Genomic DNA, 56851 nt, shown 5'->3' on the forward strand with positions numbered 1-56851 from the left:
AGGACACGACCTCTGCCAAAAAAATCGAACTGGAAGAATGGAAAAAGCGTGGCCTACTGGAGAGAATCAAACAATTGTCAGCGAGAATGTTTGAAGGCTTTTTATAATTAGCCTATCAATAAAAAACGCCTCTAACTGAGGCGTTTTTTATTGTTGGCGGTTAGGCCTTTTTCACAAACTCTGATTTGAGTTTCATCGCGCCAAAACCATCAATTTTGCAATCGATATCATGGTCACCATCGACCAGGCGGATGTTTTTCACTTTGGTGCCGACTTTCACCACGGATGAAGAGCCTTTCACTTTCAGGTCTTTAATCACAGTAATCGTATCGCCATCTTGCAGCACGTTGCCGTTGGCATCACGCACGACTTTCACTTCTTCTGAATCTGACGCTGCGACCTTGCTCCATTCATTTGCGCATTCAGGGCAAACGTAATTGTCACCGTCTTCATAGGTGTATTCGGATTGGCATTGTGGGCAGGCTGGTAATGTAGACATACGGACTTTCTTGGTGCAAACAATAAAACCATATATTTTACAGGGTTATTATTGAATACCCTAGTTCGCTTGTCGCGCAAAGAGATTTCGCAATATCAGATATAAAAAAAACCGCCTCATTGGGTGGCATTTAAACCTGATCGTAAATGCTTGAACGGTGCCCGACTTTAATCACCAACACCACCAACCTATCGTCGTGAATCTCATAGACAATGCGGTAGAGCCCTTGCCTGACACGGTAGCAATCATGCCCCGTGAGTTTGATGCAGCCATCTGCACGAGGATCTTCTGCCAAGGTATTAATACGGCTGAGTATACGTGCCACATCCGGCTTGGGGATGGCACGCAGGTCTTTGGCAACCGAGGCTTTAAAACTAATACTATATTTTGCCATCTTGCTTTAAAGCATTGAGCATCGCTTCGTAGCTTATCTCTGGCTCGTTCGCGCGCTGATTGATGGCATCCAGATCCTCTTGGTCTTCACGCATTAACAGTCTCACAGCTTCATCTACCAGTTCAGAAAGTGAGCTGTGATTGGTGGCTGCTTTTAAGCGCAAAGCTTGATGAATAGCTGGGTCAAAATAGACGGTTGAACGCTTGGACAATTCGGCCATTTGAGTTCTCCTCTGAATGAGTTTTCAGACATTATAGCATCATAACGTTATAACGCCATTTAGGCGTGAACGTAAAAAAACCGCTTCACTAGGAAGCGGTTTTTTATAGCGACTGTTCTAAATTACAGAACAGATTTCACTGTGTTCACAACATTTTAGCTCCGGCATAACCTAAAGGTTAGCCTTCACTGAAACTTCGTCAACAATTACAGTACGGACTTAACTGTGTTGACTACGTTTTCAACTGTGAAGCCGAAGTGTTTGAACAGTGCGCCGCCTGGTGCGGATTCGCCGAAGGTATCGATACCAACAACTGCACCTTCAATACCTACATACTTACGCCAGAAGTCTGGGTGAGCAGCTTCAACAGCCACGCGTTTAACGCCTGGAGTCAATACGCTGTCTTTGTAAGCTTGGTCTTGACGGTCGAATACGTTAGTGGATGGCATGGAAACCACACGCACTTTAGTACCAGCAGCGTTCAATTCAGCAGCCGCTTGAATGGCCAGATCCAACTCGGAACCGTTAGCGATGATGATGACATCAGCTTTACCAGCGACGTCAGAGAATACATAGCCACCTTTACGGATCAGGTCGAAATCTTTAGCGTCGTGCTTGATGCCTGGCACAGCTTGACGGCTCAATACCAAGCTGGTTGGGCCTTCAGTGCGCTCTACTGCAGCAACCCATGCAACGGTTGTTTCTGTAGAGTCAGCTGGGCGCCATACATCCATACGAGGAATCATACGCAGACCAGAAGTGTTTTCTACTGGTTGGTGTGTAGGACCATCTTCACCTTGACCGATAGAGTCATGGGTCAATACGTAAACCACACGTTGATGCATCAACGCAGACATACGCATGCCGTTTTTCATGTAGTCAGAGAACATGTGGAAAGTACCGCCGTATGGCAACAAGCCACCGTGCAATGCCATACCGTTCATGATGGCAGACATACCGAACTCACGTACACCGTAAGAGATGTAGTTGCCTGGCTCTTTACCACTCACGTGTTTGAAGTCTTTAGATGCTGTCAGGTTAGAACCTGTCAAGTCAGCTGAACCGCCCAGGAATTCTGGCAAGATTGGAGCCAAAGCAGTAATTGCTTTTTGTGAAGCTTGACGAGTAGCCAATTTCTCAGCTTTTTCGTTAGTTTCAGCAATGATTGCGTCAGTCAATGCTTTCCAGTTAGCTGGCAATTCACCTGCCATACGGCGTTTGAATTCAGCAGCTTCAGCTGGGAATGCAGCTGCGTAAGCAGCAAATTTAGCGTCCCAAGCAGATTCGCGCTCAGCACCTTTAGCTTTTTGATCCCAGCCAGCGTATACGTCAGCAGGAATAACAAACGGCTCATGTGGCCAGCCGATTTCAGCACGTGTTGCAGCAACTTCTGCGTCGCCCAGTGCGGAACCGTGGCAGTCGTGTGAACCGGATTTGTTTGGTGAACCTTTACCGATGATTGTTTTACAGCAGATCAGTGATGGTTTGTCAGTCACTGATTTAGCTTCGTCGATTGCTTTTTGAATCGCAGCCTGGTCGTGACCATCTACTGAAACAACGTGCCAGCCGTATGCTTTGAAGCGGCCTACGGTGTCGTCTGTGTACCAGCCTTCGATGTGGCCGTCGATAGAAATACCGTTGTCATCCCAGAAAGCAACCAGTTTGCCCAGGCCCCAAGTACCAGCCAGTGCACATGCTTCGTGAGAAACGCCTTCCATCATACAACCGTCGCCCAGGAACACGTATGTGTAGTGGTCAACGATGTTGTGGCCTGGCTTGTTGAATTGGTCAGCCAGCAGTTTTTCTGCCATCGCGAAACCAACGCCGTTAGCAATACCTTGGCCCAATGGACCTGTAGTGGTTTCAATGCCTGGTGCGTAGCCGTACTCAGGGTGGCCAGCACAGCGGGAGTGCAATTGACGGAAAGTCTTGATATCTTCAATACCTAAATCGTAACCGGTCAGGTGCAGCAAGGAGTAGATCAACATTGAGCCATGGCCGTTGGACAATACGAAACGGTCACGGTTAGCCCATTGTGGGTTGTTTGGGTTGTGGCTCAGATTGTGGTTCCACAATACTTCAGCAATTTCAGCCATGCCCATAGGTGCGCCTGGGTGGCCGGAGTTTGCTTTTTGTACAGCGTCCATGCTCAGAGCACGGATGGCGTTGCACAAGTCGACACGAGTTGCCATTGTTTTCTCCCTAGAGTGAAAGTGAGCGGTCTTACACAAAAAGCTGCAAAACCTTGATTGAATTCTTTAAAAAGCCCGGAAAACCTGCCTTTTACGGAAAGGCTAGATTATTCACTAGAACCCGTTTTTCTTCAAGCGTTAATCACCTTTTTCTCATGATGGTTTTGCTATGGCTGACCTATGAAAAAGGTCATTCTGCTGCTTGCAAGGGTAGCTTTCAGCGAGGCTTTCCCCTACCATGACAAAACATTGATAGCAAAGGAAGTAATGATGTCTGACGAACGAATTATCATGCGTGTAGGTGAAGCACTGGTCGCTGGCGGCCCACCCGGCACAGCTGCCGAACCTGAAGTCGCGATTGGCGAAATGAATGGCCCTATGGGCACGGCATTTGCCAACCTGCTGGGTGACCAGGTCAAAGGTCACACCCGTGTGCTGGCGATTATGAATACCGACATTATGGTGCGCCCGGCGACCTTAATGGTGAGCAAGGTGACGGTGAAAGACCCACGTTATACCAATATCTTGATGGGCACCGTGCAAGGTGCAATTGCCAACGGTGTGCTGGATGCGGTGCGTAGCGGCGATATCTCGAAAGAGAAAGCCAACGACCTGGGCATTATCGTCTCCGTGTGGCTAAGCCCGGCGATTCTGGAACAAGAGAAAATCGACCACAAAGCCCTATTTGATATTCACCGTGAAGCGACTTTCAAGGCGATCCAGAAAGCCCTGCGTAATGAGCCTAGCATTGATTGGTTACTGGAAAACCAGGAAAAAATCGTGCATAAGTATTACCAGATGGGCTTAGATGGAAAGATCTAAAAGCACGGCAATTTAAATAATAAAAAAGGATGCCCAGGCATCCTTTTTTATTGAGCTCACTTTAGCGCTTTAACGCGGTGATCACCGCTTCAATCGCTTTGCAATTGCCACGCGCATCATCAAACGTCAGCAAAGGCGCTTTGCCATAAAGCACGCAGTCACTAAAGTGCTCAATCTCTAAATTAAAGTGATTGGCTTTAGGCAACACGATGGTTTCTGATTTGCCACCGGCCTCCCAGCTAATCACCGGGTCATCACCTGGGTACGCCCACATATTGTGGCACTTGATCCAACCTTTATCGCCGATGAGCTCATACTCGGCTTTGCGACCACGCTCGAAGCTGACGTCAAAGTTGCCAAAACGCGCGCGACCTTGCGCATCCGGCCCGAAATCGAGCACACCGCTGGCCACCACATCAGCACCATGTTCATTCAGTTTGCCATACGCCACCACATGTTGCGGTTCGGCAGGCACATTGTCTTTGCCAAAACACCAGCGCAAAGCGTGTATCGCATAAGGCCCAATATCCCACATCGCTCCGCCACCGTTTGCCATATCACGGTTGATACGGTACATGCGCGACGGCGCCATCAGGAATGAAAAACTGGCGCGGCAGGACAATACATCACCGATCAGGCCGGAGGCCACCAGCTCGGCCACTTTGGCATGCTGCGGATGAAAGCGGTACATAAAGCCTTCCATCACCGTCAGGCCTTTGGCTTTGGCCGCAGATTCAATGGTATCGATATCGGCCAGATTGGTGGTCATCGGCTTTTCAATCAGCACATGTTTACCCGCCTGAATCGCCTTCAGCGCCCATTCGGCATGCTCCTCATTGGCCATCGGGCAATACACGGCCTCCACATTGCTGTCCGCCAGCAGGCTATCCATGTCGTCATAGCAAGTGACGCCACCCAGGTTGGGTGCATATTTATCCAGCGTTGCCTTGGCTGCCCCGGCACGGCGGCTGGCAATGGCCACCAATTGCGAGTTACTGGCCTCTACGATGGCGGGTAACAAACGTTCATTGACCCGCGCAGCACCGAGAATGCCCCACTTGAGTTGTTTTTGCATGCGAACTACCTTTCCTGCGTGACGCTAAAGAACGTCATTCTAACGCCAGTTGGTGAATGATGCTGCCTTTACATACTAGGCAGCCTGACTCAGGCTTTCCGGGCCGAACACTTCGCGGTGGATGTATTGCGGTGGAATCCCTAATGCCAGCAAGGCTTGCCACTGCTCTATCATGAATGGCAGCGGGCCACACAGGTAATATTGTGCATTCAGGTCAGCATTGAATGCCCACTCGTTCACACGCATGCGGCCCTCATGCACCAGGCGCTCTGTTGCGAAACCGGGTTTCTCTTCAATATATAAACCCAAGTGCAGTGATGACATTTGCTCGGAACTGGCAATCAGTTCATCCAGGTGTGGCACATGCTGCATGGTGCGCGCTGCATGCAAAAACCACACCTCGCGCTTAGCCTGCGCTTGCTGTAGTGTTTTCAACATGGACAACATAGGCGTTATGCCCACGCCTGCTGAGACCAGCACCAGTGGTGTGCTGGCTTGCAAAGCTGGCGTAAATTCGCCATAAGGATGGCTGATCAGTAACTGCCCGCCAACCTTGGCGTATTGATGCAACCAGTTGGACACCGTGCCTTGCGGTGTTGGCATATCCCCAGCCTCGCGTTTCACACTGATGCGGTAAGTCTCTTTTTGCTCGGCATCTGACAGGCTGTATTGACGGATCTGGCGCGCACCATCCGGCAGGGTGACGGCGATACTAACATATTGCCCGGCCTTGAACGCAGGCAATGCATGATCTTCTGCCGCCAGCACAATCGACAGGATACCTTCTGCGGCGGGCGTCAACGCTGTGATACGCGCCTCTATCCATTGGTCTGCGGCATAACCGGTGCTTTGATATAAGCGGGCTTCTGCGGCGATAAACTCCCCTGCCAGCAACCAGTAGGCCTCATCCCAGGCGGCAATCAGTGGGGGCGTGGCCGCGTCACCCAACACTTCAGCAATCGCGCCCAGCAAATGGCGGCCCACAATCGGGTAATGCGCTGGCTTGATACCTACCGCAGCATGCTTATGCACGATACGCTCAATCACCGGTTGCAGTGCCGCTGCATTATCAATATTGGCAGCATAGGCAAACACGGCAGCGGCCAGCGATTGCTGCTGGCTGCCATTGGCCTGGTTGCCCATATTAAACAGGTTTTTCAACTCAGGATGCGCGTTAAACATATTGCTGTAAAACGTGGTGGTAATGGCCACGCCATGCGCCTGCAATACGGGGACACTGGCCTGGATATACGGACGGGCACTACTGGATAACATAAACACTCCTTTTTAAATAGCATCTTAAATGCAACTTTTAACATCAAAAAATAGCCTGCTTTCACAGGCCGCACCCCACTTAGGCCGCGTGGGTTTTATGCATGGAAATAATTTTTTCCCTGGTGTTATGATTGACGATATCGAACAACCGGTGCTGGTTCATATGCGCATAAAACGACTCCAGCCCGGTTTGCAAAGCCCCTTTGAGCAGGCAGTCTCCATGAAATCGGCACATCGGTTTTTCGCAATTAATCAGCTCAGTCGTATTCTCAAGCTCGCGCAAAATATCACCTATACGCAACTGCAGTGACTCCGGATTCAACTCCAAGCCACCATTGCGGCCACGCGTTGCCTTGATCCAACCCAGTTTGTTCAGGCGCGTAATCACTTTAATCAAATGGTTGCGCGGCAGATCAAACGTGCTGGCGATCTCGTCTATGGTCACTTGCTGGTCAAAGCGCGACTGTGACAAATACATCAAGACGCGCAAACCAATATCGGTAAATTTGTTTAGCTGCATGATGTGCATTCTAATATATGTTTCATTTACAATGCAACTTTAAATTGCTATGCTGAGATCTATTATCAGATTGACAGGAGTTTCCCTATGCAGCCGCTGATTCAAATCTCTCCGCCCAGCCGCAAACTACCCACGCAAGGCTTTGCTTTATTCAATCTCGGTTTCCGGCCTTTCTTCCTGCTGGCGGCCACCTTTGCGACACTGTCTATGGCGGTTTGGATGGCGCGTTATTTTCAATATAACGCACAATCTTTCACAACTATTTCAGCCTCACAATGGCATGCCCATGAAATGCTGTATGGCTTTGCTTTTGCCGTGATTGCGGGATTTCTGCTCACCGCAGTGAAAAACTGGACTGGCATACAAACACTGCATGGCCGCCCGCTAATGGGCCTGGTGGCATGCTGGGCCATCGCCCGCGGTGTAATGTTGATTGCCCCAGACTATGTATTATTGGCCGCGATCTTCGACCTGCTATTTAATGGCTGGTTGATTGCCGCTGTCGCGCAGCCGATCATCAAAGTCAAACAGTGGCGACAACTCGGCGTACTGTCAAAAGTGGTATTTCTCACCATGGGCAATGTGGCGTTTTACACCCAGGCGCTGGGCTGGACAAGCCATGGCGCAGACGCGGCACTATGGATAGGCCTGCTGCTGAATGTGAGCCTGATTATGGTGATCAGCCGCCGCATCTTGCCGATGTTTATTGAGCGTGGTGTGAAAGAGGAAGTGGCCCTAAAAAACAGCGCCTGGATAGACCGCTTGCTGATGGTGTGCCTGGCAGCCTTGCTGATCAACATCCTGACCGTTAATGCCGGAATACTGAATGCAGTGTTAGGGCTCACTATCACTTTGAGTGCTGGATTCAGGTTATGGCGCTGGCACACGCCAGGTATCTGGCAAGTACCTTTATTATGGAGCTTCTACTGCGGACTGTGGCTGATTAACCTCGGTTTTCTACTCTATGCGCTGAGTTTCCTCGCAGGCAGTGTCTCCGTCATTTTAGCGATTCACTGCTGGGCCATTGGCGGCATCGGCGTGATTACATTAGCCATGATGGCACGCGTCTCATTAGGTCACACCGGCCACAATATCCACACCCCACCGCGCAGCGTGGCCTGGATATTTGGCCTGGTCATTTTCGCCACTCTGAGCCGGGTGTTCTTGCCTATCGTACTACCGGAGTTTTACCGCCTATCGGTGATGCTGGCCGCCGGCGGCTGGATCGCCGCATTTACGCTATTTGCTATCGTCTATTGGCAGATACTTAGTCAACCACGCATTGATGGCACACCCGGTTAAGACTTATTCTTTCCACTTAATCGAACAACCGATACTTGCGATCTGTTCCTGTGGCCCTCTCCCTGTTTCTGCCACCAGCCTCATGGCATTAAACAGGTCGCGCGTACTTTCAGGCGCGGTTTCCTTGCGGCTTTCATCAAAACGGCCACGGTATTGCAACTCGAAGTTTTTATTAAAGCCGAAGAAGTCAGGCGTACAGACCGCACCATAAGCTTGCGCCACAGTTTGCCGCTCATCCCACAAATAAGGGAAAGGAAACTGCATCTCGGTGGCAATTTTTTGCATGTTTTCAAAGCTATCTTCAGGATATTCGAAGTCATCGTTACTCGAAATAGCCACGGTATTGATGCCCAAGGCTTGCAGCTCGCGCACATCAGCAATCAGCCGCGGCAATATGGCTTTGACATACGGGCAATGATTGCAGATAAACATCACCAACAAGCCGTTTGAACCCATGCTATCGCTGATGCTGACCGCTTTTTTATCGGTGCTAAACAGATTAAACAGAGGGGCTTTCCAGCCAAAATCACATACGGGTGGGCTAATACTTGCCATCAGAATACTCCTGCCATTAAATTCAAAGCAATATGGTACGTGATTAAGGCGCCAAGGTGAATCTTGTGAACAGCGCGCCCGCATCGCCATGCGTACCACGCTAGCGCCATAAATAGTGGCATTTTGGTTACAATGCCAGTCATGAGTAATTTACGATTTCATAGCCCGATCGCATTAACTGTCGGCCAGCAAGCCCCATTGAGTGAAAACGCCATGGCGCATGCAGTGAGGGTGATGCGGCTCAAGGTGGGCGATACACTTAACCTGTTTTGTGGCGATGGCTTTGACTACCAGTGCGCACTCACTAGCATAGAGAAAAAGTCCGCACAGGTTGAGGTGTTGAGCAGAAGCGAAGTGAATAACGAATCACCACTCAATATTCGTTTGCTACAAGGCGTCTCCAGCGGTGACCGCATGGATTACACCATCCAGAAAGCTGTCGAACTCGGCGTGACCGAGATTTATCCTCTCAGCACCGAGCGTTGCGTGACCAAACTCAGCGGCGACCGTGCCGAGAAACGCACTGAACATTGGCAAGGCGTCGCCATCGCCGCCTGTGAACAAAGCGGCCGCGCGGTGGTGCCCACCGTGCATGCGCCACTCACGCTGGCGCAATGGCTCAGCCAGCACGCCACGCCAGACACATTAAACTTATTGCTGAACCCAGTTGGCGCCAAACGGCTAGCCGCTTTGAGCAGACCAGCGAGTGCCATTCAACTGCTGATAGGCCCTGAAGGCGGCCTAAGCCCGGCTGAAATCGAACTCGCCACACAACACCACTTCCAATCCATCGTCCTCGGCCCCAGAATTTTACGTACCGAAACCGCCGCGCTCACCGCCATCGCCAGCATGCAGTCACTGTGGGGCGATTTTTAACTTCGCTAGCCAACTAAAGGAGTTACCAGATGGAAACCCGTCCACCATTACCGCCATTCACACTGGAAACCGCGATACAGAAAGTGCGCCTGGCGGAAGACGCTTGGAACAGCCGCGACCCGGACCGCGTGATCCAGGTGTATACCGAAGACACCATTTGGCGTAACCGCGCCGAGTTTCCAGTTGGCCGCCAAGCAGTGCATGGATTTCTATCACGCAAATGGGCGCGCGAGCTGGATTACCGACTGATCAAGGAAATCTGGGCTTTTTTGGATAATAAAATTGCCGTGCGTTTTGCCTACGAATGGCACGATGACTCTGGCCAGTGGTATCGCAGTTATGGCAATGAAAACTGGCTGTTTAATGAGGCCGGACTCATGATGCAACGCCACGCCAGCATCAATGACTTGCCCATCAAGGCAGAAGACCGGAAATTTTTCTGGCCGCTGGGCAGGCGTCCGGATGACCATGCCGGGCTGACCGAGTTGGGGTTGTAACCACACATGCTAGCAGTGATGTTACAAATGGCGCTGATGATCGCCGCCGGCATGCTGTGGCAGCGATTGGCGCCTGACCATATGTCTGCACTTGCGCACCGCCGCGCGCTGACGGACTTGGTGTTTTACATATTGCTGCCTGCATTGGTACTGGATATCTTATGGCAGGCGCCGTTTGACGCCAGCACGCTCAGCATTGCGCTCACCGCGCTCAGCCGCCTCATAGTGGCGGCCTTGTGCATGTGGCTGACGCTGCAATTGTTGCAACGCGTCATGACTGTTTCGCGCGCGCAACAAGGTGCATTAATGCTGGCTGCCACGTTTCCCAATGCCACTTATTTAGGCCTCCCCGTGACCAGCGAAGTCCTCGGTGACTGGACGCATGAAATTGTGCTGAAATTTGACCTGTTTGCCTGTACGCCGGTATTGCTGACGCTAGGCATGCTGATGGCGCAAACCTATGGCCAGTCCGAACACAAGTCACACCCGGTCAGGGAGTTGATGCGCGTGCCGCCGCTATGGGCATTGCTGCTGGCAACTGTGTTGAACGTTGGCCATATACCGCAACCTGTCATGATCAACCATGCGCTGCACACGCTGGCAGGCGGCGTGGTGCCCTTGATGCTGATTGCCCTCGGCATGAGCATCCGCTGGGACACCTTTAAACTCAAACTGATTCCCTTATTGCTGCCTGTGTGCGTGATCGGTTTGCTGATTGCACCATTGGCGGCGCAACATGTCGCCATCGCGTTAGGCCTGCATGGCGACCAGCTCACTGCTTGTATACTGCTCGCCGCCATGCCTACCATGGTGTTTGGCATTGTCATTTGCGAACGCTACCGGCTGGACGGTGCCTTGTACGCCGCAGCCGTGTTCATGAGCACCCTGCTCAGCATCGGCAGCCTGTCACTCTGGTTTGTCATCTTACAGCCATAAATTCAATATTATTTCGCGTATTAACACGTGAAATCACGCATTTCGTGTGAATTTTTATGATGCATGCTGTCATACGTCATATGACGAGTTGTCAGCGGCGACGTCTGTTTTTAAGATGCTGCTAAACCGTCACTCTTTCGCTTTGTGTTATTTGGGATTATCAGAAGATCATGCCGAAAACCACGACCAATCAATATATACCTCCACAACCCACGCCTCCCGAGACGCTAGTCAGCTTGCTCGCGGAAACCGGCGTCACCATCAATGGCAATGCGCCTTGGGATATCCAGGTGTATGAAGAAAGCGTTTACCGCGACGTGTTGACCAAGGGTACGCTGGGGCTCGGCCAGGCATTTATTGAAGGCCGCTGGGACTGCAAACGGCTGGATGAGTTTTTTCACCGTGTGATGCGCGCCGACATTGATGAAACAATGGGCGGCTTGGCCAAGCTGAAACTGCTGGGCGAAGTCATCCGCCACACGCTGTTTAACCTGCAGGCGCCGCATCGCGCCTACCAGGTGGCACAACAACATTACGACATTGGTAACGACGTGTTTGAAGCCATGCTGGACAGCAGCATGAGCTACTCCTGCGCCTACTGGCAACATGCCAACACGCTGGAAGAAGCACAATTCAACAAGCTGGACATGATATGCCGCAAGCTGGATTTACAGCCAGGTGACAACGTCCTGGAAATCGGCTGCGGCTGGGGCGGCCTGGCCAAACATATGGCACAACACTATGGTGCACAGGTGGTCGGCATTACCGTCTCGGTCGAACAACAAGCCTTCGCCCGGGCGCGCTGTGCGGGGTTGCCTGTCGATATCCAGCTCAAAGACTATCGTGAATTGCATGGCCAGTTCGACAAAATCGTGTCTGTGGGCATGTTTGAACATGTCGGCCCCAAAAACTACGAGACTTATTTTGCCACCGCACACCGCCTGCTCAAAGATAACGGCTTGTTTTTACTGCACACCATAGGCAACCACAAAACTGCGCTACACACCGATGCCTGGATTGATCGCTACATATTCCCGAATGGCAAGCTGCCTTCAGTCAGCGAAATCAGCAAAGGCATTGAACAAAAGTTTTTAATTGAAGACTGGCACAACTTTGGCCATGATTACGACCGCACCCTGATGGCATGGTGGGATAAATTCAATCGCGCCTGGCCCGAATTACAGTTTAAGTATGATGAAAGTTTTTACCGGATGTGGAAATACTACCTGATGTGTTGTGCAGGCTATTTCCGCTCCCGGCAAGGACAACTCTGGCAACTGGTATTGAGCAAACGGGAGAGCACCCGTATTTACCGCTCAATGCGCCCGGCGCCAGCAAGTTGATGTAAACGTAGTCCTCTCTGTCCTTCCTTATTGACGGCGCAAGCCGTCATTTTTTTATGATCAAACATCTCGCTCCTTGCAGATAAATTTGCAATAAAAACCATATTTAATTATTATTTTGCAAAATAAATGCGAAAAATCATATTATGATCGGTTCAAATATTAGAGATTTGCGCAAATCGCAAAATCTAACTTTACAGCAATTAGCTTCTCGCATGGGGACTGACGCCAGTAACTTGTCGCGCATTGAGCGCGGAGAAGTGGGCATTTCCGAGACCCTGCTGCGCGCCGCCGCCCAAGCATTGAGCACCACACCAGGACGCTTATATGATGCCAACCTGACACCGATCTCGCTCACTAATACACCACCAGCGATCCTCTCCAGCGCCAACAGCAAAGACTTTGTGCACTGGTTCCGCTCCGCAGCGCCGTATATCCATGCCTTTGGTGGCAGCACGTTTGTCATTGCGTTTGGCGGCGAAGTTGTGAGCGAGCAACAATTTGTCGCACTTTCGCACGACCTCAACCTGCTCGCCAGCCTGGAAGTAAGGCTGGTGCTGGTCCACGGCGCCCGTCCGCAAATTGAACAGCGCCTCAAACGCGACAACCTGACGCCCAAATTGCACAATGGCCTGCGGATTACCGACGATGCCGCCATGGAGGCCGTAAAAGAGGCCAATGGCGCCATCCGTGTTGAAATTGAATCCCTGCTCTCGATGGGGATTGCCAACTCGCCCATGGCAGGCAGCGATATCCGCGTCGCTAGCGGCAACTTTGTTACCGCCAAACCACTAGGCGTGCGCGATGGCGTCGACCTGCAACATACGGGAGAAGTACGCAAGATTGACGCTATTGGCATACAGAAGCGGTTAGATGACGGCGAATTAGTGCTTTTATCCCCAATGGGCTACTCCCCCACTGGCGAAACCTTCAACTTAACCCTGGAAGACGTAGCAGTGAGTGCGGCAAGTGCGCTGGACGCCGAAAAACTGATCTTCCTCATGGACTCAGAAGGCGTACACAACCTGCGCGGCGAGCTGTTACGTGAAATGACCTCGGCCAAAGCGCGCAACCTGCTGCGCAATGTGCAGGAGAGTGACGTGCCCATTCATTACTCCGAGGACGTCAATTACTACCTGCCCGCCGCCGTGCGCGCCTGCGAGCATGGCGTGACGCGGACGCACCTGATCTCGCGCCATATTGACGGCGCAATTATCCAGGAGCTGTTTACCCGGCAGGGCATAGGTACCATGATTACCGAACTGCCACTGGAAACCATGCGTCAGGCCAACATTGACGATGTTGGCGGCATTTTGATGCTGATTGAACCGCTGGAAAACGAAGGTATTCTGGTGCGGCGCGGACGCGAGCGCATAGAGATGGAAATCAATTATTTCTATGTCATGGAGCACGACAACCGCGTGATTGGCTGCGCTGCGCTGTATCCGTTTGCCCAAGAAAAAATGGTGGAGTTTGCCTGCCTGGCGATAGACCCGACCTACCGCGGCGGCGGCCGGGGCGATAAATTGTTTAACTACTGCCAGGAACAAGCCAGCCAAAAAGGCTATCAACAGCTGTTCTGCCTGACTACGCGCACCGAGCACTGGTTCCTCGAACGTGGATTTACCGAGCAGAATGTCGACCAATTGCCTGACGAAAAGCAAAAACTCTACAATTTTCAGAGAAAATCCAAAGTTTTCATCAAACCGTTATGAGTTTTTGGCTAAAATTCAGCCTGTACCCGATTGACTGCAATCGCCCGATGATTGAATGAAAGTTTGACCTATGCAAACCTCTACCGCCAGCCAAAAAGCGCAAACCCTGTCTGAAGCGCTTCCTTATATCAAACGCTTCTTTGATAAAACTATCGTCATTAAATATGGCGGCAACGCCATGACTGACGAGCGCCTTAAAGAATGCTTTGCCCAGGATGTAGTATTGCTCAAACTGGTGGGCATGAACCCGGTGGTTGTGCACGGCGGCGGCCCGCAAATCAATGAAATGCTGGATAAGCTGGGCAAAAAAGGCGAGTTCATCCAGGGCATGCGCGTGACTGACGAAGAAACCATGGACGTGGTGGAAATGGTGCTGGGTGGCCAGGTGAACAAAGAGATTGTGAACCTGATTAACCGTCATGGCGGCAAAGCCGTGGGCCTGACCGGGCAGGACGGTAACTTTATCCACGCACACAAACTGCTGATGGAAGACCTCAAAGACCCGAGCAAGATGATTGATGTTGGCCAGGTGGGTGAGATTACCGCGATTGATCCGAGCATCATCAACTTTCTGGACAGCGGCGATTTTATTCCGGTCGTGGCGCCCATTGGCGTCGGCCGCGACGGCGAAACGTATAACATCAATGCCGACGTGGTGGCCGGCAAACTGGCAGAAATCCTCAATGCCGAAAAACTGATTCTGCTCACCAACACGCCTGGCGTGCTGGATAAAAGCGGCCAACTTTTAACCGGCCTGACACCCAAGCAAATTGACGACCTGGTGGAAGATGGCACTTTAAGTGGTGGCATGTTGCCAAAAATCAGCTCGGCTTTAGATGCTGCGCGTAGTGGCGTGAAGTCTGTGCATATTATTGATGGCCGCGTTGAGCACGCCTTGCTGCTGGAAGTGCTCACCGACGAAGGCGTAGGTACTTTAATCAAAGCCAAATAAGTAAGCAGTTACTTTCTTTTATTATCATGTCGCGCAGGGTGTGGATTTTCGATCTTGATGACACCCTGCACAATGCCTCCGCACATATCTTCCCGGTCATGAATCAAGCCATGACGCGTTACATCATGCAGTCGCTGGATATGGAAGAAGCGGCAGCGCACCAGCTACGCCAGCATTACTGGCGCATTTATGGCGCAACACTGAAAGGCCTGATGCGGCACCACGGTGTGGACCCGCATCATTTTCTGGCCGAGACCCATGCCTTTTTGACAGATGACATGGTGCAAACCACTAAGCAATTACGGCAACTGCTGCAGCGCCTGCCCGGGCGAAAATGTATTTTCACCAACGCCCCGCGTGCCTACGCCATGCGCGTACTCAACGTGCTAGGCATCGCCGATTGTTTTTCACTGGTTTTTAGCGTCGAATCCAGCCGCTTTCATGCCAAACCCAGCGTGCGCGGTTTTCAATTGCTGTTGCGGCAACTGCAATGCCGGGCAGCCGATTGCACGATGTTTGAGGACAGCCTGCCCGCCCTGATGACCGCTAAACGCTTAGGCATGCGCACCGTGTGGATCAGCCGCCGCCTGCACAGGCCAAACTTTGTGCAGTATAGGTTATCGCATGTGTTGGCACTCACTCACAGTCCGTTAAAAAAAGCAGCGCATGCATTTCCGTGCTGAACGAATGCGGTTAAAATAGCCGTCAAAATAACAACACTCACTTGGGTTCGGTTCTGGAAATCACAATGGCAACCATCAATAAAGAAGCACGCGCAAACCGCAAACAACAAATTTTGGAAACCCTGGCAGGCATGCTGCAAACACCGCGTGGTGAAAAAATCACCACCGCTGCGCTGGCAGCCAAACTGGATGTGTCAGAAGCAGCCTTATACCGTCACTTTGCCAACAAGGCCAAAATGTTTGAAGGCCTGATTGAGTTTATTGAAGGCGCGCTGTTTGGCGTCATGAATAAAATCACCACCGACGAAACTGACGGCCTCAAACAGGTACAACTGATGCTGCAAACTATGCTCAAGTTTGCCGAGCGCAACCCGGGCATGTCACGCGTGCTGATAGGTGATGCACTGGTCAACGAAGACGAAGCCCTGCAAGCACGCATCAACCAGTTACTGGACCGCCTGGAAGCCAGCCTGAAACAATCATTGCGTATTGCCGAAGCACAAGGCAATAAAATCACCGACGCGGGCATCGCCGCCAACACAATGATCAGCTTCGTGCTTGGTCGCTGGCATGCATTTGCCAAAAGCGGCTTTAAACGCAAACCTAGCGACAACCTTGAACAGCATGTCACACAACTGATTACCGGCTGTTTGCAATAAAAAAGATGTAGAAAGTTTTAATCGATGGAAACCACCGTTTTTGGCATGAATGAAGCCCAGCTCACCGAGTTTGGCATGAGCTGGGGCCTTGCCGGGCTGATCCTGTTCATTGTATTTATTGTCGGCAACCTGGCCTGGAAATCAAAAGCAGGCAAAACCGGGACATTCGCGCTGTTTCTCGCCCTCACCTTAGGCATGGTGGGTTTTCTGGCCAAACTCGCCATTCAGCATTACCTGAATATCCACTAATTCCAGCCCGCACGGCCAGCGCTACAAATAGCCGTGCCACCCAAAATATCCCGTATGTGCATACCCATGTTGCACATACGGTTAACGCTTTATTACGTTTATGACACCCATGGGCTATTGCGGTGCCTGCCGCAGTCCGCTACCCTAAGTCATACATAGTGATAAATACTTGCCTGATATGGATAATTCCCCTCCCAACGACAGTGATGTCTACAAAACCTTGCTGGAGTCGACCAAGGCCATCCCGTGGAAGATTGACTGGGCGTCCAAGCAATTTGCCTACATCGGCCCGCAAATCGAACCCCTTCTAGGCTGGTCGCCAGAAAGCTGGCACTCGGTGGAAGACTGGGTTAACCGCATCCATGAAGAAGACCGTGAACGCGTGTTCAATTTTTGCGTACAACAATCGCTACAAGGGCTGGACCATGAGGCGGACTATCGTGCACTGGCGGCAGATGGCAGCTTTGTCTGGATCCGCGACGTCGTGCATGTGATGCGCACAGCGACTGGTGAACCTGAAGCATTGATAGGCTTTATGTTCGACATCAGCGAACGCAAAAAAACCGAAGAGCAATTACTGATCATGCAAAAGCAACTGGAAGAGCTTTCTTACAAAGATGGTTTGACCGGCGTGGCCAACCGCCGCATGTTCGACACCGTGCTGGAACGGGAGTGGCTGGAAGCCAGGCAACATCAGCACCCGCTATCACTGATCATGATTGATATCGACTATTTCAAGCAATTTAATGACTTTTACGGGCATTTGCAGGGCGATGAAATACTCAAGCAAGTGGCGAAGATACTGGCGCAGGCCGGGGTGCGTACCAAAGACTTTTTTGCCCGTTTTGGCGGTGAAGAGTTTGCGCTGATCCTGCCAGAGACCAATGACGTGTCGGCCAGCAAAATTGCCGAGCGTTGCCGCAACCTGGTGTTTAAAGAGCAAATCCCGCATGCCAAGTCTGAAGTCAGCCAGATACTGACTATCAGTGTCGGCGCTGGCAGCATTACCCCCAGCCAGGCGGACGACCTCAAAACCTTTGTTGAATCGGTAGATGCGCTGATGTATCAGGCCAAACGCAATGGCCGCAACCGTATCGTGGTGAACGGCGCCTGAAACTAGTGCGATTAACGCAGTATCGCCTGTATGGCGTGGATACGTGCCTCAGCCACGGCCTGTTTGATGTGCGCCGGTGAGCTGCATTGTTTGGCAATGGCCCCGGCATCCACCGTGAGTGCCGCCTGCAATGCCATGGCTAAATGTTCCGCATCGGCCAACGGGCAATCCTCCAGCCCTAAACGGCCGCGGCTGTCACATTCACAAGCCAGTAAAAAATCTTCGAAGCGCATACGCTGACGGAATGCATCCAGTTCTTCCAAAAACTGCAATAAGGTGCTGGCCTTCATCTGCCGGGCCGCGTGCAATTTTCCATGATATTTGGCCACCACCAGCGCCAGGTCCTTGCAATCATTGGGCACACGTAGGCGGGCCACCACTTCACGAATCAAATCCACGCTGCGCAATTCATGGCCGATATGTCGCGGCAAGACATCAGCAGGCGTTGTGCCCTTGCCTAAATCATGGGTCAAGGCAGCGAACCTGACCGGCAAGCTGTAGCCTTGTTTGGCCGAGTAATCAATCACCATCATAACGTGAATACCGGTATCGACTTCAGGGTGGTAAGTGGCAGTTTGCGGCACGCCCCACAGGCGATCCAGCTCAGGCAAGATGACTTTTAATGCGCCACACTCGCGTAGCATTTCAAACATGCGACTGGGTTGCTTTTCCATCAGGCCCTTGGCAATTTCTTGCCAAACACGCTCAGCCACCAGTGCGTCGACCTCTCCGGCAGCCACCATCTCCCGCATCAGCAACATCGTTTCCGGTGCCACGGTAAACTCGGTAAAACGCGCCAGAAAGCGTGCAGCGCGCAGTATACGCACCGGATCTTCACTAAAAGCATCCGTCACATGTCTAAGCAGTTTTTTCTGGATATCTAACTGGCCGTGAAAAGGATCGATCAGGCTGCCATCATCGGCTTCTGCAATAGCATTGATGGTGAAATCACGGCGGGCAAGATCTTCTTGCAGGGTCACTTCTGGCGCCGCATAAACACTAAAGCCTTTGTAGCCTTTGCCTGTTTTGCGCTCGGTGCGCGCCAGCGCATGCTCTTGCTGCGTGTCTGGATGCAGGAATACCGGAAAGTCTTTGCCAACCGCACGGTAGCCCGCCGCCAGCATCTGCTCGGGCGTGGCGCCAACCACGACATAATCCCTATCCTTGACCGGCAGGCCAAGCAGGCGATCGCGGACCGCACCTCCTACCTGATAGATCTGCATGGCGGAATACTCACAGCCAGGCATTAACGCCTGGCGTTGATGACGCGACCTGCGGCAGCACGAAACTGGTCGTAAGCACCACGTGGATTGTTTTTGACCAGATAGCCAGAAATGACGGCAAACATATCGGTCGGCACCACACCCAGCTCATTGGCCATGGGTTGCTGACAGACATTATCGACCTGCATGGATTTAACATTGTCACGCGAGAGGAGCTTGATCGGCAACAACTGCATAAAGCTGCCTTGCAACAAGGACATATTGAGGCTGAGACCCATGATAGGACGTTGCACATGGATGGTTTTCATCACTGCTTCCATGATTTGCTGCAAGGTCATGATGGCCGGGCCGCCTAGCTCATAGGTCCTGCCATAGGTAGCAGGCTCATTCACGGCATTGACCATGGCTGCGGCAACATCCTCTACCCAGATGGGCTGGAATTTGGCTTGCGGCATCGCCAGCGCCAAGACTGGGATCCATTGAATCAGTTTGGCAAACAGGTTAATAAAGCGGTCGCGCGTACCAAAAATGACCGATGGCCTGAAAATGGTAACATGCAGTTTTTTACTGAACTCCAGTACGGCCTGATCACCCGCCGCTTTTGTGCGCAGATATTCGCTAGGGGCATTGGCCGAGGCTTGCAAGGCACTCATATGCAACAGGCGCGGAATAGCCAACTGTTCGCATAACTGTGCAACCTGGCGCGGAAACTGATGATGCATTTGTTCAAAGGTGTTGGTGCGTGTCTGATGCAAAATGCCCACCAGGTTAATCACGGCATCACTCCCTTGCAGGTGAGTTTTCAAAGCCCCTTCGTCATGAATATCACACTCGACCACCTGCACATTCGGCAACAAAATCAGGTGCTTGGCCTGCTCGCGGCGGCGCGTCAGCACTTTCACCTGATACCCGGCCTGGTCCAGCCTGGCAACCACACTACTGCCTACAAAACCGCTACCACCTAATACAGTCACTGTCTTCATCATGCTTTATTCCTGAGTACGTCTTGCGTTGAACCGTATTGTACCGAAAAACGGCGACGACACTTCAATCTTGCTTAAACCAAGGGTTTACTCTTGCTCTGAAATGCTGATTGTCGTCGTCACATTCTCGGCATCTGCTGTGCTGCGGGCCGGGATCGTGCCGAGGCGCTTTTTAAGCGTCAACATAGGCAAACCCAGCCTGGGCGCGTACATATGCGCATTGGCCAATACTTTCTTCACATAATTGCGCGTTTCGCTAAATGGGATGGTTTCGGCATAAATAGCCCCTTCCAGCGGCGCATTGGCGGCCCAGCGTCTGGCGCGGCTGGGGCCGGCATTATAGGCCGCAGTCGCCATCACTTCCTGGCCGTTAAACGTATCCAGGGTGTAGCGCATGTAATAGGTGCCCAGGTTAACGTTGGTATCAATATCATGCAGCATGCCATCATGATAGCCATTCAGCCCCAATTTTTTTGCGATCCACTTGGCCGTGGCAGGCATCACCTGCATCAAACCACCCGCACCTACCGACGACTTGGCATAATGCATAAAGCGGCTTTCCTGGCGAATAATGCCATATACCCATGCCTCATCAATTGCGCGGCTACGTGAGGCTTTTTGCAAATAATCCCGATAGGGTGTCGGGTAACGTAATTCAAAATTGTGCGTGCGGCTGGTTTTATCTGCCGCCAGCACCGCCAGGTCATACCAACCCTTGAGTAAGGCATATTGTGCGGCGACGATGCGGGTCGAATCATCCAGCGCTTCCAGCAGATACATCCACTCCAGTCGCGCTTCGTAGCGGGCCTCCACATCAAACAAGGCCTCCATGCGTTTCACTGCCGGTTGTTTGGCAAACTGGCGCACCTCATCATCACCCGGCTGGTAAGTCGCCATGGGCTCACCGGCTACCGGGCCTAAATCTTCTGCCGCCAGCCAGCCGTAGAAATGACGTTCCTGCGAGAGTTTCGCCAGAATCTGGTTCGCCTCGGCCACCTGGCCTTTGGCGATGAGTGCCCGTGCCTTCCAGTAACGCCAGGCGGACTCTTCCGCCAATGCCGCAGGCATTTCGTTAATCACTTTAAGCACCTGATGCCAGTCTTGCTGACGCAAGGCACTTCGTGCATACCACTCCCATTGCTCGCTGCTCAACAAGGCAGTGTTGACCTTGGCAAAGCCCTGCATGGCTTCCGGTTCATGCTTGCGTGCTGCCTCCAGGGCCATATAAGCTTGCACCAGTTGCTTTTCATCGTTATCGAGAAAGCCGCTGTATTTCTGGTAACTGGTTTTGGCCACGGCCAGGTCCGCCTTGGCTTGCCGGTGTATCGCATACATATACAGCGCACGGCCATAGCCTGAACGCTCCTGTATGCTGCCCTTTTTCAAGGCCAGTGCCGGGTTCTGGGCCACATCGTCAATCTGCCTGGACAGGCTGTTATCGGTTTTGCTGCTACGCTTGGCCAGCACTTTTGCCAGGCCGGTTTTATTGCTGAACAAGGCATCACGATACAAAGTCAGCAGCAGCTTTTCATCCAGCACACCGACTTGCTGCAAGGCTTCCATCATGCCCTGGCAATCAGCGGGAAAATCCTTGCCAGCCAGCAATAATTTCTTGCCATCCTCATAGGCATTAGGGTCATCCAACGCAATGCCTGCCTGCACCTGGTAACACTGGTTACCCGTATCATTGATGCTGTAATACATAGGCATTTGCGCCCGCATTTCAACAAACTGATCCCAGAACTGCACACGGCCCAGCCGTTTGAGCCATAGCTCGCGTACACGCTGCGACAACAGGGACTCGTTGTTTTCCTGCAAGAACGCCTGTACCTGATAGTAAGACAATTGATCCATGGTCAGGATCATTTGCCAGTATTGCAGGTAAGGGAGTAACGGTGAACGGCGCTGCTTTAAGGCTTCGGTCGCCTCGGCCAATTGCGGCAGGTTACGCGTCTGGTAGGCCTGCTTGGCCTGCAGATACACTTCAGCATCCCCCGCAAAGGCTAACGTGGACGTACCCAGCAGGCAGGCAGCAAAAAAGAGGAGGGAAAGGAATCTAGTCTTCATGCATCAACAATCACGTGCATCACGTGATGACAATCAAATTCTGGCCAAGCGACTCAGAAAGAAAAACAGCAACAGCAGCAGTAATACAATAAAGCCACCACGCCAGACCGTTTTCAGCCAGCGCCAGTAACGTGCTTGCCCGGTTTGCCAGCCTAATAGCACCAACACCAAGGTGCTAATCACCAACACGGTAAATAAAATGCGTATCCACCACATATTAATCTGCCTGGCGCATTATGCGGGCAACAAAGGGGCGGGACTAAAGTAGTCGCGCTGTTTGAGAAAGCCAACCGGTGCCTGCGCATCGTTATCAAACGTACAATATTCCCAGGCGCTTTCATCTGCCAGCAAGGCGCGCAACAACTGGTTATTCAGCGCATGACCAGACTTAAAGGCCGTAAACTGGCCAATAATCGGGTAGCCCAGGATATACAAATCGCCAATCGCATCCAGTACTTTGTGTTTGGCGAACTCGTCGTCATAGCGCAAACCACCGCCATTGAGGACTTTATACTCATCCAGCACAATGGCATTGTCCAGGCTGCCGCCTTTTGCTAAACCGTTGGCGCGCAGGTATTCCACCTCGTGCATAAAACCAAACGTGCGGGCACGGCTGATTTCGTCGACATAACTCTGGCTATCGTAATCGATGGTCACGGTTTTGCCGGAGAACTCGAACACAGGGTGTGCAAAATCAATGGTAAATTCGGCTTTAAAGCCATGGTGCGGCGTAAATTTTGCCCATTTATCGCCATCAATCACTTCTACCGGTTTAAGGATGCGCACAAACTTCTTGGGCACTTCCAGTTCTTGCAGACCAGCAGTCTGCAGCAAATAGATAAACGGCCCTGAACTGCCATCCATGATGGGCACTTCAGCGGCCGTCAATTCTATCAGCACATTATCTACCCCCAAACCGGCGAGGGCTGACATCAAATGCTCCACGGTAGCAACGCGCGCACCTGAAAACTCTAGGGCGGAGCTCAGGCGAGTGTCATTCACTGCCGTCGGGGCGACCCGCATGGCAGGCGTATCGGGCAAATCGACACGCTGGAACACCACTCCGTGATCAGCGGGCGCAGGTTTGAGCGTCAGCGTGACTTTCTCACCGCTGTGCAGCCCAACGCCCGTGGCGCTGATCGATTGTTTAAGCGTGCGTTGCTTTAACATGGTTTTCTCTGTGTTAATGAATCACTATTATTATAAGCCAATCCGTTACCAGCCATTTAATCGCATGGCAAGATTGCACCAGCCTTTGCTGGTCAGGCAATCCAACCTTAACGATTAATCAGCCTGTTTACGCAAAAACGCTGGGATATCATATTCTTCAATCCCGGAGTTTTTCATGGCTTCAACCTGGGCACGACGGCTGTTGCTGGTGAATACGGCTGGCTCATCTTCTTCAACTGCGCTGAAGATAGGCTGGTTAGTCGTACCATCACGCAATGTCGTCATGACCTTCAACTCAGGCTTGGCCTGACGCTTGCCCAGTGAACCGTTCAAACCGGTTGCCACCATGGTCACACGCAGGTTGTCGCCCATGTTTTCGTCCATCACATTACCCACGATCACGGTCGCATCTTCAGCGGTGAACTCTTTGATGGTGTTCATCACATCATAGTATTCACGCATTTTGAAGCTGCCGCTGGCGCTGATGTTGACCAGTACACCACGGGCGTTTGCCAGGTTGACGTCTTCCAGCAATGGGCTGGCCACCGCTTGTTCAGCCGCGATACGTGCACGGTTAGGGCCGCTGGCTTCAGCAGAACCCATCATCGCCATGCCCATTTCAGACATCACGGTGCGTACGTCAGCAAAGTCGACGTTGACCATACCTGGGCAATTGATGATTTCAGCAATGCCAGAAACTGCGTTATGCAACACGTCGTTGGCAGCACGGTAGGCTTCCACTACGGTCACGTCTTCACCCAATACGTCCATCAACTTTTCGTTAGGGATAACGATAAGAGAGTCGACATACTGTGAAAGTTCTTCCAGGCCTTCTTGCGCTACTTTGGCACGCTTGCCTTCAAATGCAAAAGGCTTGGTCACCACAGCCACCGTCAGGATACCCATTTCACGGGCCACTTCGGCAATAATCGGTGCCGCACCGGTACCAGTACCACCACCCATACCCGCTGTAATAAACAACATGTCAGCACCATCAATGGTTTCTGCAATGCTGTCACGGTCTTCCAATGCAGCTTCGCGGCCGATTTCCGGCTTGGCGCCAGCGCCCAGACCTTTGGTGATATCAGAACCAATTTGCAGCACGACTTTAGCATGGCTCTTCTTCAGTGCCTGCATGTCGGTGTTGGCGCAAATAAACTCAACGCCAGTCACGCTCTTGGTCATCATGTGCTCAACGGCGTTACCACCGCAACCACCGACACCAATTACCTTGATTACGGCGCCGTCATTCTCTTTGTCAAAAATCTCAATCATACTAACCCTCCATTGCCTATTATTTGAGTGCTTGGTTTGCCCCGCACACTCGCCCTAAAACAGTTTAAAAAACGACTAAAAATTACCGGTAAACCAACTCTTCATGCGTTCCAGCAATCTGCCTACTGACCCAGACTGCAAGTTACCCACCATTTGTTTTTCTACCTGTTGCTTGGCCATCAGCAACAAGCCTATGCCGGTGGCATAACGTGGATTGCCCACTACTTCGGACAATCCTTCCACGCCCCTGGGCACGCCCAGACGTACCGGGGTATGGAAAATTTCTTCACCCAACTCAACCATGCCGCGCATCTGTGCCGCGCCGCCGGTAATCACAATGCCGGAGGCGATCATGGACTCCATGCCACTGCGGCGCAGCTCTTGCTGCACGAACTCATAAATCTCTTCCACGCGGTCTTCAATCACCTCGGTCAAGGCCTGGCAAGACAGCTGGCGTGGTTCACGGCCATCTACCGCAGGCACTTCCACCACTTCACGCGGATCCGCCAGCTGGCGCAATGCACAGCCATGCTTGACCTTGATTTCTTCTGCCGACTGCGTCGGCGTGCGTAAAGCCACGGCAATGTCGTTAGTAATCTGGTCGCCGGCAATCGGAATCACGGCCGTATGACGAATGGCGCCATTCTTGAACACAGCCAAATCAGTCGTCCCGCCACCAATATCCACCAGGCACACACCCAGTTCTTTTTCATCATCAGTGAGCACAGACTCACTCGACGCTAACGGTTGCAAAATGAGGTCACTCACTTCGAGCCCACAGCGCTTGATGCACTTGACGATGTTCTGTGCCGCCGCAATGGCGCCAGTGACGATATGCACACGCACTTCGAGACGGATGCCGCTCATACCCAAAGGTTCGCGCACATCTTCCTGGCCGTCGATAATGAATTCCTGGGTCAGGATATGCAGGATCTGCTGGTCGGCTGGCAGGGCAATCGCGCGCGCGGTTTCCACCACACGGTCGATATCCATCTGCGACACTTCGCTCTCTTTAATCTTCACCATGCCATGCGAATTCAGGCTCTTGATATGGCTGCCAGCAATGCCTGAATACACGGTATTAATTTTGCAATCCGCCATCAGCTCGACCTCTTCAATCGCGCGCTGAATCGCCTGCATGGTGGAGTCAATATTCACCACCACGCCTTTTTTCAAGCCACGGGAAGCATGCTGGCCGACACCAATCACCTTCAATGTACCTTCCGGCAATATTTCAGCCGCAATGGCAACAATTTTGGAGGTGCCGATATCCAGGCCCACAATTAAATTTTTATCTTCTCTGACTCTACTCATGTCTCTTCCTTGACCTTTTTTCTGGCAGTCTTATTCTTAGGCGCTACCGCGCGTTCTCAGGCACCACCGCGCGGCATGCGTAAGGCAAAGCCGTTGGGGTAGCGCAAATCGGCATAACGCCAGTCACTTTCCGCGATACTTGCCTGCTGGCGATACGCCGCCACAAACTGTTGTAATCGCTGCTTGGCCGCTTCACGGCCCAGCATCATTTGTCGACCATCCACGGTCTTGATCTCCCAGGCACGACGGGAAGACAGGCTTAACTGCTGAATTTGCAGTGGTGTATCCGTCAGCATCTGGGCAAAACTGGCATAGCCTTGTGCCACTTCTTTGATCGCATCGCCTGGACCGTAAAAAGTCGGTAATTGTTCATCAGACGCGGCCTGGAACAACTCACCATGGCGGTTGACCAGTGCAACGCCACCCCAGCGGCCCAAGGCCTGATGTTCTTCAATCTGCACGACAATGGTGTCCGGCCACTGGCGACGCACACTCACCTTGCGTGCCCAGGGCAATTTTTCAAATGCGGCGCGTGTGCGCTGCAAATCCAGTGTGTAGAAGTTACCTTTGAGGTACTTGCTCACGATCAACTGAATCTGCTCATGATTCACATGATCCAGATTGCCTTCGACCTGCACCTGCTTGACCGGGAAGATAGGCAAATGCAGCACCACAAACAACATGGCGTACAGCAGCATCACCACTGCCAGTGAAAACAGCAGGTTGGCGATCCAGTTCAGCAATGTTGGTCTATCCCACATCGTCGCAGTCGTCCTCTTTACACGTCACGCAACGTTTGTTGCAAAATACGTATGACCAGCGCATCAAAGTCCATGCCGGCCGCTTTGGCGGCCATCGGCACCAGGCTATGGTCGGTCATACCCGGGCTAGTATTCACTTCCAGGAAGTAGTGTTTACCGGCTTCATCCATCAGAAAGTCAACGCGGCCCCAGCCACGGCAACCCAGTACATTAAAAGCCTGCAAGGCTTCGGCCTGGATTTGCTTTTCCTGCGCGGCAGACAGGCCGCTCGGGCAGCGATACTCGGTGTCATCACGCAAGTACTTGGCTTCGTAATCGTAATATTCGTTTTTAGGCACAATGCGCACGATAGGCAGTGCAGTCTCACCCAAGATGCCGACGGTATACTCCCCACCGCCGACAAACTGCTCGGCAATCACCAGTGGGTCTGACTGTTTGGCCAGGCTATAAGCCGCCATTAAATCGCCCGCCTGCTTGACCTTGCTCACCCCAATGCTGGAGCCTTCGTTCGCCGGTTTTACAAACAGCGGCAAGCCAAGCGCAGTGACCACATTTTCAGCATGCGTACTGTCATCCATCAGCACATAGTTAGGCGTGGTGACACCAGCAGCTGTCCACAACAATTTGGTACGCCATTTATCCATGCCCAGCGCAGAGGCCATGACGCCGCTGCCGGTGTAAGGAATATCCATGAGTTCCAACGCACCTTGAATCGTGCCGTCTTCACCGTAGCGGCCATGCAAGGCAATAAAGGCACGGTCAAACGCTTTTAATGCAGACAAATCCTGACTGGCGGGGTCAAATGCATGCGCATCCACGCCCTGACGTTGCAATGCTGCCAATACGGCGGAGCCACTCTTGAGCGACACTTCACGCTCGCCAGAACGGCCGCCAAACAATACTGCGACCTTGCCAAATGACTGTTGACCTGCACTCATACCTTTAAAACACCTTCCCCAATGACTTTCACTTCCTGTATTAATGCCACGCCCTGCTTTGCCCGCACGGTCGTTTTAACGTGCTCAATCAAGGCCTCAATGTCAGCAGCGCTGGCATTACCCACATTCACAATAAAATTTGCATGCTTTTCAGACACCTGCGCGCCGCCAATGGTGGTGCCTTTGAGCCCTGATGCTTCTATCAAACGCGCCGCAAAATCACCCTCAGGATTCCTGAACGTTGACCCTGCGCTCGGCATATTCAGTGGCTGGCTCGCCAAGCGCTTCGCCAGCAACTGCTTGATCTGTTCGGCAGACGCTTTACCATCGCCGGCGGGCACCGTAAACCAGCCGCCCAGAAACCACTCATCTGCCGCCGGATGCTCCACATGGCGATAAGTAGGCCGGTATTCGGCCTTTGCACGCACTTGCACCACCCCGGCACGGTTAATGGTTTTCACCTCATCCACCCACTGCCAGGTTTCGCCACCATAACAACCGGCATTCATCGCCAGCGCACCGCCTACGGTGCCTGGAATACCCGCCATAAACTCGGCACCCGCCTTGTTATGGCTGGCAGCAAAACGGGCCAATTTAGCGCAAGTCACACCGGCATCGGCGTACACACGCTCACCCTCCATCTCCAGCGCTTGCAGCGCCTGGTGCATCACCACGACGGTGCCGCGCACACCGCCATCACGCACCAGCAAATTGCTACCCAGGCCAATAAAGGTCAGTGGTTCGCTGGCTGGCAATTGCTGCAAAAACTGCTGCAAATGTTCTACGCTATCAGCCAGCACCAGGCGATCGGCCGGGCCACCCACGCGCCAGCTGGTATAGCGGGCCAATGGCTCGTTATTCAGCACTTGCAGGCCAGTCGCTTTTAATCCTGAGGCGCTCATACGCTAGCCAACTCCCTGGTTTTCGCTGCAACGCTACCAATATTGCCAGCACCCATCACCACCACCACATCACCCGGTTGTACACTTTCCAGGATGGTGGCTGGCAGTTCATCTGTGGTTTCGACAAAGCGTGGCTCGACCTTGCCATTCACCCGAATCGCACGAATCAGGCTACGCGTATCTGCCGCCACAATCGGCGCTTCTCCTGCCGAGTACACTTCTGTCAGCAACAAGGCGTCGACGGTGGACAACACTTTGACGAAATCTTCAAAGCAGTCACGCGTGCGCGTATAGCGATGCGGCTGGAATGCCAGCACCAGGCGACGGTCTGGAAAAGCACCACGCGCGGCGGCAATGACCGCCTGCATCTCAATCGGGTGATGACCGTAGTCATCCACCAGGGTAAAGTGACCGCCATTGGCCGGGATTTCGCCATAACGCTCAAAACGGCGACCAACGCCGCGGAACTCTGCCAGGGCTTTCAAAATGGCAGCATCCGGCACATTTAACTCAGTGGCAATCGCAATCGCTGCCAGCGCATTCAGCACATAATGATGACCAGGCAAGTTCAGTGTCACTTCGTTGCGCACGGTGATGCCGTTTTTACGCACCAGCGTGAAATGCATCTTGCCGTTGTCAGCCACAATATTCTCGGCGCGAATTGCGGCCTCTTCGTGGATGCCATAGGTCGTCACCGGACGGGTCACGCGCGGCAAGATTTCACGCACATTGGCATCATCGATGCACAACACCGCCATGCCCCAAAACGGGATCTGTTGCAGAAATTCGACAAACGCAGTTTTGAGCTTTTCAAAACTGTGTTCATAGGTATCCATGTGGTCCTGGTCGATATTGGTCACCACCGCCATGATCGGGGTCAGGTGCAAGAAGGACGCATCCGATTCGTCAGCTTCCACCACAATCCACTCGCCGGTGCCCAGACGTGCATTGGCGCTGGCAGCTTCGAGCTTGCCACCAATGACAAAAGTCGGGTCCATATCGGCCTCGGCCAGAATGCTGGCGATCAGGCTGGTGGTGGTGGTTTTGCCATGGGTACCCGCTACGGCAATGCCCTGCTTGAAGCGCATCAGTTCGGCCAGCATCACCGCCCGTGGAATCACTGGTACTTTGCGTGCACGCGCAGCAATGATTTCCGGGTTTTCTTCGTTAATGGCACTGGAGACAACCACCACGTCGGCATCATTCAAATGCTCGGTCGCATGCCCCTGAAACACGGTGGCGCCAAAACCTTGCAAACGTTTGGTGGTGGCATTGCTGGCCAGGTCAGACCCACTGACTTCAAAATCCAGGTTCAGCAACACTTCGGCGATGCCACTCATGCCTGAGCCGCCGATGCCGATAAAGTGAATTTTTTTAACTTTATGTTTCATACTAAACCTGGTTTCCGTTAGTCTTCTTTGCCGCCAGTTGCTGGCAAACCTCTGCAACCACTGTAGTGGCTTGCGGCCTCGCCAGCGCACGTGCTTTCTGTGCCATCGCCAGGCAAGTCGGTCTATCCAGCGTTTGCAAAGTTGCCGCTAACTGCATGACATCCATATCACGCTGCTGTATCAACAACGCCGCACCTGCCTGCTGCAGGTAAGCCGCATTCGTCGTCTGATGGTCATCCACTGCAAACGGGAACGGCACTAAAATACTGGCAGCGCCCACGTTAGCCAGTTCAGCCACCGTCAAAGCACCAGAACGGCAAATCACCAGATCCGCCCAGGCATACACTTCTGCCATATCCTGAATAAAGGCACGGCAATCTGCGGCCACGCCAGCATCGGCATAGGCTTTTTTCAGCGCCTCAAACTGTTTTTCACCAGCCTGGTGAATGATCTGCGGGCGCGCATTGACAGGTAACTGGGCAAAAGCCTGTGGCAACAAGGTATTCAAGGCGACCGCGCCCAGGCTGCCGCCCACCACTAACACGCGCAACACGCCATGATGGTCGGCAAAACGTTGCTCCGGTGTGGGCAAGGTCGTAATGCCTTCACGCACCGGATTACCGACCATCTCGCCTTTTGCGCCCAAAGCACCAGGGAAACCGGTTAATACACGGCTAGCGATCTTGGCCAGCACTTTATTGGTCAGGCCAGCAATAGAGTTTTGCTCGTGAATCACCAGCGGCACACCAGCCAACCTGGCCATCACACCGCCAGGGAACGCCGCAAAACCGCCCATGCCCAACACCACATCCGGCTGATGTTGACGGATCGCTTGTCTGGCTTGTGCAAAGGCACGCACCAGCTTCACCGGCAAAGTCAGCCAGCCCAGCAAGCCTTTGCCACGTACACCGCGCATCGTCATCATGGCTTTGTCATAAGGTTTGTCGGCAATCAGGCGGTTTTCCATACCGCTTTCGGTTGCCAGCCAGACGATTTTCCAGCCTTGCGCATGTAGCGCGTCGGCCACCGCCATGGCTGGGTAGACATGCCCACCGGTACCACCGGCCATCACCATCAATGTGTATGAACGGCTCATCAGTTCAAGCCTTTCTGCAAGCGACGGTTCTCGAAATCGATACGCAGTAGCACCGACAGCGCAATGCAATTCGCCAGGATGCCGCTACCGCCATACGACAACAATGGCAAGGTCAGCCCTTTGGTCGGTAACAGGCCCATATTCACGCCCATATTGATAAAACCCTGCACGCCCATCCACACACCAATGCCTTGCGCCAGCAAGGCAGAGTAATAACGTTCGTTAGCCACCGCTTCTTTGGCGATACTGAAGGCACGGATCACCAGCCAGGCAAACAGCAACACCACCACTAACACGCCAACATAGCCCAGCTCTTCAGCCACCACCGCCAGTAGGAAGTCGGTATGCGCCTCTGGCAAATACAATAACTTTTCCACGCTGCCACCCAGGCCAACACCCCAGAACTCGCCACGGCCAAACGCGATCAGCGCATGTGACAACTGGTAACCGGTATCAAACGGGTCATCAAACGGATTCAGAAAGCCTTTCATACGTTCAAGACGATATGGCTCCATCACCACCAGGCCGATCACGGCCAATGGCAATGCGCCCAGCAGGCCCAGGAAGATTTTCAGGTCTACGCCACCCAGCCACATAATGGCAAACGCAATAGACGCCGTCACGGCAAAGGCGCCAAAATCTGGCTCGCGCAACAAGAGCACACCCACAAACGCCATCACGCCCAGCATGGGCAAGAATCCTTTTTGAAAACTGTGCATATTGCTGGCCTTGCGCACCACATAATCTGAGGCGTACATGGCAATAAACAACTTCATCAGCTCTGAAGGTTGCAGGTTCATCACCAGCAGAGAAATCCAGCGGCGGCTACCGTTCACCACTTTGCCGATGCCTGGAATCAGCACCATGATGAGCAGCACAATGCCCATAATGAACAGGTAAGGCGACATTTTCTGCCACCAGGCCATGGGGATCTGGAACACAATCACGGCTGCCACCAGGCCGACCACGATATACAGAGCCTGACGCACCAGGAAATAGGTGCTGTTATGGCCAAACATCTTGCTCGAATCGGCATAGGCAATCGAGGCGGAATACACCATGACCATGCCAAATGCCAGCAAGGACAACACCACCCACAACAACGACACATCGTAGTTGGGGGAGTTGTAACGCTCGCGGTTCATCATTAACGGCCCAAGCATGCGGCCTCCATGGCTTTGACAGCCTCGACAAACACCTGCGCCCTGTGTTCGTAATTACGGAACATATCAAAGCTGGCGCACGCCGGTGACAACAGGACGGCATCGCCTTCTTCGGCCAGGGTTTTGGCAATATGGACAGCGGCGGTTAAATCAACCGCATCGACGACTGGCAATTGCAGGTTATGCAAGACTTGCTGGATTTTTGGCGCATCGCGGCCGATGAGCACCACGGCCCTGGCATGATGCAAAATCGCTTCACGCAAAGGTGTAAAATCCTGGCCCTTGCCGTCACCACCGGCAATCAATACCACTTTTTGCGGCTTGCCCTGCTTGAGCATGCCGCTAATCGCAGCACAAGTGGCGCCTACATTGGTGCCTTTGGAGTCATCGTAGAAATCCACATCGTCGATATTGGCCACCCACTCCACGCGGTGCGGCAAACCAGCAAACGCTTGCACGGTGTGCAGAATAGACACTTTGTCGATACCGATGGCTTGCGTCAGCGCAATCGCTGCCAGGGCGTTGGCAATATTATGTTTGCCGCGAATCTGCAAGCTGTCAGCTTCAATGTAATGACGGTTGCCCGCGCATAACCAGCCCGCGTCGTTGAGGCCGTAATCATTAATGGACGGTGCCGGATTCACTCCAAACGACACCTGTGGCAACTGACCTGCCAGTGCGGCACTGGCCGGATCATCACGATTGACCACGGCAATGCGTGCGTGTTGGTAAATGCGCGCTTTGGCTTGCGCGTAGCCTTCCATGCCGTCGTAGCGATCCATATGATCTTCAGACAGATTCAGGATAGTGGCTGCATCCACTTGCAATTGATGCAGGGCTTCTAATTGGAAACTGGATAATTCCAGCACATAGACATCAGGCGCGGTCATCTGCAAGGTATCCAGCACCGGCAAACCGATATTGCCAGCCACAATGGTGTTCAACCCGGCCTGTTTGCAGATTTCACCCACCAGCGAGGTCACGGTCGTTTTACCATTGGAACCCGTAATCGCAATCACTTTGGCATAAGGGGCGCGAAAGCGTGCAAACAGCTCTACATCGCCGACCACCGCTTTGCCTTCCGACATGAGTTGCGCGATGACCGGCTCGTTTAATGAGATGCCAGGGCTTGCCACAATTAAATCCATGCCAGCTAACAATGCATGGTTAAACGGACCCAGGTGGCACTCCACCTCAGGAAACTCTGCATGCAATCGATCTTGCCCGGCCGGGTGCAGGCGTGAGTCGAACATCACGACGTCTGCGCCCATATGACGCAGCCAGCGCAAGGCTGAGAAGCCGGTATCACCCAGTCCCAGTACTGCAATCCGCTGTTGTTCAAACTGTTTTTTCATGTTCACGCCCGACGATTGTTCCGTGCCTTATCGCAATTTCAGGGTAGATAAACCGACCAGCACCAGCATCATGGTGATAATCCAGAAACGCACCACGACCTGTGTCTCTTTCCAGCCTTTTTGCTCATAGTGATGATGCAAAGGCGCCATGAGGAAAATACGTTTACCGGTCCCGGTCATCTTTTTGGTGTATTTGAAATAAAGGACTTGTGCGGCCACCGAGAAGGTTTCCACCACAAACACGCCGCCCATGATGAACAACACGATTTCCTGGCGCACAATCACCGCCACCACACCCAGTGCAGCCCCCAGCGCCAACGCGCCAACATCGCCCATAAACACTTCTGCCGGATAAGCGTTAAACCACAGGAAACCCAAGCCAGCACCGGCCATCGCCGCACAAAACACCATCAGCTCGCTGGCCCCTGCCACATATGGAATGCCCAGGTATTTAGAAAACACCGCATGCCCGGCCACATAAGAGAAAATCGCCAGCGCGCTGCCTACCATCACCGTAGGCAAAGTCGCCAGGCCATCCAGGCCGTCAGTCAGGTTGACGGCATTGCTGCTACCTACAATCACCAGGTAGGTCAGCACAATGAAACCCACCGCGCCCAGCGGGAATACCAGGTGCTTAAAGAAAGGTACGATCAACGTCGTTTCAACCGGTGTGGTCGACGTGGCATATAAAAACCCTGCTACCCCCAGGCCAACCAGGCTTTGCCAAAAATATTTAGCTTTGGCAGACAGGCCTTTAGGGTTTTTGTAGACCACTTTGCGGTAATCATCGACCCAGCCCACCGCGCCGAAACCCAATGTTGTAATCAATACCACCCAGATAAAGCGGTTATGCAGGTTGCCCCACAGCAAGGTCGAAATGGAAATCGCGACCAGGATCAGGGCACCGCCCATGGTTGGCGTCCCTGCCTTGACCAAATGTGTTTGCGGACCATCATCACGTACCGCCTGGCCAACCTTGTATTCAGTCAGCTTGCGGATCATGGCTGGCCCGACCAGGAACGAAATAGCCAGCGCTGTCAGCGTCGCCAGTACGGCACGGAAGGTGATGTAATTGAATACATGAAATCCGTGTACATCTGATGCCAACCATTTGGTCAGTTCTAATAACATATGCTTCCCTATTTCCCCACTAATTCAGTGGTTTGCGATTCCACCAACGATTCCACCAACGATTCCACTAGCGCATTCACTACGCGCTCCATTTGCATAAAGCGCGAGCCTTTTACCAATACCACGTCATTCGCCGTTGTTTCAGCCTGCAAAGCGGCCACCAAAGCCTCCAACGAAGCAAAATGCTGCGCCTGTGCACCAAACGCCTGCACCGCTGCCTGCGTGAAATTACCCAGCGCATACAGCTTGCCGATACCGTGTTCTTTGGCATAACGGCCGATTTGCATATGCATGGCCTCGGCATCTGCGCCCAGTTCCCCCATGTCACCCATCACAAACACCGTGTTTGCACCGGCATGCTTCAACACATCCAGCGCGGCCTTCATGGAGTCAGGGTTGGCGTTATAAGTGTCATCAATCACTTTGGCGCCGTTGGCAGCTGTTTTCACTTGCAAGCGCCCTTTAACCCCGGCGAAACCTTGCAGTCCTTGGGCAACGTCGGCCAGGCCGGCACCTGCGGCTAAACTTGCAGCGGCAGCCGCCAATGCATTCATCACGTTGTGCGCACCAGGCACCGCCAGCGTTAACGTCACAGCCTCGCCCTGATAATGCAATTTGAAGCTGGATGCATCGCCCAGCACTTCACCGCGAACATCGGCGGCCGGATGCATGCCAAATGTCAGCACCTGCCGACCAGCGTTCAACCCGCGCCAGTAGTCGGCAAACTCACTGTCGGCATTGATGACGGCGATGCCATCCTGGCTCAGTCCGGCAAAGATTTCGCCTTTGGCTTTAGCAATGTTTTCGCGCGAACCCAGTTCACCAATATGCGCCGTGCCAGCGTTATTAATCACCGCCACATTGGGGCGCGCAAGGCGGGTCAGGTAATCAATCTCGCCCAGGTGATTCATGCCCATCTCGATCACAGCGCAGCGATGTGTTACTTGCAAACGCAGCAATGTCAGCGGCATGCCAATATCGTTGTTAAAGTTACCGGCCGTGGCTAACACCTTGTCAGCGCCACCGACATGCGCCTGCATGATGGCCGCGATCATTTCCTTGGTCGTGGTCTTGCCATTGCTACCAGTCACAGCAATCAGCGGCAAAGCCAGCTGTTGGCGCCACCAGCTAGCCAATTGACCCAAGGCCAGGCGCGTATCTTTCACCAGTACGGTCGGCAAGCTACTCGTTACCGGTTTGCTCACCAGCGCCGCTACGGCGCCTTGATTGGCCACTTGCGGCAGGAAGTCATGACCGTCAAACTTTTCACCCGGTAACGCCACGAATAGCTGACCTGGCAGCACACGGCGGCTATCGGTATCTACCGAAGTCACAGTCACCTCTGCGCCCTGCTGCAAAGTGCCTTGTAAAACGTCAGCGATGGTTTTCAGCGCGATCATGCCTGTGCCTTCCGATTCGAAGCATCTTGATTCAATGCGCTCTTTTTCAAAGCGTTTTGTACCCAATCGGCATCGCTGAATGGATAACGTATGCCCTGAATCTCCTGATAATCTTCATGGCCTTTACCTGCCACCAGCACCACGTCACCTTTACCGGCCTGACTCACTGCGAGCGCAATCGCCTTGGCGCGGTCTGTTTCCACCGACGCCTCACGGGCCATGCCTTCAGCAATTGCCGCGATAATGGCGTAAGGGTTTTCACTGCGTGGATTGTCATTGGTGATGATGACGCTATCGGCCAACTCGTCAGCAATACGGCCCATTTCGCTACGCTTGCCACTGTCGCGGTCGCCGCCACAGCCAAAGACGCACGCCAGTTTGCCGCGTGCCTGGCTACGCAGAGTATGCAAGGCCTTTTCCAGCGCATCTGGCGTATGTGCGTAATCCACCACCACCAGCGGCAAGTCACCGCCACCAAACATCTGCATGCGCCCGGCCACAGGCACCAAGCCAGACACGGCCTGCAGGGCAGCAGGTAGCGCCACTTCGTTCACCAGCAGGCAAGTCAACACGGCCAGGGCGTTATAGACGTTGAACTGCCCCAGGGCATGTAACTGGATATCGCCAGCACCTTGCGCTGTGCGCACCTGAATTTCAAAACCGGTAGCATGCATGGTCACCGCCGTTGCACACACATCAGCCTGCGCATGCAAGCCATAGCTCAATACTTTTTTACCTTGCTTGCGTAAATCTTCAATCAGCGCCAGACCAAACGGATCATCTGCATTGACGACTGCCGCTGACAGGGTTTGCCAGTCAAACAGTTTGCGTTTGGCCGCCTGGTAGGCTTCCATGGTCAGGTGGTAATCAAGATGGTCGCGCGTGATGTTGGTCAGCACAGCAACATCAAAAGCCACGCCATTGACACGGCCTTGATCCAGGCCGTGGGAAGACACTTCCATGGCCACCATGCGTACGTCATCCAGCACAAATGTCGCCAGCATTTTTTGCAGTTCTACCGGGCCAGGCGTGGTGTTTTGTGTCGCTTGTAAATCTTCCAGCGCGCCATTACCTAATGTGCCGATGACAGCAGATTTTTGCTGCAAAAAGCGATACGCCTGCGCCAACCAATGCGTCACCGTGGTTTTTCCGTTGGTGCCAGTCACACCGACGCACCACATCTGCTCAGAAGGGTCTTTGTAAAACTGGCTGGCGATATGGCCGACCTGGGACTTGAGGTCAGCAATGGCGATGTTATGTACAGTCCAAGATGGGTTCCAATCGAAACCCTGGCTATCCCAGATCACCGTATTGGCACCTTTGGCAATCGCATCTTCAATATAGTCGCGGCCATCGCTGTGCTGACCTGGATAAGCCAGGAACAAGCCATGCTTTTCCACCTGGCGGCTGTCTGCAGTGATGCCGTGTACCGGCGCGGGAATAATGTATTTACTCACATCGCCTCCTTCACTTCAGTGGCGTCCGCCGGGGCCGCCACTGGCAAAGCATTACCATCTTGTGGAATCACCAGCATGCGCAGCACATCATTCATCACTGCGCTAAAGACCGGCGCAGCCACGCTGCCACCGTAGTATTCACCATTGCTAGGCTCATCAATCATCACCGCCATAATCAGGCGTGGATTAGAGGCAGGCACCATGCCAACAAAAGAACCGACGTATTTGTCATGCTCGTAACCATGATCGCCCAGCTTGTGCGCGGTGCCTGTTTTGCCCGCGACGCGATAGCCGGTGACCTGTGCTTTCAAAGCGGTACCGCCTGGCTGCACGACCAGTTCCAGCATGTCTTTGACTGAATTAGCCACTTTGGCAGAAAATACCTGGCGACCAACTGGTGGTTCAGACAACTTGGTCAGCGTGACAGGGAGTAACTCGCCTTCATTGGCAAATACGGTGTAGGCGCGTGCCAATTGCAACAAGGTCACGCTAATGCCGTGACCGTAAGACATCGTCGCCTGCTCAATCGGGCGCCAGGTTTTGTAATCACGCACCTTGCCAGAGGCTTCACCAGGGAAACCAATTTTGGTGGCTGAGCCAAACCCCAGTTGCACATAGGTGTTCCACAATTGCTCGCGGTTTAAATCAAGCGCCATCTTGGCCGAGCCAACGTTGGAGGATTTCTGGATTACTTGCGACACAGTGAGCACCTGGTTCGGGTGTGCGTCATGAATGGTGGCCGTGCCTATACGCAAGTAGCCCGGTGCGGTCTGGATTTTGGTATCAGGCTGGTAAGGGCCAAACTCCATGGCGGCGGCGGCAGTCACCGGTTTCATGGTCGAGCCCGGTTCAAAAATATTCACAATCGCCGAGTTGCGCAATTTGCTGGCCACATTAACCGGATTATTCGGGTTATAAGTCGGGATATTCACCAGCGCCAGCACTTCACCGGTTTTGGCATCCAGCACCACAGCCGCCGCCGCTTTGGCTTTATGCTTTTCAACCGCACGTGACAATTCACGGTGCACCACATATTGCACGGTACGATCGATGCTCAGCACCAGATCCTGTCCATCGTGCGGCAACTTCACCGCCACCAGATCTTCCACCACATGGCCTTTGCGGTCACGTACGAAATCACGCTTGCCCGCACTGCCAGATAATACGTTATTGCGGTAAAGCTCCATGCCCTCCACACCGGTATCATCCACGCCGGTGAAACCGACGATATGCGCCGTCACTTCTGCCGCGGGGTAGAAGCGTTTGTATTCCTTCTGACTGAATACGCCGGGCACTTTCATCGCCATCACCTGTTTTGCCACATCGGGCGCCACTCTCCGTTTGATATACACAAATTCTTTTTTCTTTTTTTGCAGCTTTTGCTGCAACTCTTTGGCTGGCATTTCCAGCAACTTGGACATTTGCTTTAACTGCGCAGCCGTCACCTGCACGTCAGTCGGGTTCGCCCAGACTGACTCCACCGGCAAACTGATCGCCAATGGCTTGAAATTACGGTCATAAATCTTGCCGCGATGCGGCATCAACACCACTTTGCGCCGCGAAAATGCTTCACCTTTTTTAATCAGGTAATCTTTATGCAAGGTTTGCAGGTAAAACCCGCGCCCCAGCAACAAGACAAAACTCAACAGCAGCAACACCAGTAGCGTTCTTCTGCGCCAGGCTGGCAATTTCACCAGCTTGTGTTGACTCTCTTTAAGCAGCATGACCATTCACTCGCAATGATTCCGGCTATGGCGCAGGCGGCACATCAACCATAATCACTTGTGTTTGCTGCATGCTCGGGCTATGCATATGCAAGCGCGTGGTCGCAAAGTCTTCCAGCCGCGAATGCATGGCCCAGGTGCTTTGCTCGATCTGCAACTGGTCATATTCCGTCATATATTGCTTGGTCAACACTTCTTGCCTGTCCAGCTCAAAATACAATTTGCGCGCCTTGTATTGCGCCGTCACCACGCCCAGGGCCATGGCAATCGTCAACGCAAACAAAATCAAATTCAGCCGGATCATGGAAACAACCTATTGCACCTGCGTGCGTTCAGCCACACGCAACACCGCACTGCGTGAACGCACATTAGCCGCCACTTCTGCCTTACCAGGCTTGACGGCCTTACCCACAGCCAGTAAGCGCGGCTGCGGTAAATCCTTAGCGCGCACCGGCAACCCGGCTGGCAAGTTGTCTCTATCCACTTCTGACTGGATAAAGCGCTTGACGATGCGGTCTTCCAGCGAATGGAAGCTGATCACCGCCAGCCGGCCTTGCGGACGCAACAACTGCAAGCAACCTGGCAACACTAGCGAGAGTTCCTCAAGCTCTTGATTGACGAAAATCCGTAGAGCTTGAAATGTGCGCGTTGCAGGGTTCTGGCCCGGCTCATTCTTGGGGATGGCGCCTGCCACGATCTTGGCAAGTTGCCCTGTAGTGGTGATGGCATGCCCATCTTCGCGCTCTTTAACAATCGCCCTTGCAACCTGCTTAGCAAACCGTTCTTCACCATAATCCCTAATCACCTCACCCAATTGTTTTTCAGACATCGTCGCCAACCACTCTGCGGCGGTTTTGCCCCGACTTTGATCCATGCGCATATCCAGCGGCCCGTCAAAACGGAAACTGAACCCGCGCACACCCTCATCAATTTGCGGTGACGAAATACCCAGATCGAGCAAAATCCCATCTACCGCTTGCACGCCCAGCTCAGCCAACACTGTTGCCATGGCTGAAAAATGCGCATGCACCATCGTAAAACGCGCATCGGCAATCGTTTGCCCATGCGCCACTGCCGCCAGATCGCGATCCAAGCCGATCAGACGCCCTTTGCTACCCAATTTGGAAAGAATAAGACGGCTGTGCCCGCCACGCCCGAAGGTGCCATCGACATACACACCATCGGCCTGCACATTCAGCGCATCCACCGCTTCATGCAACAACACGGTGATATGACTGGCGGCGACTGGTGACACTGACGTTTCCGTCAAGGACGCGGGCGCTGACTTCGCGCCCCGCGTCATAGCGAGAATCCTTCTAGCTCTTGCGGTATCTGCAACTGGTCGGTCGCCATCAGGCTTTCCAGTTGCTGATCCCATGCGGCAACATCCCACAACTCAAAATGACTGCCTTGCCCGACCATCATCACATCTTTGTCGAGCTTAGCGAATTTGCGCAGTACGGCATTCACCAGCAAACGGCCCGCCGAGTCCAAATGCATCACATCTGCCTGGCCAACGATCATGCGCTGAATACCACTGGTCTGAGGATTAAAACTGGACAAACTGGTCAGCTTGGTTTCAATCGGCTCCCAAGCTGCTTGTGGGTACAAAATCAGGCAGCGGTGCGGATGGGCCGTGAGCACGACCTCACCCTGCCCGCCAGCCGTCAGGGCGTCGCGATGCTTGGCCGGCACACTGAGCCGTCCTTTAGCATCCAAACTTAACTGTACCGCCCCGCGAAACATCAATATTGACCTTTATCCATTCATTTTGTTTAAAAGCGGGATGAATTTCCCACAATTCAACACAAAATTACCCTTTTGCACACTATAGATAAAAAAAAAGTGCTTGGCAAGCACTTTGGGAGAAAAAATCCCTTTTAAAGACAACGACTTAGAGCATTTTAACAAAGCAATTCAAATCAATATATTGGCGCAATAAACACATAAAGTTGTTTAATAAAAATAGCTATCTCATTGAAAATATTGAATAATTAAAAAATGTTATTTTTTGATGATTCTTTGTGCAAAAAATAGGTCAACCTCAACATCCCCTCACACTTAATAGACTATTGCGATGCAGCTTTCTCCACGATTGAAATTCCTGATCATAGGCACCGTGATTTTGCTGGCCATGGAATGGCGTACTTGGTGGCTCTACCTGAGTCCACCGCCAGACTTCAGCCATGGGCAAGTGGTGCTCTACGCCACCGACTGGTGCCCGTATTGCGAAAAAACACGAGCGCTGCTGGCAGCCAAAGGTATCCCATATCAGGAAATGAATATCGAAACCTCGGCAGAAGCACGCAGCCAATACCAACGGTTGGCCGCGAACGGTGTACCAGTATTACTGGTGGCAGGGGATGTGGTGCGAGGTTATCAGCAGAAAAAAATGGAAACTTTACTGGATCACTGGCAACGACAAGCAGCCAGCCCTGCTAAATAGCGGGTGAACATCACAGACAGGCTGTCATCATGAGCGCCCGCGATCGTCAGGCCGTCACAGCTAACTGGCGCGACCGTTTATTTTCGTACATGCGCTCATCTGCCAACTGCATGAGTTCGGTGATGTTCTCAGCCTCATAGTAATAGGCAGACCCTGCGCTGGCACCAGAAAACTCAAACCCCTCCAGGCGTACGCTTTCAATTGCTTTTTGCAGTGCCTGCTCAACCACCCGCACCTCGCCTTTGTGTGCCAACACGGCAAACTCATCCCCTCCCAGTCGGTATAAGACGAGATGGCTACCCAAATAGTGCTGATAGTGTTTTGCGAAACTCACTAGCAACGCGTCACCACGCGCATGACCATAATGATCGTTGTAAAACTTGAGCCCATCCAGATCAATAAAGGTCATACTGCCATGCATGGGCATCTGTTCCAGCGCTTTGACAAAAGCATAGCGATTCGGCAGGCTGGTTAAGGCATCCGAATTTGCCACCTTCTCTGTCATGCCCAGCGCCTCCAGGGCCTCTTCTTTTTCTTTACGCAATTGGGAGAACTGAAAGGAAAGCACCAATGCCAGCAACACCACCTCAATAGCAACACTCAGCAGCCCCAGATGTTCGATATACAAATCAAATTGCTCATGCAGCTTGCTGAGGCTAATGGTAATAATGCCACAGACAAAAAACAGGCTAATCGCGATGAAATAGCGTTTTGCCGTTGCATTTTTACGTTGGCTGAGCCTGATTGCCGCTGCCAGTCCGAAACATAAAAACAGTCCAACCTCATAGCGGCAAAGCTGTAATGCCCAATTGGGGTAGGCGATTGCCAGCAACAAAAACACCCCCATTACCACCAGAATAGCCACGCCGGTGTAATAAAGTCGCCTGTGCTGATAACGATTGATTTCCAGCAGATGTATCACAAACAACATGTAAGCCATGCTGGACACTAGCACAGGCATCGACACCCAATAGATGGCGTGCAAATTGAACAGGTCCGAGAGGACAAGCAGCGCCGCACTGTTGTAAATAAAATTACCGGCAATAAAAATTGCATACATGGCTTCCACACTACGATTACGACTCGTCGCGAGCACCGCATAATAGATTCCCAGCCCACAAAAGATGCCCAGGGCAAACAGCGTCAGCGCATTGCCACGCTTGATCGCTTGCATATAACCTGCCTGGTCTTGCAGATAAGGCTCAGGAATTGCCAGGTAATTGGTAGAGATCACTTGCGTGGCCAGGACGTATTTGCCTGGCGCCAAACTGACACTGCGGCCATGCCGCAAGAAAAAAGGATTCTCTATTTGACGACCAATGCCACCCTCGAGGCGCGCCACTTCACGCCCTTGCTGGTCATACAGCTGATGCCGGAAATATTCTATCGTACTGGTATTTTTGAAATCAAAAACGTACGCCTGCTGTTTATTGATTTCAAAAGAGGCCACATAAAGATAATGACCGCCTGTCAGGCTGACAGCGTCAACGTGAGAGTATTTTTTATGCAGCGGATCAGCAAGAAATTGATGGTGACTTTGCGCGCCGCCATACGGGCGTACAAGAGACCAATCACCCTCTATAGATTGGGGAGAGGCCTGCGCCAAGCCAGCGGACAGCACAGCGATTATGACCGCCATTAACACCCGGCCCAAGGTACTCAACATATAAAATCACCGCTTATTTAGCCATTCATACGCATGAACTATACAAGAAAGTGACTCCATCGCCCAGTTTAACGAATCGCACTCCCACCAATCGGGGATCTCACAAGTTTTTACGGCGGCATTGCGCAGCCTGATTCAAGCCTGGGAAGAAGCCTCGTAAAGCAGTTATGAAGCGAGAGAAAGTAAAGCCAACCGGTAAGCCGGGTTCTGTATCCACTTGCGTGGCGACAGTCATTCATCTAGGCGTGCAATTGCTCACACGCTCAAGCTATCTACCCGCTGGCAGCGCGAGCCACGCCTTATTACTTGCGTAAAGTGCCAGCCTATTTGATATTGCTGCAGATGGAGGTTACCGCGTTTCACCCGTTTCGACGCAAGTTCGCAACAAGTTGCTCACTGGTCGAACCGACTCGTCTCTGTGGCCCTATTCCTCACCTTATACTGTTACCAGCTTTCAGCGTACGGCCGTTAGCCGTCATCCCGCTCTGTGCAGCCCGGACTTTCCTCCCCCTGTTTACACAGGCGGCGACTGTCTGGTTGGCTTCAATGCCATTTTACCACGCCGACCGTAACACCCTATAATGTGCAACGTCTTTATTGATTGACCCACCATGACCACACAAGAAAAACCTGGCCAATTAGCCCCCTCCTGGCAAGCCGTGCTTGGCGCAGAATTTGACAAGCCCTACATGCAGTCGCTCAAAGCCTTTCTGCAACAGGAAAAAAGCGCAGGCAAAACCATTTTTCCGCCAGGCCACCTGATCTTTAATGCGTTTAATCACACCCCTTTCGACAAAGTGCGCGTGGTCATTATCGGCCAAGACCCTTACCACGGCCCCGGACAGGCGCATGGCTTGAGTTTCTCAGTGCAGACTGGCGTGGCATTGCCACCGTCATTGATGAATATTTTTAAAGAGATTCAATCGGACTTAAACATCCGCATGAGTGGCAGCGGTGATTTAACGCCCTGGGCGGACCAAGGCGTATTACTCCTCAACGCCACCCTGACCGTGCAAATGGCAAATGCAGGCTCGCACCAGAACCGCGGCTGGGAAACCTTCACCGACGCCGCCATTGCCGCGCTCAACGCGCAACGCGAAGGATTGGTGTTTGTGCTGTGGGGAAGTTATGCGCAAAAAAAAGGGGCCGTGATCGACCCCAATAAACATCTTGTTCTTAAATCCGTACACCCGTCGCCATTGTCGGCGCACCGTGGTTTTTTTGGCACTCGCCAGTTTTCCCAGATTAATGACTACCTGGCTTCACGTGGGCAGGCGCCCATTCGCTGGCAGCTTTAATTAAGGTTTAACCACCAAGGCGTTTTTGACCGACTTCACACCATCCACACTGGTGGCAATCTTCTCAGCGCGCGCCTTTTGTTCGACACTATCGACAAAACCGCTCAGAATCACCGTATTGTCTTTGGTTTCCACACTGATCTTGAAACTGCTGAGATTCTTCTCCACCAGGTATTTGGATTTGATTTTGGCCGTGATGGCACTATCCGCCGCTGCCTGTTTGTTTTCCGCACCATCCACCTTGGATTTATAAGCGGCAAACTCGTCCTGATCCAGACTACCATTATGGTTTTTGTCCGCCCTGGAAAAGGCATTTTTGATGTCTTTATCTTTAGTCGCTTCCTTTTTGGACAGCTTGCCATTGCCATCACTATCAAGCGCTTTAAACGCTTGTGCATACGGCGCCTGCTCACCACGCATCTCATCAATCGTGACCGCAAAAGCCTGAGTACTTAACATGACACCGAATACTGCAACCAACCATGTGTTGTTCATCGCTTATTCTCCAATGTTTTAAAGTGTTACACCAACTTCCATGCAATCGTTTGCCCGGCGCGCAATGGCACCAGCACATCATCGGCAAACGGAATGCTTTCCGGCACCAGCCAGCCTTCTTTGCGCAAGGTCACTGTACCAGTGTTGCGCGGCAAACCATAAAAGTCTGCGCCATAGAAACTGGCAAAGCCTTCCAGTTTATCCAGCGCACCTGCCTCCTCAAAGGCCTCAGCATACAATTCAATCGCCGCGTGGGCGGTATACATACCCGCGCAACCACAACTGGCTTCTTTGGCTGATTTAGGATGCGGCGCACTGTCGGTGCCCAGGAAAAACTTGCTTGATCCGGAAATCGCCGCTTTCATCAAGGCCTCACGATGTGTTTCTCGCTTGAGCACCGGCAAACAATAATGATGTGGGCGGATACCGCCAGTAAACATGGCATTACGGTTCATCAGCAAATGGTGCGCAGTAATCGTTGCGGCCAAATTGGCCGGGCCGGCGGCCACAAACTCAGCCGCATCTTGAGTAGTGATATGTTCAAACACCACTTTAAGGCCAGGAAAATCTTTTAACAGCGGCTGCAAATGACGTTCGATAAACACTTTCTCACGGTCAAACACATCCACATCGCCATCGGTCACTTCACCATGAATCAGCAAAGGCATGCCTTGTTTTTCCATCTCGGCCAATGCAGCAGCACATTTATGCAAACTGGTGACGCCAGAGTCGCTGTTCGTGGTCGCGCCGGCGGGATACAACTTCACCGCCTGCACCACACCACTTGCGCGAGCCGCCGCTATTTCTTGCGCGGGCGTATTGTCGGTTAAATACAACGTCATCAACGGCTCAAAGCTGAGCCCGGCAGGCAAGGCCTGCTTGATACGTTGATAATACGCCAGCGCTAGTTCGGCGGTGGTCACCGGTGGCCGTAAATTCGGCATGACGATTGCGCGCGCAAATTGCTTGGCGGTGTCCGGCAACACCGACTGCAGACCTGTACCATCTCGGAGGTGCAAATGCCAGTCATCCGGGCGGGTCAGGGTGATTTCAGTAGTCATACGCTATTACCTTTTAATCTGGGCTTGCCGCTTTAAGCGCAAGCGCTGCTTCATATAATTCGTTTTTCTTCTGGCCTGTAATATCGGTTGCCAGCGCCACCGCCTGCTTGAGTGGCAACTCCTGCAATAGACGCTGCAATATCCTTAATGTCTCTTCATCCAGGCCATCGGGTTTTGCCTGCAGATCCGGATGTACCAGCACCACAAACTCGCCGCGCTGCTGATTGGTATCTGCATTTAACCAGTCTACCGCGTCTGTCAATAGGCAGGTATGGATGGTTTCAAAGGTTTTGGTCAGCTCGCGCGCCAGCGTCAATTGCCGTGCGCCACCCAACACATCATGCAAATCTTGTACGCACTCGACAATGCGGTGCGGCGCCTCGTAAAACACCAGCGTAGACGGGATCACTTTCAGCAATTGCAAGCGCTTGCGACGCTGCGAACCACTGGCAGGCAAGAAGCCTTCAAAATAAAAACCAGACTGGGCAATGCCTGCCGCCGACAATGCCGTAATCACCGCACTCACACCCGGCACCGGCACCACCTTAACGCCTGCCTGTCGCACGGCCTGCACCACCACGGCACCTGGGTCACTCACTGCTGGCGTACCAGCGTCAGTAATCAATGCGATGGAGTCGCCCGCCAGCAAACGCTTAATCAAGCCTTGCGCAGACTGCTGTTCGTTATGCTCATGCACGGCCAGCAAAGGCTTGCTGATGCCAAAATGGCGCAACAAACCGACACTATGGCGGGTATCTTCAGCCGCAATCGCATCAACCTGTTGCAAAGTTGCCAATGCGCGCTGGGTGATATCGCCCAGATTGCCAATAGGCGTCGCCACTACATACAATGTACCAGTTTCATTCATACTGTTATTTTAAGACATCGTACCGGTTTCGCTAAGCACTAAAGTAGACGACAAAAGCAGACAGACCATGAAACTCAACCCAAACAACCAGGGACTGGCCGCAGAAAAAGCTGCTGCGCTGTTTTTACAGCAACATGGATTGTCCCTGCTGGCGCAAAACTATAGTTGTCGCTATGGCGAAATTGACTTGATTATGCGCGAAGGCCAGACACTGGTGTTTATTGAAGTACGCTTGCGCAGCCACCACGGCTTCACCAGTGCCGCAGACAGCATAGACCAGCGCAAGCAACAAAAACTGATACGCGCCGCCCAGTATTACCTGCAACACCACGACCTCAATTGCCCCTGCCGCTTCGATGCCATCCTGTTCGACAACACACATTACCAGTCACCCAACTGGATTCGTAATGCAATCGACACATAAAAAGCGTAGAATTTTATTTATCATCTGCTGTCACACCCAACATCTTTAGTTTTTCTCGTAGATCAAGGAAGTTTCATGACTCAACACATTTTCACCAGAAAAGTCTCGGCTATTGCTTTGTTATTAATCAGCACCCAATTGAGTGGCTGCTTTCCAGCAGTGGTGGGCGGCGCAGCCGCTGGTGGCGCGATGGCAGCAGATCGCCGCACTTCAGGCATTTATGTCGAAGATGAAAATATCGAACTGAAAACACTGAAACGCCTGTCTCAATATATGGATAAGGCCTCACACATCAATGTCACCAGCTACAACCGTATTGTGCTGCTGTCTGGCGAAGTGCCCAACGCAGGCCAGCTGACACAAGCAGAAACGCTGACGCGTGAAATCTCCAATGTACGTAATATCCACAACGGGTTGACGGTAGGTCCCGCTTCATCGATTGGCGACCGCAGCAATGACACCTATTTAACCACCAAAGTAAAAGCACGCTTTGTCAGCGAAAACCTGTTCCCGGCCAACGTGGTAAAAGTCGTCACCGAAGCGAGCGTGGTTTACCTGATGGGGATCGTCTCTGAAAAAGAAGCCAATGACGCGGTGGAAATCGCCAGAACCACAGAAGGCGTGACTAAAGTCGTCAAGGTTTTCGAATACACCAACTAAATTATTAACTTCGTTCTCAAGGAATTTGAATGGAAAATCAGGAAATCATTATTCAGGGCATTACATTGGCTGGAAAGCCCTTTCGCCCCAGCGACTGGGTGGACCGCATGTGCAGCACCTACGCCACGTTTGGCGATGACAAAAAGTTGCGCTACTCGCCCTACCTGAAGCCAAAGCTGGTGAACAACGTGCGCAGCCTGTCTGTGGACATGAAACTGAAAGACGTCAATCCGGCCGGTTTTGAGCAACTGATTCAATTTGCCAAAGAGAACCAGCTCAGCGTGATCAATCCAGCTGGCGAAGCGGTCACCATTTAGTTTTAAACCTTATTTAGGCGCAGACGCGGCCTCCTTAAGCAGGTTTTCCAACCATTGCCTGCTTAAGGCGCCGCGTTTTACTTTATAAAGCGAGCCATCCGGCGCATAAATATAAGTCGTTGGTAGCACCTCTGGGGTGGGTATGGCAATTTTTTGCGCCTCCCCCAGCACAATCGGATAAGAAATCAGCATATCGTCGGCATACTTTTTCACGCTTTGTACGGATTCGTATTGCACAGCCACCCCTAGTACCACCACACCCGCTTTGGCATGCGCATCATAAAAAGTCACCAGCTCAGGCATTTCCTCCAGGCAAGGCGGACACCATGGCGCCCAGTAATTCACTACCACCCAACGCCCCGAATACTGTGACAACTGATGTACATGACCTGCCATATCACGCATAGTCCAGCCTGCTACTGGCGCCGCTGCCCAGGCCGTGCTCGTCAACAACCAGGCCACAACGACAATGAACAGCCTTGACCACAGGCCAGACCCCTTGTTTTTAGTCAAAATACGCCCCATATTGAATAACGTAGAAGGAAAAACTTGATTATGCTGGAAAACTGTTGCTATACTAGTTGTTATCTCGTTTGGTAATTTCATCTTTCAGCAAATTACTAATTCAAACAATTTTTAGCCACACTTTCAAAAAATTTCTGTTTAAATCCATCTACGATTTGATTTAAATTCTCCACCATTCTTACGAGGCAATAATGAGCGACAATATTACCCATTTAAGCGACGCCAGCTTTGAACAAGAAGTATTGCAATCCACGATTCCGGTACTGGTTGATTACTGGGCTGAATGGTGCGGTCCTTGTAAAATGATCGCCCCGATTCTGGACGACATCAGTAAAGAATATGCTGGCCGCCTGAAAGTGGCTAAACTGAATATTGACGATAACCAGAATACACCGCCAAAATACGGCATTCGTGGCATTCCAACCCTGATGTTGTTTAAAAATGGCAATGTAGAAGCGACCAAAGTCGGTGCATTGTCCAAGTCTCAACTCAGCGCGTTTATCGACAGCAACATTTAATCTACTTACCCGGCTTCCAGTCTGCGAAGCCGGGTTTTCTTTTCAATCTCTCCGGCGTTTCTCAGTCTAGCGAGTTACTCATGCACTTATCCGACCTTAAACATCTCCCCGTGACCGAACTGGTCGACATGGCCATTGCCAATGACATTGAAAATGCCAGCCGCATGCGCAAGCAAGATCTTATCTTTGCGATCCTGAAAAACAAGGCTAAAAAAGGCGACAGCATTTTTGGTGACGGCACGCTGGAAGTATTGCCAGACGGGTTCGGCTTTTTGCGCTCCCCAGATACGTCATACCTGGCTGGCCCTGACGACATTTATGTGTCGCCGTCGCAAATCCGCCGCTTCAACCTGCATACGGGTGACAGTATTCAAGGTGAAATCCGCACGCCTAAAGATGGCGAGCGCTACTTTGCCCTGGTGAAAGTGGATAGCGTCAACAACGAAGCGCCTGAGAACACCAAGCACAAGATTCTGTTTGAAAACCTGACACCACTGTTTCCAACGGTACCACTGACCCTGGAACGTGAAATCCGCGGCGAAGAAAACATTACCAGCCGCGTCATCGACATGATTGCGCCGATTGGTAAAGGTCAGCGCGCACTGCTGGTGGCCAGCCCGAAAAGTGGTAAAACCGTCATGCTGCAGAATATTGCGCATGCGATTACCGCCAATCACCCTGACTGTATCATGATCGTACTGCTGATTGACGAGCGTCCGGAAGAAGTGACAGAAATGACGCGTTCCGTACGTGGTGAAGTCGTAGCATCCACGTTTGATGAGCCTGCGACCCGCCACGTGCAAGTGGCCGAGATGGTACTGGAAAAAGCCAAACGCCTGGTAGAACACAAGAAAGACGTGGTGATCCTGCTGGATTCGATTACGCGCCTGGCACGTGCTTACAACACGGTAATCCCTTCATCAGGCAAGGTATTGACTGGTGGTGTGGACGCTAACGCCCTGCAAAAACCCAAGCGTTTCTTTGGTGCCGCCCGTAACGTGGAAGAAGGCGGTTCACTCACGATTATCGCAACAGCGCTGGTGGATACCGGCTCGCGTATGGATGACGTGATTTACGAAGAATTTAAAGGTACCGGCAACATGGAAATCCATCTGGATAGACGTATGGCCGAGAAACGTACCTACCCAGCCATCAACGTCAACAAATCTGGCACTCGCCGCGAAGAGCTGCTGCTGGACAAAGACGTGCTGCAAAAAATCTGGGTATTGCGCAAATTGCTCTACCCGATGGACGACCTCGAGGCGATGGAGTTCTTGCTTGACAAGATCAAGGCGACCAAGAGCAACAACGACTTCTTCGACAGCATGCGTCGCGGCTAATACTGTCCTGGACGCAATTATTTATCGCCCAGCTATTGATAAATCAATAAAAATCATAGATAATCGCGCGTTTACTGCAACTGCTTAAAGATTAGAGAGAAAGCATGAAAGCTGATATTCACCCAAATTACCCGGAAATCAACGTCACATGTAGCTGTGGCAACAAATTCCAAACCCGTTCAACCACAGGCAAAGACCTGAACATTGAAGTATGTTCACAATGCCACCCGTTCTACACTGGCAAACAGAAGATCGTGGATACTGCTGGTCGCGTTGAGAAATTCCGCCAAAAATACGGCATGTAATTTCGGCGAATATGGTCCAGAAAGGCAGCATGGCTGCCTTTTTTGTTTTTATAGCTAGGCATTTCAGGGGTAATATCACACTCTAAGAATGCGTTTATCCAGCGACCCACAACCCACCCATGCAGTTTTACATTGATCACGACTGGCAAGAAAACATGGCCACTCCGCGCGCCAAGGTCGGCGAGCGCGCAAAAACACATCTGCTGATTTTGCTATGCGCCATCTGGCTATGCGTCGGATTGATCGGTCACTCGCCATGGAAGCCATTTGAATCGCAATCTGCCAGCATCATTCAAAACCTGATCGAGCACCCATTCCTGTCTGCTGCCAGCTGGACACATGGCAACTGGATTGCCCCGGTCTCAGCCGGGCATCCCTTACTGGAAACACCGCCTTTGTTTTACTGGGCCGCCACCGGTTTTGCCCATTTACTCTCACCTTTGCTGCCAACGCATGATGCCGCCAGGCTCAGCGTAGGCCTCTGGATGCTGGTCACCCTGATCATGACCGGGCTCAGTGGTCGTGAATTATGGAATCTGGGCGTGGGCCGTCAAACCAATTTTATTTTTATCGGCTGCCTGGGGCTGGTCGTCAGTGCTCACACCATGATGCCAGCTGTCGCTGCACTCAGCGGCATCACCATGGCCTTTTACGCGCTAGCACTGGTGATGCGCAAACCGATACGCGCCATGTGGTTGCTATGCACAGGCCTATTAATCGCCTTTCTGGCAGGCGGGGTCGTCCCTGCACTCACCATTATATTGTCTGTGCTTGGCCTGCTACTCGTGCCTGCCATTCGTCAGCACAAACCCACCTACCGGGCCATGCTGGCTGGCACCTTACTGGCCATGCCCGGTATCTGGTTATGGTGCTGGCTATGCCAGCAATGGGCGCCTGGCCTGTGGCACGCCTGGTGGCAATCGCAATGGCAATTCCAACTGCCGGGCAATCATGGCTACTTCTTAAGGACGCTGGCCTGGTATGCCTGGCCAGCTTTACCGTTTGCCATGTGGGGCGTTTGGCGCTTCAGGCAATCAGTGCTCAGCACCTACCGCTTTCAATTAGGTCTGATTTTCTTCGGCATCGCTTTTATCTTAATCGGCTTCATGAGTGACCGCAGCGAGGTCAGCGCACTGCCGCTGCTGGTGCCATTAACCGTACTGGCTGCGGGCAGCATAGAAACACTGAAACGCGGCGCCGCCGGTGCTTTAAACTGGTTCGGCCTGATTTTGTTTGGCATTTTGATTGCCATCGCCTGGCTAGGCTGGTGGGCCATGCTCAACGGCTCGCCAGTGAAGCTTTATCAGCGCCTGAGTTACTTGTCAGGACTGGAAACCATCAGCTTCAGCCTGCTCTATGGTGCAATTGCTGTAGCGGTGACACTCATTTGGCTATCCATCGTGTTGCGCGCCAAGCATTCCAACCGTTCCAGCGCCACCAACTGGGCCATCGGCATGACTTGCGCCTGGACGGTATTCATGAGTTTGTGGCTGCCAATGATAGAAGCCGCACGCACCTACCAGCCGCTGTTTGAAGACCTACGCAAACACTTGCCAGCGCATTACAACTGCATCCACGCACAAAATATCGGCGCCTCACAAGAGGACTTGCTGCACTATCATGCGGGCATACACCTAAAAGACCACGAGCAAGCCAAGTCTACGCAATGTGATTTGTACCTGATTGAAGACCAGCCAGGTAAGCGCCATGTATTACCAGGGGATGAATGGCGAGTGATTTGGGAAGGTGAGCAAACCCGCCAGAACCGGGAATCCTTCAGGTTATTGCAACGCCATTAAAAGCGCTGCTGAGATTTCGGCAGCGCTGTTTAGTCTGGCGCCCATCATCTGATGGGCACATGCTGAAAAGGTTTATGCCTGCACGTGCTGCTGAATAGCCGCGATCACCCGCGGATGCAGGCCCTGCCCTTGATGTTGCTGCACATGCGCAACCAGTGAGTTAATCATGACTGAATTCCAGAATTTCTTCAGGTGGCTGGCAATCTCCAGCTTGGCCTCTTCCACATCAGGATTCGCCTCGAAAAAATCGCCAATCTGGTTGGCCATTTTGATTAATTTTTCAACTTCCATAAGTTTTCACTCTTTCTAGCGAGACTCACGTATATCGGGCTCTGACAGCGCGCCGCTATACACCACACACTGCCCGACTTTGGCAAAACCAACCAACAAAAATCCATATTCCTGCGCCAGATTGACAGCCAGTGCAGTGGGCGCAGACAGGGCAATCAGTGTCTGCCCGCCACACATCGCCACTTTCTGTACCATTTCGTAGCTGGCCCGGCTGGTGGTCAACACCCAGTGCAGGGTCCAGAAGGTCGAAAAATCGCAGCCCTGGCGCAACAAGCTACCGATCAGCTTATCCAGTGCATTATGCCTGCCAACATCTTCGCGCACGCACACCACCTGTCCTTGCGCATCTGCAATCGCACTGGCGTGGGTAGCGCCTGTCAGTTGCTGCAATGGTTGCTGTGATTTCAAGCCAGTCAGCGCTGCATCAATGGCCGACGATGACACCGTCACCAACGGGCTGGTGGCTGATTTGGGCTGCTTAAATACTTGCTGCAAACTCTCGGCACCACACAACCCACATCCAGTACGGCCAGTTAAATTGCGGCGCTGCGCCTTCAGCAACGCAAACTGTTCTGTGGCCAATTCAATATGCAACTCTATGCCTTGTAATTGTCCGTTCGCATGAAATAAGGCTTTGGCATCTACGCCGTAAATCTGGCGACGATGCGTGATAATGCCCTCAGTAAACGAAAAACCATAGGCAAAATCCTCAAGGTCAGCCGGTGTCGCCAGCATGACCACATGCGAAATGCCGTTATATACGAGCGCAATCGGCACCTCTTCTGCCACGGCATCCGGCAAGGCGGACGACTGCCCCTCGCGCCAACGGGTCACATGCAGTGTACTGACAGCCTGTTCGGCAGCGATCGATTGCCATTCTCTGCTGACTGGCAGCGGGCAATCCTTCACATTCATTTCAACGCTCATCAAACTTAACTGCCATCAAGAAACAACCGTATTCGGATCCATTCCCGACAATTCAACTTGGATGTCACTAAATGCACGGTAATGTTGCTGCCAATCCGACAGCTGGGTGACTTTAGACACCTGTACTGCCGTCACCTTGTATTCCGGGCAATTGGTTGCCCAGTCTGAGTTGTCGGTGGTAATCACATTCGCGCCAGACTCTGGATGATGGAAGGTGGTATAGACCACGCCAGGCTGCACACGCTCGGTAATTTTGGCACGCAATACGGTTTGACCTGCGCGGCTGCTAATCCCAACCCAATCGCCCTCTGCAATGCCACGGTCTTCAGCATCGTGCGGATGGATTTCAATCACATCCTCATGGTGCCAGGCCACGTTTTGGGTACGACGTGTTTGCGCCCCCACGTTGTATTGCGACAGGATACGGCCAGTCGTCAGGATCAGCGGATACTTCAGGTTCACGCGCTCCGTGGTCGGCACATATTGGGTAATAAAGAACTTACCCTTACCGCGCACAAATTCATCCACGTGCATGGTCGGCGTGCCTGTCGGTGCTTCATCATTACATGGCCATTGGATACTGCCCAGTTCATCGAGTTTTTTGAAGCTGACACCGGTAAAGGTCGGCGTCAGCGCCGCAATCTCGTCCATGATTTCGCTGGCATGCGCATAATGCATAGGGTAGCCCAATGCCTCGGAGAATTTAGCTGTAATCTCCCAGTCTTCCATACCGGCTTCATGCTGACCATGGTCTCTGAGACCATTCTTAGGCGTCATCACTTTACGTACGGGTGAAATCCGGCGTTCGGCATTGGTAAAGGTGCCATTTTTCTCAAGGAAAGAAGCGCCAGGGAAGAACACATGGGCAAACTTGGCCGTTTCGTTGAGGAACAAGTCCTGCACAATCACGCATTCCATACTCTCAAGCGCATGCGTCACGTGCTGGGTATCTGGGTCTGACTGGGCAATATCTTCACCCACACAATACACGGCTTTAAAACTGCCTTCAGCCGCCAGGTCCAGCATATTAGGAATACGCAAACCAGGGTCAGCACTTAGTTTCACACCCCAGGCCTGCTCAAACTGCGCACGCGTTGCGTCATCAGACACATGACGGTAGCCTGGGAACTCATGCGGCATGGAGCCCATATCACAAGAACCTTGCACGTTGTTTTGACCGCGTAACGGGTTAACACCCACGCCTTCGCGGCCAATGTTGGCCGTCGCCATGGCAAGGTTGGCAATCCCCATCACGGTGGTAGAGCCCTGGCTGTGTTCAGTGACGCCCAAACCGTAGTAAATCGCAGCGTTCCCGCCGGTGGCATACAAGCGTGCAGCTTCGCGTACCGCTTGCGCTGGCACGCCCAACTCTTTTTCCAGTGTTTCAGGGGAGTTTTCCGGCTTGGCGACAAAGTCACGCCAGGCGACGAAAGAATCCCATTCACAACGCGTTTTGACAAAGTCTTCCTGCACCAACCCTTCAGTCACAATCACATGGGCAATGGCAGAGATCATGGCCACATTGGTGCCAGGACGCAGCTTCAAATGGTAATCCGCACGCACATGCGCTGAATTAGACACCAGGTCAATTTCACGCGGGTCGACCACAATCAGCTTGGCGCCTTCACGCAGACGGCGTTTCATGAGGGAGCCAAAGACAGGGTGACCATCGGTAGGGTTTGCCCCCATCACGAAAATGACGTCAGACTTCATCACAGAATCAAACGTTTGCGTACCTGCAGACTCCCCCAAGGTTTGCTTCAAGCCATAACCGGTCGGGCTATGGCAAACACGGGCGCAGGTATCTACGTTGTTAGTGCCAAACACCGCACGAATCAGCTTTTGTGTGACATACACTTCTTCATTGGTACAGCGGCTGGAGGTAATGCCGCCCACTGACTCTTTGCCATATTTGGCTTGAATGCGGTGGATTTCACTGGCGGCGTAATTAATCGCCTCGTCCCAGCCCACTTTTTGCCAAGGGTCATGAATGCTTTTACGGATCATAGGCGTGGTAATCCTGTCAGCATGGGTGGCATAGCCCCAGGCAAAGCGACCTTTGACACAACTATGCCCATGGTTGGCGCCACCTTCTTTGGTGGGCGTCATGCGCACGACCTGCTCACCTTTCATTTCTGCATCAAAACTGCAACCCACGCCACAATAAGCGCACGTAGTCGTGATTTTGTGCTCCGGCGTACCGGCGTCAATCACGGTTTTTTCCATCAGCGTTGCGGTCGGGCAGGCTTGCACACAGGCACCGCAAGACACACACTCAGACTCAAGGAAATCTTTGCCCCCGGCAGAGACTTTGCTGTCAAAGCCACGGCCCTGAATCGTCAGGGCGAATGTGCCTTGGGTTTCTTCACAGGCGCGCACACAGCGCGAGCACACAATACATTTAGACGCATCAAAAGTGAAATAGGGATTGGATTCGTCTTTCGCCTGGCCAAGATGATTTTCACCGTCATAGCCATAACGCACTTCGCGAAGCCCCACGGCGCCCGCCATGTCTTGCAGCTCGCAATCACCGTTAGCAGCACAGGTCAGGCAATCCAGCGGGTGGTCTGAAATATAGAGTTCCATCACGCCACGGCGCACATCAGCCAGTTTAGGCGTTTGCGTTTTCACCTTGAGCCCTGGCGCCACAGGTGTAGTACAAGAAGCCGGATAGCCACGGCGG

The 56851-nt window shown here is 52.5% G+C and carries 59 protein-coding genes and 1 other RNA gene (2 of these 60 cut by a window edge); 22 read left to right on the top strand and 38 right to left on the bottom strand.

The window, feature by feature from the left end:
- On the top strand, positions 1-107 hold the end of the coding sequence (locus ACIDE9_RS08785; protein WP_411994186.1) for a phospholipase D-like domain-containing protein. 1249 nt of this gene lie to the left of the window's left edge; 107 of the gene's 1356 nt are visible here — the last part of the coding sequence; the start codon falls outside the window, past its left edge; the stop codon is at positions 105-107.
- A gap of 53 nt (positions 108-160) precedes the next feature.
- Here the strand turns inward: ACIDE9_RS08785 and ACIDE9_RS08790 are convergent, their stop codons facing one another.
- From ACIDE9_RS08790 to tkt, 4 genes are all read right to left on the bottom strand, one after another.
- Positions 161-499 (bottom strand): zinc ribbon domain-containing protein YjdM, encoded by a 339-nt coding sequence (locus ACIDE9_RS08790; RefSeq protein ID WP_411994188.1) that lies wholly within the window; start codon positions 497-499, stop codon positions 161-163.
- A gap of 130 nt (positions 500-629) precedes the next feature.
- The gene (locus ACIDE9_RS08795; RefSeq protein WP_047516220.1) at positions 630-893 is read right to left on the bottom strand and encodes a type II toxin-antitoxin system RelE family toxin; all 264 of its coding nucleotides are present in this window, start codon (positions 891-893) and stop codon (positions 630-632) included.
- Entirely contained in the window at positions 880-1113 is a 234-nt protein-coding gene (locus ACIDE9_RS08800; RefSeq protein WP_024930593.1) for a hypothetical protein, read from the bottom strand. Before ACIDE9_RS08800 ends, ACIDE9_RS08795 begins: the two co-directional genes overlap by 14 nt.
- A gap of 206 nt (positions 1114-1319) precedes the next feature.
- Positions 1320-3305 carry a transketolase gene (gene tkt / locus ACIDE9_RS08805; protein WP_411994191.1) on the bottom strand — a complete coding sequence of 662 codons (1986 nt, stop codon included), beginning with the start codon at positions 3303-3305 and terminating at the stop codon, positions 1320-1322.
- A gap of 270 nt (positions 3306-3575) precedes the next feature.
- Between tkt and fae the strand changes: the two genes are divergently transcribed.
- Positions 3576-4127, top strand: coding sequence for a formaldehyde-activating enzyme (fae, locus tag ACIDE9_RS08810; RefSeq protein ID WP_411994192.1), 552 nt, complete (start codon positions 3576-3578; stop codon positions 4125-4127).
- A 61-nt stretch (positions 4128-4188) separates the two neighbouring features.
- On the opposite strand, the gene ACIDE9_RS08815 is transcribed toward fae, so the two are convergent.
- The 3 genes from ACIDE9_RS08815 to ACIDE9_RS08825 all read right to left on the bottom strand — a co-directional run bounded on the left by ACIDE9_RS08815 (position 4189) and on the right by ACIDE9_RS08825 (position 6997).
- A complete protein-coding gene (locus ACIDE9_RS08815; protein ID WP_411994194.1) occupies positions 4189-5202 on the bottom strand; it encodes a Gfo/Idh/MocA family protein in 1014 nt (337 codons plus the stop codon).
- Positions 5203-5277: 75 nt separating this feature from the next.
- Entirely contained in the window at positions 5278-6477 is a 1200-nt protein-coding gene (locus ACIDE9_RS08820) for a globin domain-containing protein (protein ID WP_411994196.1), read from the bottom strand.
- Between the two features lie 79 nt (positions 6478-6556).
- Positions 6557-6997, bottom strand: coding sequence for an Rrf2 family transcriptional regulator (locus tag ACIDE9_RS08825; RefSeq protein ID WP_411994198.1), 441 nt, complete (start codon positions 6995-6997; stop codon positions 6557-6559).
- Positions 6998-7084: 87 nt separating this feature from the next.
- Between ACIDE9_RS08825 and ACIDE9_RS08830 the strand changes: the two genes are divergently transcribed.
- On the top strand, positions 7085-8299 hold the full coding sequence (locus ACIDE9_RS08830) for an NnrS family protein (RefSeq protein ID WP_411994199.1): 1215 nt from the start codon (positions 7085-7087) through the stop codon (positions 8297-8299).
- A gap of 3 nt (positions 8300-8302) precedes the next feature.
- Here the strand turns inward: ACIDE9_RS08830 and ACIDE9_RS08835 are convergent, their stop codons facing one another.
- Positions 8303-8854 carry a thioredoxin family protein gene (locus ACIDE9_RS08835; RefSeq protein ID WP_194754846.1) on the bottom strand — a complete coding sequence of 184 codons (552 nt, stop codon included), beginning with the start codon at positions 8852-8854 and terminating at the stop codon, positions 8303-8305.
- A gap of 141 nt (positions 8855-8995) precedes the next feature.
- On the opposite strand from ACIDE9_RS08835, the gene ACIDE9_RS08840 reads away from it, so the two are divergent.
- The 10 genes from ACIDE9_RS08840 (at position 8996) to ACIDE9_RS08885 (ending at position 17878) form a co-directional block, all read left to right on the top strand.
- Complete coding sequence (locus ACIDE9_RS08840) at positions 8996-9730, top strand: 16S rRNA (uracil(1498)-N(3))-methyltransferase (protein WP_411994201.1); 735 nt, start codon at positions 8996-8998, stop codon at positions 9728-9730.
- A 29-nt stretch (positions 9731-9759) separates the two neighbouring features.
- Complete coding sequence (locus ACIDE9_RS08845; RefSeq protein WP_194754848.1) at positions 9760-10227, top strand: DUF1348 family protein; 468 nt, start codon at positions 9760-9762, stop codon at positions 10225-10227.
- Between the two features lie 6 nt (positions 10228-10233).
- On the top strand, positions 10234-11163 hold the full coding sequence (locus ACIDE9_RS08850) for an AEC family transporter (protein ID WP_411994202.1): 930 nt from the start codon (positions 10234-10236) through the stop codon (positions 11161-11163).
- Positions 11164-11333: 170 nt separating this feature from the next.
- Positions 11334-12506, top strand: coding sequence for a cyclopropane fatty acyl phospholipid synthase (gene cfa / locus ACIDE9_RS08855; protein ID WP_411994204.1), 1173 nt, complete (start codon positions 11334-11336; stop codon positions 12504-12506).
- Between the two features lie 146 nt (positions 12507-12652).
- Positions 12653-14221 carry an amino-acid N-acetyltransferase gene (argA, locus tag ACIDE9_RS08860; RefSeq protein WP_411994206.1) on the top strand — a complete coding sequence of 523 codons (1569 nt, stop codon included), beginning with the start codon at positions 12653-12655 and terminating at the stop codon, positions 14219-14221.
- Between the two features lie 70 nt (positions 14222-14291).
- The gene (argB, locus tag ACIDE9_RS08865) at positions 14292-15173 is read left to right on the top strand and encodes an acetylglutamate kinase (RefSeq protein ID WP_194741362.1); all 882 of its coding nucleotides are present in this window, start codon (positions 14292-14294) and stop codon (positions 15171-15173) included.
- A 26-nt stretch (positions 15174-15199) separates the two neighbouring features.
- The gene (locus ACIDE9_RS08870) at positions 15200-15856 is read left to right on the top strand and encodes a pyrimidine 5'-nucleotidase (protein ID WP_411994208.1); all 657 of its coding nucleotides are present in this window, start codon (positions 15200-15202) and stop codon (positions 15854-15856) included.
- Between the two features lie 65 nt (positions 15857-15921).
- A complete protein-coding gene (gene slmA, locus ACIDE9_RS08875) occupies positions 15922-16515 on the top strand; it encodes a nucleoid occlusion factor SlmA (protein WP_194741360.1) in 594 nt (197 codons plus the stop codon).
- Between the two features lie 24 nt (positions 16516-16539).
- On the top strand, positions 16540-16764 hold the full coding sequence (locus tag ACIDE9_RS08880; protein ID WP_194754854.1) for a DUF2788 domain-containing protein: 225 nt from the start codon (positions 16540-16542) through the stop codon (positions 16762-16764).
- A gap of 178 nt (positions 16765-16942) precedes the next feature.
- A complete protein-coding gene (locus ACIDE9_RS08885; RefSeq protein WP_411994210.1) occupies positions 16943-17878 on the top strand; it encodes a GGDEF domain-containing protein in 936 nt (311 codons plus the stop codon).
- Between the two features lie 11 nt (positions 17879-17889).
- On the opposite strand, the gene ACIDE9_RS08890 is transcribed toward ACIDE9_RS08885, so the two are convergent.
- The 21 genes from ACIDE9_RS08890 to mraZ form a co-directional block, all read right to left on the bottom strand.
- Positions 17890-19101, bottom strand: a complete 1212-nt coding sequence (locus ACIDE9_RS08890; protein ID WP_411994212.1) for a multifunctional CCA addition/repair protein — start codon at positions 19099-19101, stop codon at positions 17890-17892.
- A gap of 23 nt (positions 19102-19124) precedes the next feature.
- Entirely contained in the window at positions 19125-20087 is a 963-nt protein-coding gene (locus tag ACIDE9_RS08895; RefSeq protein WP_411994214.1) for a complex I NDUFA9 subunit family protein, read from the bottom strand.
- Positions 20088-20171: 84 nt separating this feature from the next.
- Positions 20172-22151 (bottom strand): transglycosylase SLT domain-containing protein, encoded by a 1980-nt coding sequence (locus tag ACIDE9_RS08900; protein ID WP_411994216.1) that lies wholly within the window; start codon positions 22149-22151, stop codon positions 20172-20174.
- Between the two features lie 33 nt (positions 22152-22184).
- Positions 22185-22367 (bottom strand): hypothetical protein, encoded by a 183-nt coding sequence (locus tag ACIDE9_RS08905; protein WP_194741354.1) that lies wholly within the window; start codon positions 22365-22367, stop codon positions 22185-22187.
- Between the two features lie 18 nt (positions 22368-22385).
- Positions 22386-23321, bottom strand: a complete 936-nt coding sequence (lpxC, locus tag ACIDE9_RS08910) for a UDP-3-O-acyl-N-acetylglucosamine deacetylase (RefSeq protein ID WP_024930573.1) — start codon at positions 23319-23321, stop codon at positions 22386-22388.
- A gap of 114 nt (positions 23322-23435) precedes the next feature.
- Complete coding sequence (ftsZ, locus tag ACIDE9_RS08915) at positions 23436-24596, bottom strand: cell division protein FtsZ (RefSeq protein ID WP_411994218.1); 1161 nt, start codon at positions 24594-24596, stop codon at positions 23436-23438.
- 75 nt (positions 24597-24671) lie between these two features.
- The gene (gene ftsA / locus ACIDE9_RS08920; RefSeq protein WP_019883476.1) at positions 24672-25910 is read right to left on the bottom strand and encodes a cell division protein FtsA; all 1239 of its coding nucleotides are present in this window, start codon (positions 25908-25910) and stop codon (positions 24672-24674) included.
- Between the two features lie 56 nt (positions 25911-25966).
- Positions 25967-26671, bottom strand: coding sequence for a cell division protein FtsQ/DivIB (locus tag ACIDE9_RS08925; protein ID WP_194754860.1), 705 nt, complete (start codon positions 26669-26671; stop codon positions 25967-25969).
- Between the two features lie 17 nt (positions 26672-26688).
- On the bottom strand, positions 26689-27609 hold the full coding sequence (locus ACIDE9_RS08930; RefSeq protein WP_411994221.1) for a D-alanine--D-alanine ligase: 921 nt from the start codon (positions 27607-27609) through the stop codon (positions 26689-26691).
- Positions 27606-28511: a UDP-N-acetylmuramate dehydrogenase gene (murB, locus tag ACIDE9_RS08935; RefSeq protein ID WP_411994223.1), complete on the bottom strand. Its 906-nt coding sequence runs from the start codon at positions 28509-28511 to the stop codon at positions 27606-27608. Before murB ends, ACIDE9_RS08930 begins: the two co-directional genes overlap by 4 nt.
- Positions 28508-29902: a UDP-N-acetylmuramate--L-alanine ligase gene (gene murC / locus ACIDE9_RS08940; RefSeq protein ID WP_411994225.1), complete on the bottom strand. Its 1395-nt coding sequence runs from the start codon at positions 29900-29902 to the stop codon at positions 28508-28510. Before murC ends, murB begins: the two co-directional genes overlap by 4 nt.
- Before the next feature lies 1 nt (position 29903).
- A complete protein-coding gene (gene murG, locus ACIDE9_RS08945; RefSeq protein ID WP_411994227.1) occupies positions 29904-30998 on the bottom strand; it encodes an undecaprenyldiphospho-muramoylpentapeptide beta-N-acetylglucosaminyltransferase in 1095 nt (364 codons plus the stop codon).
- Complete coding sequence (gene ftsW / locus ACIDE9_RS08950) at positions 30998-32161, bottom strand: putative lipid II flippase FtsW (protein ID WP_228520038.1); 1164 nt, start codon at positions 32159-32161, stop codon at positions 30998-31000. The genes murG and ftsW overlap by 1 nt, the downstream gene beginning before the upstream one ends.
- Positions 32146-33516: a UDP-N-acetylmuramoyl-L-alanine--D-glutamate ligase gene (gene murD, locus ACIDE9_RS08955; RefSeq protein WP_411994229.1), complete on the bottom strand. Its 1371-nt coding sequence runs from the start codon at positions 33514-33516 to the stop codon at positions 32146-32148. The genes ftsW and murD overlap by 16 nt, the downstream gene beginning before the upstream one ends.
- Before the next feature lie 27 nt (positions 33517-33543).
- Positions 33544-34647, bottom strand: a complete 1104-nt coding sequence (gene mraY / locus ACIDE9_RS08960) for a phospho-N-acetylmuramoyl-pentapeptide-transferase (protein ID WP_194754866.1) — start codon at positions 34645-34647, stop codon at positions 33544-33546.
- A gap of 8 nt (positions 34648-34655) precedes the next feature.
- Positions 34656-36047 (bottom strand): UDP-N-acetylmuramoyl-tripeptide--D-alanyl-D-alanine ligase, encoded by a 1392-nt coding sequence (locus ACIDE9_RS08965; RefSeq protein ID WP_411994232.1) that lies wholly within the window; start codon positions 36045-36047, stop codon positions 34656-34658.
- Positions 36044-37504 carry a UDP-N-acetylmuramoyl-L-alanyl-D-glutamate--2,6-diaminopimelate ligase gene (locus ACIDE9_RS08970; RefSeq protein ID WP_411994233.1) on the bottom strand — a complete coding sequence of 487 codons (1461 nt, stop codon included), beginning with the start codon at positions 37502-37504 and terminating at the stop codon, positions 36044-36046. The genes ACIDE9_RS08965 and ACIDE9_RS08970 overlap by 4 nt, the downstream gene beginning before the upstream one ends.
- A complete protein-coding gene (locus ACIDE9_RS08975) occupies positions 37501-39228 on the bottom strand; it encodes a peptidoglycan D,D-transpeptidase FtsI family protein (protein ID WP_411994235.1) in 1728 nt (575 codons plus the stop codon). The genes ACIDE9_RS08970 and ACIDE9_RS08975 overlap by 4 nt, the downstream gene beginning before the upstream one ends.
- Positions 39229-39253: 25 nt before the next feature.
- A complete protein-coding gene (gene ftsL, locus ACIDE9_RS08980) occupies positions 39254-39532 on the bottom strand; it encodes a cell division protein FtsL (RefSeq protein WP_019883491.1) in 279 nt (92 codons plus the stop codon).
- A 9-nt stretch (positions 39533-39541) separates the two neighbouring features.
- Positions 39542-40531: a 16S rRNA (cytosine(1402)-N(4))-methyltransferase RsmH gene (rsmH, locus tag ACIDE9_RS08985; protein WP_411994237.1), complete on the bottom strand. Its 990-nt coding sequence runs from the start codon at positions 40529-40531 to the stop codon at positions 39542-39544.
- Positions 40528-40974 carry a division/cell wall cluster transcriptional repressor MraZ gene (gene mraZ, locus ACIDE9_RS08990; RefSeq protein ID WP_194754872.1) on the bottom strand — a complete coding sequence of 149 codons (447 nt, stop codon included), beginning with the start codon at positions 40972-40974 and terminating at the stop codon, positions 40528-40530. Before mraZ ends, rsmH begins: the two co-directional genes overlap by 4 nt.
- 331 nt (positions 40975-41305) lie before the next feature.
- Here mraZ and ACIDE9_RS08995 point away from each other — a divergent pair, with 331 nt between their 5' ends.
- The gene (locus ACIDE9_RS08995; RefSeq protein ID WP_228520040.1) at positions 41306-41674 is read left to right on the top strand and encodes a glutaredoxin family protein; all 369 of its coding nucleotides are present in this window, start codon (positions 41306-41308) and stop codon (positions 41672-41674) included.
- A gap of 46 nt (positions 41675-41720) precedes the next feature.
- Here ACIDE9_RS08995 and ACIDE9_RS09000 read toward each other — a convergent pair whose 3' ends face one another.
- Positions 41721-43313, bottom strand: coding sequence for a diguanylate cyclase domain-containing protein (locus tag ACIDE9_RS09000; protein WP_411994240.1), 1593 nt, complete (start codon positions 43311-43313; stop codon positions 41721-41723).
- 207 nt (positions 43314-43520) lie between these two features.
- Positions 43521-43885: RNase P RNA component class A (gene rnpB, locus ACIDE9_RS09005), an RNA gene on the bottom strand.
- A 66-nt stretch (positions 43886-43951) separates the two neighbouring features.
- Between rnpB and ung the strand changes: the two genes are divergently transcribed.
- Entirely contained in the window at positions 43952-44638 is a 687-nt protein-coding gene (ung, locus tag ACIDE9_RS09010; protein WP_411994241.1) for a uracil-DNA glycosylase, read from the top strand.
- Here the strand turns inward: ung and ACIDE9_RS09015 are convergent, their stop codons facing one another.
- Genes ACIDE9_RS09015 through rsmI form a run of 3 tightly spaced genes read right to left on the bottom strand, consistent with a single transcriptional unit; the run spans position 44639 to position 47062 of the window.
- Complete coding sequence (locus tag ACIDE9_RS09015; protein ID WP_411994243.1) at positions 44639-45133, bottom strand: BON domain-containing protein; 495 nt, start codon at positions 45131-45133, stop codon at positions 44639-44641.
- Positions 45134-45159: 26 nt separating this feature from the next.
- Entirely contained in the window at positions 45160-46194 is a 1035-nt protein-coding gene (pyrC, locus tag ACIDE9_RS09020; RefSeq protein ID WP_411994245.1) for a dihydroorotase, read from the bottom strand.
- A 13-nt stretch (positions 46195-46207) separates the two neighbouring features.
- A complete protein-coding gene (gene rsmI, locus ACIDE9_RS09025) occupies positions 46208-47062 on the bottom strand; it encodes a 16S rRNA (cytidine(1402)-2'-O)-methyltransferase (protein WP_411994247.1) in 855 nt (284 codons plus the stop codon).
- A gap of 67 nt (positions 47063-47129) precedes the next feature.
- Here rsmI and ACIDE9_RS09030 point away from each other — a divergent pair, with 67 nt between their 5' ends.
- The 3 genes from ACIDE9_RS09030 (at position 47130) to ACIDE9_RS09040 (ending at position 48463) form a co-directional block, all read left to right on the top strand.
- Positions 47130-47486, top strand: coding sequence for a YraN family protein (locus ACIDE9_RS09030; RefSeq protein ID WP_411994249.1), 357 nt, complete (start codon positions 47130-47132; stop codon positions 47484-47486).
- A gap of 75 nt (positions 47487-47561) precedes the next feature.
- On the top strand, positions 47562-48146 hold the full coding sequence (locus ACIDE9_RS09035) for a BON domain-containing protein (protein WP_194754880.1): 585 nt from the start codon (positions 47562-47564) through the stop codon (positions 48144-48146).
- Positions 48147-48175: 29 nt separating this feature from the next.
- Positions 48176-48463 (top strand): DUF3579 domain-containing protein, encoded by a 288-nt coding sequence (locus ACIDE9_RS09040; protein ID WP_019883505.1) that lies wholly within the window; start codon positions 48176-48178, stop codon positions 48461-48463.
- 9 nt (positions 48464-48472) lie between these two features.
- On the opposite strand, the gene ACIDE9_RS09045 is transcribed toward ACIDE9_RS09040, so the two are convergent.
- Positions 48473-48976, bottom strand: coding sequence for a TlpA family protein disulfide reductase (locus ACIDE9_RS09045; protein ID WP_411994253.1), 504 nt, complete (start codon positions 48974-48976; stop codon positions 48473-48475).
- A 203-nt stretch (positions 48977-49179) separates the two neighbouring features.
- Between ACIDE9_RS09045 and trxA the strand changes: the two genes are divergently transcribed.
- The 4 genes from trxA to ACIDE9_RS09065 all read left to right on the top strand — a co-directional run bounded on the left by trxA (position 49180) and on the right by ACIDE9_RS09065 (position 52950).
- Positions 49180-49506, top strand: a complete 327-nt coding sequence (trxA, locus tag ACIDE9_RS09050; protein WP_018987391.1) for a thioredoxin TrxA — start codon at positions 49180-49182, stop codon at positions 49504-49506.
- Positions 49507-49586: 80 nt separating this feature from the next.
- Positions 49587-50846 carry a transcription termination factor Rho gene (gene rho, locus ACIDE9_RS09055; protein ID WP_194754882.1) on the top strand — a complete coding sequence of 420 codons (1260 nt, stop codon included), beginning with the start codon at positions 49587-49589 and terminating at the stop codon, positions 50844-50846.
- Positions 50847-50950: 104 nt separating this feature from the next.
- The gene (gene rpmE / locus ACIDE9_RS09060; RefSeq protein ID WP_019883509.1) at positions 50951-51151 is read left to right on the top strand and encodes a 50S ribosomal protein L31; all 201 of its coding nucleotides are present in this window, start codon (positions 50951-50953) and stop codon (positions 51149-51151) included.
- 119 nt (positions 51152-51270) lie between these two features.
- Complete coding sequence (locus tag ACIDE9_RS09065; RefSeq protein ID WP_411994256.1) at positions 51271-52950, top strand: ArnT family glycosyltransferase; 1680 nt, start codon at positions 51271-51273, stop codon at positions 52948-52950.
- A 72-nt stretch (positions 52951-53022) separates the two neighbouring features.
- Here the strand turns inward: ACIDE9_RS09065 and ACIDE9_RS09070 are convergent, their stop codons facing one another.
- The 3 genes in view from ACIDE9_RS09070 to fdhF are tightly spaced (at most 15 nt apart) and all read right to left on the bottom strand, a layout consistent with a single transcriptional unit that may run on beyond the window.
- Positions 53023-53241 carry a formate dehydrogenase subunit delta gene (locus ACIDE9_RS09070; RefSeq protein ID WP_047516126.1) on the bottom strand — a complete coding sequence of 73 codons (219 nt, stop codon included), beginning with the start codon at positions 53239-53241 and terminating at the stop codon, positions 53023-53025.
- A gap of 15 nt (positions 53242-53256) precedes the next feature.
- Positions 53257-54168 carry a formate dehydrogenase accessory sulfurtransferase FdhD gene (fdhD, locus tag ACIDE9_RS09075; protein ID WP_411994259.1) on the bottom strand — a complete coding sequence of 304 codons (912 nt, stop codon included), beginning with the start codon at positions 54166-54168 and terminating at the stop codon, positions 53257-53259.
- 15 nt (positions 54169-54183) lie between these two features.
- Positions 54184-56851, bottom strand: partial view of a formate dehydrogenase subunit alpha gene (gene fdhF, locus ACIDE9_RS09080; RefSeq protein ID WP_411994261.1) — the 3' portion only. The gene runs 254 nt beyond the window's last position; 2668 of the gene's 2922 nt are visible here — the last part of the coding sequence; its start codon lies off the right edge, out of view; it ends in the stop codon at positions 54184-54186.

This window comes from Methylophilus sp. 'Pure River', assembly GCF_046765995.1.
Lineage (GTDB): Bacteria > Pseudomonadota > Gammaproteobacteria > Burkholderiales > Methylophilaceae > Methylophilus.

Bases quoted from the DNA above. Each gene is read 5' to 3' on its own strand.
- ACIDE9_RS08815 (WP_411994194.1), bottom strand. From the start codon at position 5,202: ATGCAAAAACAACTCAAGTGGGGCATTCTCGGTGCTGCGCGGGTCAAT.
- rpmE (WP_019883509.1), top strand. From the start codon at position 50,951: ATGAAAGCTGATATTCACCCAAATTACCCGGAAATCAACGTCACATGT.
- ACIDE9_RS08800 (WP_024930593.1), bottom strand. From the start codon at position 1,113: ATGGCCGAATTGTCCAAGCGTTCAACCGTCTATTTTGACCCAGCTATT.
- argA (WP_411994206.1), top strand. From the start codon at position 12,653: ATGATCGGTTCAAATATTAGAGATTTGCGCAAATCGCAAAATCTAACT.
- ACIDE9_RS08850 (WP_411994202.1), top strand. From the start codon at position 10,234: ATGCTAGCAGTGATGTTACAAATGGCGCTGATGATCGCCGCCGGCATG.
- murB (WP_411994223.1), bottom strand. From the start codon at position 28,511: ATGAGCGCCTCAGGATTAAAAGCGACTGGCCTGCAAGTGCTGAATAAC.
- ACIDE9_RS08995 (WP_228520040.1), top strand. From the start codon at position 41,306: ATGCAGCTTTCTCCACGATTGAAATTCCTGATCATAGGCACCGTGATT.
- ACIDE9_RS08840 (WP_411994201.1), top strand. From the start codon at position 8,996: ATGAGTAATTTACGATTTCATAGCCCGATCGCATTAACTGTCGGCCAG.
- ACIDE9_RS08905 (WP_194741354.1), bottom strand. From the start codon at position 22,367: ATGTGGTGGATACGCATTTTATTTACCGTGTTGGTGATTAGCACCTTG.
- ACIDE9_RS08975 (WP_411994235.1), bottom strand. From the start codon at position 39,228: ATGCTGCTTAAAGAGAGTCAACACAAGCTGGTGAAATTGCCAGCCTGG.
- ftsL (WP_019883491.1), bottom strand. From the start codon at position 39,532: ATGATCCGGCTGAATTTGATTTTGTTTGCGTTGACGATTGCCATGGCC.
- ung (WP_411994241.1), top strand. From the start codon at position 43,952: ATGACCACACAAGAAAAACCTGGCCAATTAGCCCCCTCCTGGCAAGCC.
- ACIDE9_RS08890 (WP_411994212.1), bottom strand. From the start codon at position 19,101: ATGCAGATCTATCAGGTAGGAGGTGCGGTCCGCGATCGCCTGCTTGGC.
- ACIDE9_RS08895 (WP_411994214.1), bottom strand. From the start codon at position 20,087: ATGATGAAGACAGTGACTGTATTAGGTGGTAGCGGTTTTGTAGGCAGT.
- fdhD (WP_411994259.1), bottom strand. From the start codon at position 54,168: ATGAGCGTTGAAATGAATGTGAAGGATTGCCCGCTGCCAGTCAGCAGA.
- ACIDE9_RS09000 (WP_411994240.1), bottom strand. From the start codon at position 43,313: ATGGCGGTCATAATCGCTGTGCTGTCCGCTGGCTTGGCGCAGGCCTCT.
- rho (WP_194754882.1), top strand. From the start codon at position 49,587: ATGCACTTATCCGACCTTAAACATCTCCCCGTGACCGAACTGGTCGAC.
- lpxC (WP_024930573.1), bottom strand. From the start codon at position 23,321: ATGTTAAAGCAACGCACGCTTAAACAATCGATCAGCGCCACGGGCGTT.
- tkt (WP_411994191.1), bottom strand. From the start codon at position 3,305: ATGGCAACTCGTGTCGACTTGTGCAACGCCATCCGTGCTCTGAGCATG.
- ACIDE9_RS08930 (WP_411994221.1), bottom strand. From the start codon at position 27,609: ATGAGTGCAGGTCAACAGTCATTTGGCAAGGTCGCAGTATTGTTTGGC.
- ACIDE9_RS08880 (WP_194754854.1), top strand. From the start codon at position 16,540: ATGGAAACCACCGTTTTTGGCATGAATGAAGCCCAGCTCACCGAGTTT.
- cfa (WP_411994204.1), top strand. From the start codon at position 11,334: ATGCCGAAAACCACGACCAATCAATATATACCTCCACAACCCACGCCT.
- ACIDE9_RS09070 (WP_047516126.1), bottom strand. From the start codon at position 53,241: ATGGAAGTTGAAAAATTAATCAAAATGGCCAACCAGATTGGCGATTTT.
- ACIDE9_RS09035 (WP_194754880.1), top strand. From the start codon at position 47,562: ATGACTCAACACATTTTCACCAGAAAAGTCTCGGCTATTGCTTTGTTA.
- rsmI (WP_411994247.1), bottom strand. From the start codon at position 47,062: ATGAATGAAACTGGTACATTGTATGTAGTGGCGACGCCTATTGGCAAT.
- ACIDE9_RS08885 (WP_411994210.1), top strand. From the start codon at position 16,943: ATGGATAATTCCCCTCCCAACGACAGTGATGTCTACAAAACCTTGCTG.
- ACIDE9_RS08835 (WP_194754846.1), bottom strand. From the start codon at position 8,854: ATGGCAAGTATTAGCCCACCCGTATGTGATTTTGGCTGGAAAGCCCCT.
- ftsA (WP_019883476.1), bottom strand. From the start codon at position 25,910: ATGAGTAGAGTCAGAGAAGATAAAAATTTAATTGTGGGCCTGGATATC.
- trxA (WP_018987391.1), top strand. From the start codon at position 49,180: ATGAGCGACAATATTACCCATTTAAGCGACGCCAGCTTTGAACAAGAA.
- ACIDE9_RS09030 (WP_411994249.1), top strand. From the start codon at position 47,130: ATGAAACTCAACCCAAACAACCAGGGACTGGCCGCAGAAAAAGCTGCT.
- pyrC (WP_411994245.1), bottom strand. From the start codon at position 46,194: ATGACTACTGAAATCACCCTGACCCGCCCGGATGACTGGCATTTGCAC.
- fae (WP_411994192.1), top strand. From the start codon at position 3,576: ATGTCTGACGAACGAATTATCATGCGTGTAGGTGAAGCACTGGTCGCT.
- murG (WP_411994227.1), bottom strand. From the start codon at position 30,998: ATGAGCCGTTCATACACATTGATGGTGATGGCCGGTGGTACCGGTGGG.
- ACIDE9_RS08870 (WP_411994208.1), top strand. From the start codon at position 15,200: ATGTCGCGCAGGGTGTGGATTTTCGATCTTGATGACACCCTGCACAAT.
- murD (WP_411994229.1), bottom strand. From the start codon at position 33,516: ATGAAAAAACAGTTTGAACAACAGCGGATTGCAGTACTGGGACTGGGT.
- ftsZ (WP_411994218.1), bottom strand. From the start codon at position 24,596: ATGATTGAGATTTTTGACAAAGAGAATGACGGCGCCGTAATCAAGGTA.
- ACIDE9_RS08825 (WP_411994198.1), bottom strand. From the start codon at position 6,997: ATGCAGCTAAACAAATTTACCGATATTGGTTTGCGCGTCTTGATGTAT.
- ACIDE9_RS09065 (WP_411994256.1), top strand. From the start codon at position 51,271: ATGCAGTTTTACATTGATCACGACTGGCAAGAAAACATGGCCACTCCG.
- ACIDE9_RS08820 (WP_411994196.1), bottom strand. From the start codon at position 6,477: ATGTTATCCAGTAGTGCCCGTCCGTATATCCAGGCCAGTGTCCCCGTA.
- ACIDE9_RS09015 (WP_411994243.1), bottom strand. From the start codon at position 45,133: ATGAACAACACATGGTTGGTTGCAGTATTCGGTGTCATGTTAAGTACT.
- murC (WP_411994225.1), bottom strand. From the start codon at position 29,902: ATGAAACATAAAGTTAAAAAAATTCACTTTATCGGCATCGGCGGCTCA.
- mraZ (WP_194754872.1), bottom strand. From the start codon at position 40,974: ATGTTTCGCGGGGCGGTACAGTTAAGTTTGGATGCTAAAGGACGGCTC.
- ACIDE9_RS08795 (WP_047516220.1), bottom strand. From the start codon at position 893: ATGGCAAAATATAGTATTAGTTTTAAAGCCTCGGTTGCCAAAGACCTG.
- ACIDE9_RS08830 (WP_411994199.1), top strand. From the start codon at position 7,085: ATGCAGCCGCTGATTCAAATCTCTCCGCCCAGCCGCAAACTACCCACG.
- argB (WP_194741362.1), top strand. From the start codon at position 14,292: ATGCAAACCTCTACCGCCAGCCAAAAAGCGCAAACCCTGTCTGAAGCG.
- ACIDE9_RS08790 (WP_411994188.1), bottom strand. From the start codon at position 499: ATGTCTACATTACCAGCCTGCCCACAATGCCAATCCGAATACACCTAT.
- ACIDE9_RS08900 (WP_411994216.1), bottom strand. From the start codon at position 22,151: ATGAAGACTAGATTCCTTTCCCTCCTCTTTTTTGCTGCCTGCCTGCTG.
- ACIDE9_RS08845 (WP_194754848.1), top strand. From the start codon at position 9,760: ATGGAAACCCGTCCACCATTACCGCCATTCACACTGGAAACCGCGATA.
- ACIDE9_RS09040 (WP_019883505.1), top strand. From the start codon at position 48,176: ATGGAAAATCAGGAAATCATTATTCAGGGCATTACATTGGCTGGAAAG.
- ftsW (WP_228520038.1), bottom strand. From the start codon at position 32,161: ATGCTTGGGCCGTTAATGATGAACCGCGAGCGTTACAACTCCCCCAAC.
- mraY (WP_194754866.1), bottom strand. From the start codon at position 34,647: ATGTTATTAGAACTGACCAAATGGTTGGCATCAGATGTACACGGATTT.
- ACIDE9_RS08925 (WP_194754860.1), bottom strand. From the start codon at position 26,671: ATGTGGGATAGACCAACATTGCTGAACTGGATCGCCAACCTGCTGTTT.
- rsmH (WP_411994237.1), bottom strand. From the start codon at position 40,531: ATGACGCGGGGCGCGAAGTCAGCGCCCGCGTCCTTGACGGAAACGTCA.
- slmA (WP_194741360.1), top strand. From the start codon at position 15,922: ATGGCAACCATCAATAAAGAAGCACGCGCAAACCGCAAACAACAAATT.
- ACIDE9_RS08965 (WP_411994232.1), bottom strand. From the start codon at position 36,047: ATGATCGCGCTGAAAACCATCGCTGACGTTTTACAAGGCACTTTGCAG.